Annotated in this window: 55 protein-coding genes, 2 tRNA genes, 1 pseudogene and 1 riboswitch (2 of these 59 cut by a window edge); of the genes and pseudogenes, 28 read left to right on the top strand and 30 right to left on the bottom strand. The window is 71.3% G+C overall.

Going from position 1 to position 55,562, the window contains the following annotated elements; all coding sequences use genetic code 11:
• Together OG989_RS07310 and OG989_RS07315 are read left to right on the top strand one after the other, a co-directional pair.
• Positions 1–145: the 3' portion of a YceI family protein gene (locus OG989_RS07310; RefSeq protein ID WP_151455975.1), read on the top strand. Its footprint begins 437 nt before the window's first position; 145 of the gene's 582 nt are visible here — the last part of the coding sequence; its start codon lies off the left edge, out of view; the stop codon is at positions 143–145.
• Between the two features lie 307 nt (positions 146–452).
• On the top strand, positions 453–1,931 hold the full coding sequence (locus OG989_RS07315) for a glutamate--cysteine ligase (RefSeq protein WP_311410012.1): 1,479 nt from the start codon (positions 453–455) through the stop codon (positions 1,929–1,931).
• A gap of 111 nt (positions 1,932–2,042) precedes the next feature.
• Here the strand turns inward: OG989_RS07315 and OG989_RS07320 are convergent, their stop codons facing one another.
• The gene (locus OG989_RS07320; RefSeq protein WP_327030063.1) at positions 2,043–3,512 is read right to left on the bottom strand and encodes a hypothetical protein; all 1,470 of its coding nucleotides are present in this window, start codon (positions 3,510–3,512) and stop codon (positions 2,043–2,045) included.
• Between the two features lie 124 nt (positions 3,513–3,636).
• Between OG989_RS07320 and OG989_RS07325 the strand changes: the two genes are divergently transcribed.
• Complete coding sequence (locus OG989_RS07325) at positions 3,637–4,308, top strand: PASTA domain-containing protein (protein ID WP_327030064.1); 672 nt, start codon at positions 3,637–3,639, stop codon at positions 4,306–4,308.
• 260 nt (positions 4,309–4,568) lie between these two features.
• Positions 4,569–5,360, top strand: coding sequence for a PASTA domain-containing protein (locus OG989_RS07330; protein ID WP_327030065.1), 792 nt, complete (start codon positions 4,569–4,571; stop codon positions 5,358–5,360).
• 9 nt (positions 5,361–5,369) lie between these two features.
• Here the strand turns inward: OG989_RS07330 and OG989_RS07335 are convergent, their stop codons facing one another.
• Together OG989_RS07335 and OG989_RS07340 are read right to left on the bottom strand one after the other, a co-directional pair.
• On the bottom strand, positions 5,370–5,825 hold the full coding sequence (locus tag OG989_RS07335) for a hypothetical protein (protein WP_192581485.1): 456 nt from the start codon (positions 5,823–5,825) through the stop codon (positions 5,370–5,372).
• A 100-nt stretch (positions 5,826–5,925) separates the two neighbouring features.
• A complete protein-coding gene (locus OG989_RS07340; protein WP_151455970.1) occupies positions 5,926–6,213 on the bottom strand; it encodes a hypothetical protein in 288 nt (95 codons plus the stop codon).
• A 627-nt stretch (positions 6,214–6,840) separates the two neighbouring features.
• Here OG989_RS07340 and OG989_RS07345 point away from each other — a divergent pair.
• The 3 genes from OG989_RS07345 (at position 6,841) to OG989_RS07355 (ending at position 8,521) form a co-directional block, all read left to right on the top strand.
• A complete protein-coding gene (locus tag OG989_RS07345; RefSeq protein ID WP_151455338.1) occupies positions 6,841–7,722 on the top strand; it encodes a helix-turn-helix domain-containing protein in 882 nt (293 codons plus the stop codon).
• Entirely contained in the window at positions 7,713–7,913 is a 201-nt protein-coding gene (locus tag OG989_RS07350) for a DUF397 domain-containing protein (protein WP_327030066.1), read from the top strand. Before OG989_RS07345 ends, OG989_RS07350 begins: the two co-directional genes overlap by 10 nt.
• 200 nt (positions 7,914–8,113) lie before the next feature.
• Complete coding sequence (locus tag OG989_RS07355) at positions 8,114–8,521, top strand: hypothetical protein (protein WP_151455336.1); 408 nt, start codon at positions 8,114–8,116, stop codon at positions 8,519–8,521.
• Here OG989_RS07355 and OG989_RS07360 read toward each other — a convergent pair.
• Positions 8,489–9,088: a hypothetical protein gene (locus OG989_RS07360; RefSeq protein WP_151455335.1), complete on the bottom strand. Its 600-nt coding sequence runs from the start codon at positions 9,086–9,088 to the stop codon at positions 8,489–8,491. The genes OG989_RS07355 and OG989_RS07360 overlap by 33 nt on opposite strands.
• A 218-nt stretch (positions 9,089–9,306) precedes the next feature.
• Between OG989_RS07360 and OG989_RS07365 the strand changes: the two genes are divergently transcribed.
• Entirely contained in the window at positions 9,307–11,169 is a 1,863-nt protein-coding gene (locus OG989_RS07365) for a S8 family peptidase (RefSeq protein ID WP_327030067.1), read from the top strand.
• Positions 11,170–11,241: 72 nt separating this feature from the next.
• Here the strand turns inward: OG989_RS07365 and OG989_RS07370 are convergent, their stop codons facing one another.
• The 3 genes from OG989_RS07370 to OG989_RS07380 form a co-directional block, all read right to left on the bottom strand.
• Positions 11,242–12,048 carry a WecB/TagA/CpsF family glycosyltransferase gene (locus OG989_RS07370; RefSeq protein ID WP_327030068.1) on the bottom strand — a complete coding sequence of 269 codons (807 nt, stop codon included), beginning with the start codon at positions 12,046–12,048 and terminating at the stop codon, positions 11,242–11,244.
• The gene (locus OG989_RS07375; protein ID WP_327030069.1) at positions 12,045–13,160 is read right to left on the bottom strand and encodes an NAD-dependent epimerase/dehydratase family protein; all 1,116 of its coding nucleotides are present in this window, start codon (positions 13,158–13,160) and stop codon (positions 12,045–12,047) included. The genes OG989_RS07370 and OG989_RS07375 overlap by 4 nt, the downstream gene beginning before the upstream one ends.
• A gap of 66 nt (positions 13,161–13,226) precedes the next feature.
• A tRNA-Leu gene (locus tag OG989_RS07380) sits at positions 13,227–13,312 on the bottom strand.
• 226 nt (positions 13,313–13,538) lie between these two features.
• Here OG989_RS07380 and OG989_RS07385 point away from each other — a divergent pair.
• The 9 genes from OG989_RS07385 (at position 13,539) to OG989_RS07425 (ending at position 23,737) form a co-directional block, all read left to right on the top strand.
• Positions 13,539–14,327, top strand: coding sequence for an FhaA domain-containing protein (locus OG989_RS07385; RefSeq protein WP_151455331.1), 789 nt, complete (start codon positions 13,539–13,541; stop codon positions 14,325–14,327).
• A gap of 6 nt (positions 14,328–14,333) precedes the next feature.
• Entirely contained in the window at positions 14,334–14,819 is a 486-nt protein-coding gene (locus tag OG989_RS07390) for an FHA domain-containing protein FhaB/FipA (RefSeq protein ID WP_121397334.1), read from the top strand.
• On the top strand, positions 14,816–16,258 hold the full coding sequence (locus OG989_RS07395; RefSeq protein ID WP_151455330.1) for a PP2C family protein-serine/threonine phosphatase: 1,443 nt from the start codon (positions 14,816–14,818) through the stop codon (positions 16,256–16,258). Before OG989_RS07390 ends, OG989_RS07395 begins: the two co-directional genes overlap by 4 nt.
• A gap of 25 nt (positions 16,259–16,283) precedes the next feature.
• Positions 16,284–17,777, top strand: coding sequence for an FtsW/RodA/SpoVE family cell cycle protein (locus OG989_RS07400; protein WP_151455329.1), 1,494 nt, complete (start codon positions 16,284–16,286; stop codon positions 17,775–17,777).
• Positions 17,774–19,279, top strand: coding sequence for a peptidoglycan D,D-transpeptidase FtsI family protein (locus tag OG989_RS07405; RefSeq protein ID WP_151455328.1), 1,506 nt, complete (start codon positions 17,774–17,776; stop codon positions 19,277–19,279). The genes OG989_RS07400 and OG989_RS07405 overlap by 4 nt, the downstream gene beginning before the upstream one ends.
• 1 nt (position 19,280) lies before the next feature.
• Positions 19,281–20,699, top strand: a complete 1,419-nt coding sequence (locus OG989_RS07410) for a serine/threonine-protein kinase (protein WP_327030070.1) — start codon at positions 19,281–19,283, stop codon at positions 20,697–20,699.
• Positions 20,696–22,501, top strand: a complete 1,806-nt coding sequence (gene pknB / locus OG989_RS07415) for a Stk1 family PASTA domain-containing Ser/Thr kinase (protein ID WP_327030071.1) — start codon at positions 20,696–20,698, stop codon at positions 22,499–22,501. Before OG989_RS07410 ends, pknB begins: the two co-directional genes overlap by 4 nt.
• A gap of 182 nt (positions 22,502–22,683) precedes the next feature.
• Positions 22,684–23,301 (top strand): SanA/YdcF family protein, encoded by a 618-nt coding sequence (locus OG989_RS07420; protein WP_327030072.1) that lies wholly within the window; start codon positions 22,684–22,686, stop codon positions 23,299–23,301.
• Positions 23,302–23,392: 91 nt separating this feature from the next.
• A complete protein-coding gene (locus tag OG989_RS07425) occupies positions 23,393–23,737 on the top strand; it encodes a hypothetical protein (protein WP_327030073.1) in 345 nt (114 codons plus the stop codon).
• A gap of 21 nt (positions 23,738–23,758) precedes the next feature.
• Here the strand turns inward: OG989_RS07425 and OG989_RS07430 are convergent, their stop codons facing one another.
• The 4 genes and pseudogenes from OG989_RS07430 to OG989_RS07445 form a co-directional block, all read right to left on the bottom strand.
• Positions 23,759–24,409, bottom strand: a complete 651-nt coding sequence (locus tag OG989_RS07430; RefSeq protein ID WP_327030074.1) for an aminodeoxychorismate/anthranilate synthase component II — start codon at positions 24,407–24,409, stop codon at positions 23,759–23,761.
• Between the two features lie 7 nt (positions 24,410–24,416).
• On the bottom strand, positions 24,417–24,704 hold the full coding sequence (locus OG989_RS07435) for a hypothetical protein (RefSeq protein ID WP_151455324.1): 288 nt from the start codon (positions 24,702–24,704) through the stop codon (positions 24,417–24,419).
• A gap of 2 nt (positions 24,705–24,706) precedes the next feature.
• Positions 24,707–25,717 (bottom strand): annotated as a pseudogene (locus OG989_RS07440) (class E sortase); the annotation flags it as partial.
• 1,106 nt (positions 25,718–26,823) lie between these two features.
• Positions 26,824–27,630 (bottom strand): DUF881 domain-containing protein, encoded by an 807-nt coding sequence (locus OG989_RS07445; RefSeq protein ID WP_151454343.1) that lies wholly within the window; start codon positions 27,628–27,630, stop codon positions 26,824–26,826.
• A gap of 227 nt (positions 27,631–27,857) precedes the next feature.
• Here OG989_RS07445 and OG989_RS07450 point away from each other — a divergent pair, with 227 nt between their 5' ends.
• Together OG989_RS07450 and OG989_RS07455 are read left to right on the top strand one after the other, a co-directional pair.
• Positions 27,858–28,121: a cell division protein CrgA gene (locus OG989_RS07450; protein WP_151454344.1), complete on the top strand. Its 264-nt coding sequence runs from the start codon at positions 27,858–27,860 to the stop codon at positions 28,119–28,121.
• 407 nt (positions 28,122–28,528) lie between these two features.
• Positions 28,529–30,748: a (Fe-S)-binding protein gene (locus OG989_RS07455; RefSeq protein WP_327030075.1), complete on the top strand. Its 2,220-nt coding sequence runs from the start codon at positions 28,529–28,531 to the stop codon at positions 30,746–30,748.
• Positions 30,749–30,809: 61 nt separating this feature from the next.
• Here OG989_RS07455 and OG989_RS07460 read toward each other — a convergent pair whose 3' ends face one another.
• On the bottom strand, positions 30,810–31,487 hold the full coding sequence (locus tag OG989_RS07460) for a GOLPH3/VPS74 family protein (protein WP_327030076.1): 678 nt from the start codon (positions 31,485–31,487) through the stop codon (positions 30,810–30,812).
• Between the two features lie 123 nt (positions 31,488–31,610).
• Between OG989_RS07460 and OG989_RS07465 the strand changes: the two genes are divergently transcribed.
• The 3 genes from OG989_RS07465 to OG989_RS07475 all read left to right on the top strand — a co-directional run bounded on the left by OG989_RS07465 (position 31,611) and on the right by OG989_RS07475 (position 35,100).
• Positions 31,611–32,924 carry a hemolysin family protein gene (locus OG989_RS07465; protein WP_327031124.1) on the top strand — a complete coding sequence of 438 codons (1,314 nt, stop codon included), beginning with the start codon at positions 31,611–31,613 and terminating at the stop codon, positions 32,922–32,924.
• A complete protein-coding gene (locus tag OG989_RS07470) occupies positions 32,917–33,960 on the top strand; it encodes a hemolysin family protein (RefSeq protein ID WP_151454347.1) in 1,044 nt (347 codons plus the stop codon). The genes OG989_RS07465 and OG989_RS07470 overlap by 8 nt, the downstream gene beginning before the upstream one ends.
• A gap of 144 nt (positions 33,961–34,104) precedes the next feature.
• On the top strand, positions 34,105–35,100 hold the full coding sequence (locus OG989_RS07475) for a C40 family peptidase (RefSeq protein WP_151454348.1): 996 nt from the start codon (positions 34,105–34,107) through the stop codon (positions 35,098–35,100).
• A gap of 79 nt (positions 35,101–35,179) precedes the next feature.
• Here OG989_RS07475 and OG989_RS07480 read toward each other — a convergent pair whose 3' ends face one another.
• Entirely contained in the window at positions 35,180–37,204 is a 2,025-nt protein-coding gene (locus tag OG989_RS07480; RefSeq protein WP_327030077.1) for an N-acetylmuramoyl-L-alanine amidase, read from the bottom strand.
• A 238-nt stretch (positions 37,205–37,442) separates the two neighbouring features.
• A riboswitch (cyclic di-AMP (ydaO/yuaA leader) is annotated at positions 37,443–37,576 on the top strand.
• Positions 37,577–37,588: 12 nt separating this feature from the next.
• Between OG989_RS07480 and OG989_RS07485 the strand changes: the two genes are divergently transcribed.
• On the top strand, positions 37,589–38,629 hold the full coding sequence (locus OG989_RS07485; protein WP_327030078.1) for a C40 family peptidase: 1,041 nt from the start codon (positions 37,589–37,591) through the stop codon (positions 38,627–38,629).
• A gap of 54 nt (positions 38,630–38,683) precedes the next feature.
• Here OG989_RS07485 and dcd read toward each other — a convergent pair whose 3' ends face one another.
• Positions 38,684–39,262 carry a dCTP deaminase gene (dcd, locus tag OG989_RS07490; RefSeq protein ID WP_121397319.1) on the bottom strand — a complete coding sequence of 193 codons (579 nt, stop codon included), beginning with the start codon at positions 39,260–39,262 and terminating at the stop codon, positions 38,684–38,686.
• A 78-nt stretch (positions 39,263–39,340) separates the two neighbouring features.
• Between dcd and OG989_RS07495 the strand changes: the two genes are divergently transcribed.
• Complete coding sequence (locus OG989_RS07495) at positions 39,341–39,892, top strand: pyridoxamine 5'-phosphate oxidase family protein (protein WP_132235313.1); 552 nt, start codon at positions 39,341–39,343, stop codon at positions 39,890–39,892.
• Positions 39,893–40,032: 140 nt separating this feature from the next.
• Here OG989_RS07495 and OG989_RS07500 read toward each other — a convergent pair whose 3' ends face one another.
• Positions 40,033–41,019 carry a zinc metalloprotease gene (locus tag OG989_RS07500; protein WP_151454352.1) on the bottom strand — a complete coding sequence of 329 codons (987 nt, stop codon included), beginning with the start codon at positions 41,017–41,019 and terminating at the stop codon, positions 40,033–40,035.
• Positions 41,020–41,442: 423 nt separating this feature from the next.
• Between OG989_RS07500 and OG989_RS07505 the strand changes: the two genes are divergently transcribed.
• Positions 41,443–41,516, top strand: a tRNA-Gly gene (locus tag OG989_RS07505).
• A 106-nt stretch (positions 41,517–41,622) separates the two neighbouring features.
• Positions 41,623–41,880, top strand: coding sequence for an e9imm peptide (locus OG989_RS07510; RefSeq protein ID WP_327030080.1), 258 nt, complete (start codon positions 41,623–41,625; stop codon positions 41,878–41,880).
• A gap of 2 nt (positions 41,881–41,882) precedes the next feature.
• Here the strand turns inward: OG989_RS07510 and OG989_RS07515 are convergent, their stop codons facing one another.
• From OG989_RS07515 to OG989_RS07550, 8 genes are all read right to left on the bottom strand, one after another.
• Positions 41,883–43,079 (bottom strand): tyrosine-type recombinase/integrase, encoded by a 1,197-nt coding sequence (locus OG989_RS07515; RefSeq protein WP_327030081.1) that lies wholly within the window; start codon positions 43,077–43,079, stop codon positions 41,883–41,885.
• Complete coding sequence (locus OG989_RS07520) at positions 43,079–43,249, bottom strand: excisionase family DNA-binding protein (RefSeq protein ID WP_327031125.1); 171 nt, start codon at positions 43,247–43,249, stop codon at positions 43,079–43,081. The genes OG989_RS07515 and OG989_RS07520 overlap by 1 nt, the downstream gene beginning before the upstream one ends.
• Positions 43,242–45,071, bottom strand: a complete 1,830-nt coding sequence (locus OG989_RS07525) for a replication initiator (RefSeq protein ID WP_327030082.1) — start codon at positions 45,069–45,071, stop codon at positions 43,242–43,244. The genes OG989_RS07520 and OG989_RS07525 overlap by 8 nt, the downstream gene beginning before the upstream one ends.
• Positions 45,068–45,643: a DUF2637 domain-containing protein gene (locus OG989_RS07530; protein WP_327030083.1), complete on the bottom strand. Its 576-nt coding sequence runs from the start codon at positions 45,641–45,643 to the stop codon at positions 45,068–45,070. The genes OG989_RS07525 and OG989_RS07530 overlap by 4 nt, the downstream gene beginning before the upstream one ends.
• Positions 45,640–45,831 (bottom strand): hypothetical protein, encoded by a 192-nt coding sequence (locus OG989_RS07535; protein WP_327030084.1) that lies wholly within the window; start codon positions 45,829–45,831, stop codon positions 45,640–45,642. Before OG989_RS07535 ends, OG989_RS07530 begins: the two co-directional genes overlap by 4 nt.
• A gap of 5 nt (positions 45,832–45,836) precedes the next feature.
• The gene (locus OG989_RS07540; RefSeq protein WP_327030085.1) at positions 45,837–46,091 is read right to left on the bottom strand and encodes a hypothetical protein; all 255 of its coding nucleotides are present in this window, start codon (positions 46,089–46,091) and stop codon (positions 45,837–45,839) included.
• The gene (locus OG989_RS07545; RefSeq protein ID WP_327030086.1) at positions 46,088–47,680 is read right to left on the bottom strand and encodes an FtsK/SpoIIIE domain-containing protein; all 1,593 of its coding nucleotides are present in this window, start codon (positions 47,678–47,680) and stop codon (positions 46,088–46,090) included. The genes OG989_RS07540 and OG989_RS07545 overlap by 4 nt, the downstream gene beginning before the upstream one ends.
• Before the next feature lie 301 nt (positions 47,681–47,981).
• The gene (locus OG989_RS07550) at positions 47,982–48,377 is read right to left on the bottom strand and encodes a hypothetical protein (protein WP_053653994.1); all 396 of its coding nucleotides are present in this window, start codon (positions 48,375–48,377) and stop codon (positions 47,982–47,984) included.
• Positions 48,378–49,568: 1,191 nt separating this feature from the next.
• On the opposite strand from OG989_RS07550, the gene OG989_RS07555 reads away from it, so the two are divergent.
• A complete protein-coding gene (locus OG989_RS07555; protein ID WP_327030087.1) occupies positions 49,569–50,015 on the top strand; it encodes a hypothetical protein in 447 nt (148 codons plus the stop codon).
• Here the strand turns inward: OG989_RS07555 and OG989_RS07560 are convergent.
• The 4 genes from OG989_RS07560 to OG989_RS07575 all read right to left on the bottom strand — a co-directional run bounded on the left by OG989_RS07560 (position 49,999) and on the right by OG989_RS07575 (position 52,403).
• Positions 49,999–50,775: a glycosyltransferase family 2 protein gene (locus tag OG989_RS07560; RefSeq protein ID WP_327030088.1), complete on the bottom strand. Its 777-nt coding sequence runs from the start codon at positions 50,773–50,775 to the stop codon at positions 49,999–50,001. The genes OG989_RS07555 and OG989_RS07560 overlap by 17 nt on opposite strands.
• Positions 50,763–51,584 (bottom strand): GntR family transcriptional regulator, encoded by an 822-nt coding sequence (locus tag OG989_RS07565; RefSeq protein WP_327030089.1) that lies wholly within the window; start codon positions 51,582–51,584, stop codon positions 50,763–50,765. Before OG989_RS07565 ends, OG989_RS07560 begins: the two co-directional genes overlap by 13 nt.
• 149 nt (positions 51,585–51,733) lie before the next feature.
• A complete protein-coding gene (locus tag OG989_RS07570) occupies positions 51,734–52,060 on the bottom strand; it encodes a precorrin-4 C11-methyltransferase (RefSeq protein ID WP_225852092.1) in 327 nt (108 codons plus the stop codon).
• A gap of 10 nt (positions 52,061–52,070) precedes the next feature.
• Positions 52,071–52,403: a hypothetical protein gene (locus OG989_RS07575; RefSeq protein WP_327030090.1), complete on the bottom strand. Its 333-nt coding sequence runs from the start codon at positions 52,401–52,403 to the stop codon at positions 52,071–52,073.
• 294 nt (positions 52,404–52,697) lie between these two features.
• Between OG989_RS07575 and OG989_RS31915 the strand changes: the two genes are divergently transcribed.
• Entirely contained in the window at positions 52,698–53,345 is a 648-nt protein-coding gene (locus OG989_RS31915; RefSeq protein ID WP_442791911.1) for a GntR family transcriptional regulator, read from the top strand.
• 46 nt (positions 53,346–53,391) lie between these two features.
• Here the strand turns inward: OG989_RS31915 and OG989_RS07580 are convergent, their stop codons facing one another.
• The 3 genes from OG989_RS07580 to OG989_RS07590 all read right to left on the bottom strand — a co-directional run.
• Positions 53,392–54,261: an Eco29kI family restriction endonuclease gene (locus OG989_RS07580; RefSeq protein ID WP_327030091.1), complete on the bottom strand. Its 870-nt coding sequence runs from the start codon at positions 54,259–54,261 to the stop codon at positions 53,392–53,394.
• Positions 54,262–54,336: 75 nt separating this feature from the next.
• The gene (locus OG989_RS07585; RefSeq protein WP_327030092.1) at positions 54,337–55,113 is read right to left on the bottom strand and encodes a very short patch repair endonuclease; all 777 of its coding nucleotides are present in this window, start codon (positions 55,111–55,113) and stop codon (positions 54,337–54,339) included.
• 8 nt (positions 55,114–55,121) lie between these two features.
• Positions 55,122–55,562: the 3' portion of a DNA cytosine methyltransferase gene (locus OG989_RS07590; RefSeq protein ID WP_327030093.1), read on the bottom strand. 846 nt of this gene lie beyond the right edge of the window; the window shows 441 of its 1,287 coding nt (coding positions 847–1,287); its start codon lies off the right edge, out of view; the stop codon is at positions 55,122–55,124.

Consider the following 55,562-nt stretch of genomic DNA (forward strand, 5'->3'; position numbering starts at 1 on the left):
GGACATCTTCGGCTTCTCCGCCTCCACCGAGATCGACCGTGAGGACTTCGGCCTGACCTGGAACGTCGCCCTGGAGACCGGGGGCGTGCTGGTCGGCAAGAAGATCAAGATCGAGATCGAGGGCGAGGCCGTCCGCCAGGCCTGATCCGCCGTACCGCTTCCGGGCCCGCGCCGCGTCACGGCGCGGGCCCGACGCGTGTACGTAGGGTGGAAGTCACCGACCGGGTGCGATTTGTCACGACTCATTCGCGGACCGATCTGGTGCCGGGCAGCGCCGGCTGGGTAGAGATGCCGCCGGGAGCGCGTCCGCCGACCGGAGTACGGTCGTCCCGGCCGTGGGACCGCCGCGACCTCCTCTGGTCCCGGCGATGCCGACACTCCTAACGTGGAGGGGTTCACCACGCGCTTACCGGGCCGGTACGGTCCGACTGCGCCTCGCGCCGGGAGGAAACATGGGCAGGGACGTCGAGCAGGGCGCCTTCTCCCGGGAGGACCGGGTCCGCTACCGACAGAAGGTCCGGCGGTGCCTGGACGTCTTCGCCCTGATGCTGGACGACTTCGGCTTCGACGCCGACCGGCCGATGACCGGGCTGGAGATCGAGCTGAACCTGGTCGACTCGGCGGCCGAGCCGGCGATGCGCAACGACCAGATCCTCGCCGACATCGCCGATCCGCTCTTCCAGACCGAGCTGGGCCAGTTCAACCTGGAGCTGAACGCGCCGCCCCGGCTGATCGAGGGCGACGGCTTCGCCGACTACGAGCAGGACCTGCGCGGCAGCCTCTCCCGCGCCGACGAGCGGGCCGCCAAGTCGGACGCGAAGATCGTCCTGGTCGGCATCCTGCCCACCCTCACCGAGCGTCACCTCGTCGAGGACAACCTCTCCACCAACGAGCGGTACCGGGTGCTCAACGACCAGATCGTCGGCGCCCGGGGCGAGGACATCGAGCTCGACATCCGAGGCGTCGAACGCCTCCAGACCCACACCGACTCGATCGCCCCCGAGGCCGCCTGCACCAGCCTCCAGTTCCACCTCCAGGTCGCCCCGGACAGCTTCGCCGACTACTGGAACGCCTCCCAGGCCATCGCCGGGGTGCAGGTGGCCGTCGGGGCCAACTCGCCCTTCCTCTACGGGCGGCAGCTCTGGGCGGAGACCCGCATCGCCCTGTTCGAGCAGGCCACCGACACCCGGCCGGACGAACTGAAGGCGCAGGGCGTACGACCCCGGGTCTGGTTCGGCGAACGCTGGATCACCTCGATCTTCGACCTCTTCGAGGAGAACGTCCGCTACTTCCCGCCGCTGCTGCCGATCTGCGAGGACGAGGACCCGGTCGAGGTCCTGCACGGCGGCGGCGTGCCGGAGCTGGGCGAGCTGCGCCTGCACAACGGCACCGTCTACCGGTGGAACCGGCCGGTCTACGACATCATGAACGGCCGCCCGCACCTGCGGGTGGAGAACCGGGTGCTGCCGGCCGGCCCGACCGTGGTCGACATGCTGGCCAACGCCGCCTTCTACTTCGGGCTGGCGCGCGGGCTGGCGGAGTCCGACCGGCCCATCTGGAGTCAGCTCACCTTCAGCTCCGCCGAGGAGAACTTCCACGCCGCCGCCCGGCGCGGCATGGACGCCGTCCTGCACTGGCCCCGCCTCGGCGAGGTGCCGGTGACCAAGCTGGTCCTGGACGTCCTGCTGCCCAAGGCGGCCGCCGGGCTCGACCGGTTCGGGGTGTCCCCGGCCGAACGCGACCGGCTGCTCGGCATCATCGAGCAGCGCTGCCGTACGGGCCGCAACGGCGCGGTCTGGCAGACCGAGGCGGTCTGGGCGGCCGAGCGGCACCGCGGCATGGACCGGGGCGCCGCCCTGCACCACATGGTGCAGCGCTACGCCGAGCTGCAACGCAGCAACGAGCCCGTGCACACCTGGCCCGTCGACTGACCGTCCCGGCGCCCCGAGGCGGTGACGCGCCTCAGCGGGCCGGGGTGGAGTGCGGCGGTGAGGCCCCTCAGTGGGCCGGGGTGGGAGTGGCCAACGCCGCCCGGCCGCCGGTCAGCGGGTGCGGCGGCCGGAGCGGGATCGGCGGCCGGTGGCCTGCGGTTCCGCCGGATCGTCGGCGGCCGGCACGGCCGGCTCCCCGGTCGTCGCCGACGCCAACGTGCCGTCCCCGGGGGCCGAAGCGGTCGGCTTCCCGGCCGGCGTACCGGACGCGGCCGGCTCCCCGGCTGGCGTGCCGGACGCCGCCGCGAGTCTCGCGGAGGCGGGGACCGGCGCCGGTTCACGGTCGGCGGGGAACGCTCCTCCGCCCGCCGCGACGGGCTCCCCGCCCGGCGCGCTGCCGCCCGACCCGGTGAAGGCGTCACTGTCGCCCGGCCTGGTGAAGGCGTCGCTGCCGCCCGGCCCGGTGAAGGTGTCACTGTCGCCCGACCTGGCGGAGGCGTCGCTGCCGCCCGGCGTCGTGCGGGTGTCGCTGCGGTCCGGCGTCGCCGGGGCGTCGCCGTCGGTGCCGCCGACCGGAGGGGTCTGCCGCCCCGGGTCGCCCGGGTGGTCGGCGGGCTCGCCGGTGCGTTGGCGGGGGACCCGCACCGGCCCCCGGGCCGCGGCCCGTCGGGCGGCCCGCTGGGCGAGGACGGTGACCAGGACGGCGCCGCCGACCCCGACGATCACCGCGTACGGCGCGATCAGGTGCGCCGACACCTGCTCCGGGCTGATCGCGGTCAGCCTCGGCACCGCCAGGAAGTACGCGGTCGCGACGAGCAGCGGCCCGGCCGCACCCGAGACGGCCGCCCCGACCCGGTGATCGGGGTCCCGGGCGTCCCGGCGGGCCGCGAGGGCACCGATCACCAGCGCGGAACCGAGGGACAGCAGCGCCCCCGGCCAGTAGAAGTAGTCGCGGATCCAGTACCGCCCGTCGTCGGGGCCGAGCTGCCAGATGCCGAGCTGGGCGCTGGTCAGGCCGCGCCCGGCCAGCACGCCGTCCACGACGGCGATCACGGCGAGCAGCCAGAGCCAGCCGACGGTGGCGAGCACGTTGTTCGCGGCGGCCCGCGAGCGCAGCGCCCAGGCCGCCGTCAGCACGCCGACCAGCACGCCGACCGCCGCGTAGGCGGCCGCGACGTTCCGGGGCGAACCGGTGTCGGCCACCGCCACCGCCTGCCGGGCCGGTACGGCCACCAGCAGCACGGTGATCAGTGCGCCCACCCCGGCGGCCACGGCGAGCGCGGCGGAGCCGAGGGCGCCGCCACCCGGTCCGGCCGGAGCCGCGTCGGCGGGACCGGTGTCCGGTGCCGGGGCGCGGTCGCGCAGCCGCTGCGCGCAGACCGCGCCGAAGACCGTCGAGGTGGCCGCGATCCAGGTGGCCCAGATCAGGCCCGCCACCCAGGCGGTCGCGCCGGCGGTCGCGTCCGCCGGCGCCCAGTTGATGATGCCCAGCCCGTAGCCGAAGCCCAGTTGGGCCGCGCCCGCGCCGGCAGCGACGCCGACCGCGATCGCGATCGATCCTCCCCAGCCTCGTCTGGCCATGCCGGGGAGCGTAACGTCCCGTGGTCGGCGCGGCGAGTCGTGGAGGTCCGGCCCGGGCGACCGCGATGACGCCGGCGTTGACGGGAGCGGGTACGGTCGCCGGTGATCGAGGCGGGGTGGGCGTATGACGGACGGGGACACGGGCGCGCGGGACGACGCCGGGCCGGACCGGTCGACGCTGCTGCTCAGGGGCGGGTTGGCCGTCGTGCTGCTCGCTGCCGTCGGCGCGACCGGCGGCTGGCTCCTGGCCGGCGAGGACGACCCGTCGGCCCCGCCGACGGCGGCGGAGGGTCTGCCCGCCACCAGCACGCCCGCCGCGACCCGATCGACCCCGGGCCGGTCCGCGCCGGCGGCGGCTCCCCGGACGACCGCACCGAGCCGCTCCGCCGGGCTGACGGTCCCGCCGCTCGTCGGCGAGGATTTCACGGACGCCCGCGAGGAGCTCCGCGAGAAGCGGCTGGGCTGGCGGCTCGTCTTCGGCCGTGGCACCGGGACGACCGTGGAGCGAACCTCCCCGGAGGTGGGCACCGAGGTGCAGCCCGGGCGCACCGTGACGCTCTACGTGAGCGGTCCGGCCCCGGCCGCCACCGTGCCGGACGTGGTGGGCGACGACTGCGACGACGCGGCGGACGAGCTGGTCGACGAGGGCTTCTACCCGCAGTACCGGACGGGCAAAACCGGCAAGGTCAGCCGCCAGGATCCGGCCGGCGACGGTGCGGGCCGGTGGAACGACCAGGTGTCGATCTGGTGCGGCGACGCGCCGGAGGACGACGGTTCGCCCTCCCCGACGCCGTGACGGAGCGTCCGACACGCTGATCCCGGCCGATGGCCTCCGGGACCGCTAGGTTGGCGGTCAGGGCCCGCGACGCCCGCCCGGGCCGGGAGAGGACGCGCCATGAGTGAGCGTCAGCGAGCGAATCGTCGGCACGGTGCGGTGGTGCCTCATGTCGGCACGCAGCGGAGCGGAGTGCCGGGCATGAGTGAGCGTCAGCGAGCGAATCATCGGCATGGTGCGGTGGTGCCTCAGGTCGGCACGCAGCGGAGCGGAGTGCCGGCATGAGCGACGACCGCCGGGAGCCGCCCGCCGGGGAACACGACGACCGGACCCGCCCGCTGCCTCCGTCGGGCGATCCCTCGGCCGGGCCGGAACCCGACCGTACGCAGCCGCTGCCCCGCCCCGACCGGAGCGCCCCGGACGCCGGCGACGCCACCCGGCCGATGCCCGGCGACGGCACCGCCCCGCTGGACCGTACGGCTGCCGTGCCGCCGGAGCGGTCCGGGCCGGCGGCATGGTCCGGCCGGGCGGAGGTGCGCCCCGGCGGGCCGGCCGACCAGCCGGAGGCCGAGTGGTACGCCGAGGAGCAGGACTCGCGGCGCTGGTGGCTGCCGATCCTGTGGGGCGTGATCGTGCTGCTGCTGCTCGGCCTGCTCGGCACCGGGCTGTGGCTGGCCCTCCAGTCGGCGGACGACGGTCCGAGCGGGCCGGAGCCGTCGCCGTCGCCGTCGGTGACCCGCGCGTCGCCGACCACCGCCGCGCCGACCTCGGCGGCCCCCACCAGCTCGTCGCCCTCGGCGTCCCCGACGCCCTCGGAGCCGGCCGAACTGCCGATGCCGCCGGTGGTGAACCTGCCGCTGGAGACGGCGCAGGCCATCCTGGACGACGTCGGGCTGGACCACCGGGTCGAGTACGAGACGTCGGACCGTCCGGCCGGCACGGTGATCCGCACCGAGCCGGCGGCGGGGGAGCTGGTGCCGGCGGACGAGGAGGTCACGCTGGTGGTGGCTCGCGACGCCGCCTCGCCGACCGGCGAGGTCACGCCGTCGGTCGAACCGACCGTCACCCGGTGAGCCGCCGCGTCACCACATGCGTCGTCTCGTTCCGACCATGCCGAGCCCGGCCAGCGAGATGGCCAGTCCGAAGATGCCGGACCAGAAGAGGGAACGGCGGACGTCGTCGGGTGCGGGGCGGGCGGCGTGTGCCGCACCGTCCGGGGAGCCCGTGGGAACCCCCGCCCCGGCTGCGGGTCCGGAGTCGCCCGCGGCGCCGAGCGCTTCCGGTTCCCTCGGCCCGGTCAGTGCGTACGGGGGGTCGAGGGCGTCCGGCACGTCGTCGCCGTAGGGCGGGTCCTCGTCCACCACGGTGATCTCCGGTGCCGGGACCGGGGTGGTCAGCCGTGTGGTGGACGAGAGGGCGGGATCGCGGACCACGACCACCAGTGTGGTGGCGGCGCCGATCAGCGCCAGTAGTCCGAAGGCGTAGGCGATACGGGAGCGGTGGTGCCGCCGCGCGGCGGGCTGATTGACCATGGCCATCCCAGGTTCGGGGTCCTGGACGCGCGGGGTGGAAACGTGCCGGGGTGGGCGTACCTCATCTTATGGCGACGGCATGCCCCTCGACTGCCGATCGCGCAGGTCAGCCCACCCGGACCGGGGTGCGGGCGGCGGGCCGGCGCGGCGCCCGCACGGTGTGCGGACGCGGCTCGGGGGCCGAGCGCAGGTGGCGCAGCCCCTCCCGCTGGACGAAGATCGACCGCCGGCTGACCGCGTCCCCCGATGCGTTCAACTCGTAGCCTTCGAGCCAGATCCAGCCGTCGTAGGTCGGCCAGTCCAGCACCCGGATGACCCGGAACATGATGGGCCTGAGGAACTGGACACTCGCCGCGCGAGTCACGTGCAGTACGTCACCGGAGCGGGGAAGCACATGGGCTCCTGGGAAGGGTCGGCCGGCCGAGGGGCCGGCGGTGGGGGTCGGGGGACGTCGATGGCCCGGTGGCGGGGTCGTGCCTCGTGGACCGGTGCTGCGGGCGGTGGTGGTCGGGCCGTATCCGCTGGTGGCGAACCGCCACCCGACCATCACTCGGCTACTCCGGGTACCGCTCCCGCCGCCGCAGCCAACTGGCGTGCAGCGGCGAGGTCATCAACCCGGGGCAGGTCTGGTTGTCGACTGCCGGGCGGTCCCACCGCCGCGCGTCCCGCGGTCCGTGGGGTCACCACGGCGAGGAAGCGGACGGAGACGGTGAGTAACCCGTGCCATACGGACAGAGTGCATCAGCGACGTGCTTCATGCAAGTTGCACGTCGACTTTTGCCGATACGTGAGCGGCTCGTGCAAAGCAGCGCTTGAAGCCGTTCACGTATGCCCGGCACACTGGGAGCCGGTTTCGCCCGTCGCGGCCGGCCGATGACCGGCACCACCCCACGCCGCGAACGACGCCCGCCGTACGACGGTCGCGCCCCTGGCGGGTGACGACAGTGGCGCACGGCGAGGCGGAGGTGGACCGGGTGAGGCCTGACAGGCGGTGGTTCCGACCAGCGGGCGGGGTCGTGTCGTGAGCGAGCGGCGCAGCCCCACCATCCGGCGGCGTCGCCTAGGCGCCGAACTGCGCCGGCAGCGGGAGGGGGCCGGCATCACCATAGAGGCGGTCGCCGAGCAGTTGGAGTGTTCGGCGTCGAAGGTCTCGCGGATCGAGACCGGCCACACCACCGCGACGCCACGCGACGTGCGGGACATGCTGCGGATCTACGGCGTGGTGGGTGCCGAGAGCGACGAGCTGGTGCAGATCGCCCGCGAGGCGCGGCAGAAGGGCTGGTGGCACCCCTACAGCACGGTGCTGGTCGGCGCGTACGTCGGGCTGGAGGCGGCGGCCGGTTCGATCCGGGCGTACGAGCAGCAGGTGGTGCCCGGGCTGCTGGAGACCGAGGACTACGCGGGCGCGATGATCCGGGCCGCCCGGCCCGACTTCACTCCCGAACAGGTGCAGCAACGGGTGCGTGTCCGTCTGGGCCGTCAGTCGTTGTTGACGCAGGATGATCCGGTCGATCTGTGGGTGGTGCTCGATGAAGCGGTGGTGAGCCGTCCGGTGGGCGGGGACGAGGTAATGCGTGACCAGCTGAAACACCTGGTCGAGGTGGCGGAACTGCCGAACGTGACGCTCCAGATCCTGCCTTTCGCGGTAGGGGCGCACGCCGGCATGGACGGCACCTTCACGATCCTCAGCTTCCCTGAGCCCGGTGATCCGGATGTCGTGTACGCGGAGAATGCCACGGGTGGGCTCTTCCTGGAGAAGAGTGACGAACTGCAGAAGTACAGCTTCATCTTCGATCACATCCGAGCGGCGGCCATTCGTCCTGAGGAGTCCATCGCACACATCGCGAAACTGGCAGAGGAGCCGATGTGGAAAGGGCGACCAAAAGGTTCCCCGTGGACCTGACGCAGGCGGCGTGGTTCAAGAGCTCGAAGAGCGGGCCGAACTGCGACAACTGCGTGGAGGTGGCGTACGTGACGGGGGCGGTCGGCGTGCGGGACTCGAAGGACAAGACGGGCCCGGCCCTGGTCTTCTCCCCGGGTGGCTGGCACGCCTTCGTCGCCGGCGCCAGGGGCGGTGTGTTCGACAGGGGCTGACGGGACCGGAACGTGACGGGATGCCCCCGCCCGGCAGTGGAGCCGGGCGGGGGCATCGTCGTGCCCGCGTCCGGACCGGCCGCGAAGTCGTCCCGCCGTCGGCGTCGCCACATCGGGTCCCGTGTCGTTGTACCCCTCGGCACGGCGGTGGTCGACGAGCCGCCGCCGGGATCGGCAACCGAGCGAGGCAGGCGAGACGGATGACGACGATCGGTTCGGACAACCTCACCAACGGGCCGGGCAAGCCGGAACGGTTCGGGGGCAAGTACCGGGGGGCACGGCGGGACACCGTCCTCACCGAGGTGGTGTCGACCGACACCGAGATGGGTGGCCGGGAGAGCCCGGCCGCGCCGCCGGAGCAGCCCGGTCCGCCGCTCTCCCTGCCCTCGCTGGACCCCAACCCGCTGACCGAGCCGTCGTTCCCGCCCGGCAGCTGGTCGGTGGAGCCGGCCGAGTCACTGGTCGACCATCCGCTGCTGCGCGGGCTGCTGATGGAGCTGCCGCCGAAGGGCAGCGTCCCGCCGCCCGGCTGGCTCGACCGCTGGTTCGAGGCGACCCGGGCGATCCTGGAACTGCTATACGTGCAGGGCCCCGGCCGCTCGCGGTGACGCGGGCCGTACCGGCACGGCCCGCTCCACGAGCCGGCTGTGCCGCAGGGCGTGGCGTACGCCGATGGCGGCGACGCCCAGCACGCCCAGGGTGACCGCCGGCCCGGCCACGCCGGGTCCGGAGAGCAGGTCCGGGGCGCTCGCCGCAGCCACCGCGGGCAGGATCGCCAGCCCGGTGACCTGCACCGGGAGCCCGATCAGCGGGTGCGCGGCGGAGGCCCGCAGGCCGTGCGGCGCCGGGGTGCCCGGGGCCGACGAGAGCGCGCCCGCGCCCGCCCGCAGTCGGCGTACCCGGCGCACCGTGCAGGCCGCGACCACGAGCGCGGGGGCGGCGGCGAGGGCGAGGCCGGCGGCCGCCCGGTCCGCGGGGGTCGTGCCGGCGCTGGAGAGCCCCGCGCCGAGCACGGCGGCCGTCAGGCCCAGGCCGGTCAGCGTCAGGGCGAGCACCCATCCGGTACGCCGGCGCAGGGCCCGGGCGTGGTCCAGCCGGGGCAGCCCGTCCGCGAGCCAGCCGGCGACGAGCCAGACGGCGGCCAGCGACAGCAGCACGGTCAGGTGAATCTCCATGACCGACAGCCTTGCCCGTTTTCGACGACCGTGAATCCGGGCAGGTCCCCGGTTCGTCCCGCAGCCGCCGCCCTTAGGGGGTCATCCCTCCGGTGGTATGGGGAAGTCGACATGTTTGAATTCCCGTTTGCGCCCCCCTACCCTCAGCTTGATCGGCATTCATCGATTCACTCGTCTCGAACAGTTGGACGGTCGGTGCCGGTCGGAGGGAGTAGAAGATGGGTCTTCCACGCAGGTCCGTACTCGTCGGGGTGGCCGCGCTGGCCATGGTGGCCACCGCCACGCCCGCCATGGCCGCCGAACCGGTGGGCACGATCCGCGCCGCTGGCGGCGCCACCGCCGTGGCCGACAGCTACATCGTCGTCTTCAAGGACACCTCGGTCGCCCGCAGCAGCGTCGGTGACACCGCGCAGCGGCTGGTCGGCCGGCACGGCGGCGCGGTCGCCCGCACCTACGGCGCCGCCCTGCGCGGCTTCGAGGTCCGGGTCGACGCCAGGGCCGCCGCCCGCATCGCCGCGGACCCCGCCGTGGCGTACGTCGAGCAGAACCACACGGTCTCCATCGCCGGCACCCAGACCAACCCGCCCTCCTGGGGCCTGGACCGGATCGACCAGCGCGCCCTGCCGCTGAACAGCTCCTACACGTACCCGAACACGGCGAGCAACGTGCACGCCTACATCATCGACACCGGCATCCGGTTCAGCCACAGCGACTTCGGCGGCCGGGCGGTCTCCGGCTACGACGCCGTCGACGGCGGCTCGGCCGACGACTGCAACGGGCACGGCACGCACGTCGCCGGCACCGTCGGCGGTTCGGCGTACGGCGTGGCCAAGGGCGTCCAGCTCGTCGGCGTACGCGTGCTGAACTGCCAGGGCAGCGGCACGAACGCCGGCGTCATCGGCGGCGTCGACTGGGTGACCGCCAACGCGGTCAAGCCGGCCGTGGCCAACATGAGCCTCGGCGGCGGCGCGAACGCCTCGCTCGACACCGCCGTGCGCAACTCCATCAACTCGGGCGTGAGCTACGGCCTGGCGGCCGGCAACGACTCCGGCGGCAACGCCTGCAACACCTCGCCCGCCCGGACCGCCGAGGGCATCACCGTCGGCTCCACGACCAACACCGACGCCCGGTCGTCGTTCTCCAACATCGGCACCTGCCTGGACATCTTCGCGCCCGGCTCGTCGATCACCTCGGCGTGGTACACCAACGACACCGCCACCAACACGATCAGCGGCACCTCGATGGCGACCCCGCACGTGGTCGGCGTCGCGGCCCTGGTGGCCAGCGCCAACCCGGCCTGGACGCCGCAGCAGGTCCGCGACTACCTGGTGAACAACGCCACCAGCAACGTGGTGACCAACCCGGGCACCGGCTCGCCGAACAAGCTGCTCTACGTCGTCAACGGCGACACCCCGCCGCCGACCGACGACTTCTCCGTCTCGGTCTCGCCGACGTCCGGCTCGACCGCGCCGGGCGGCTCGGTGACCGCCACGGTCGCCACCGCCACGACCAACGGCTCCGCCCAGTCGGTGAGCCTTTCGGCGAGCGGGCTGCCGTCCGGGGCGACCGCCTCGTTCAGCCCGGCCACCGTCACCTCGGGTGGTTCCTCGGCGCTGACCATCAGCACCTCGGCGAGCACGCCGGCCGGCACCTACTCGGTGACCGTGACGGGCACCGCGGCCTCGGGCAGCAGGACCGCCACCTACTCGCTGACGGTCACCGGCACCGGCGGCGGCTGCTCCGGCACCAACGGCACCGACCTCGCGATCCCGGACACGAACGTCGCGGTGAGCAGCTCGATCGTGATCGCCGGCTGCGCCCGCAACGCCTCGGCGGCCTCCACCGTCGCGGTGAACATCGTGCACACCTACCGCGGTGACGTGGTCATCGACCTGGTCGCGCCGGACGGCTCGACCTACCGGCTGAAGAACAGCAGCATCTTCGACGGCGCGGACAACATCAACGCCACCTACACGGCGAACCTGTCGAGCGAGGCGGCGAACGGCACCTGGCAGCTGCGGGTGCGCGACGTCTACTCGGGCGACACCGGCTACCTGAACACCTGGACCCTCACCCTCTGACCTGAGTGCGAGGAAGGGCCCCTTCCTATCGCGTACGCGATAGGAAGGGGCCCTTTCTGACGCTGGAGGCGGTCAGACCGAGAAGCTGGCGGGACGCTCCGTGGCCGGGGCCGGCGGCTTCGCCTTCCACAGCCCCGTCTTCTGCCCGGCGAGCCGGGTCAGGTAGGCCGGGTTGAGGATCACGTAGCGCTTCCAGAGCCGCTTGGGCTCCAGACCGAGGCGCCAGAACCACTCCAGGCCCGCCCGCTGCATCCACGGCGGGGGCTGGCGCAGCAGGCCGGCGTGGTAGTCGAAGGCCGCCCCGACCGCCATCAGCGGCATGTCCAGCAGCGGTCGCATGGCGTACGTGAAGATCTCCTGGCGCGGGCAGCCCAGCCCGACCAGCACGAGCCGGGCCCCACTGGACCGGATCCGGTCGGCGATCTCCACGTCCTCGCCCGGCTGCACCGCCCGGAACTTCGACGGCTCCACCCCGGCGATCTTCAGCGCCGGGAACATCCGCTCCAGCGCCGGGATCAGCCTGGCCAGGGTCTCCTCGGTCGACCCGTAGAGGTAGACCGGCAGCCCCTCGTCGGCGAACCGGGCGAGCACGTGCAGGGTCAGGTTCGGGCCGTAGACCCGGTCGGTCAGCCCCGCGCCGTGCAGCAGGTTGAGCGCCCAGCGCACCGGCTGGCCGTCGGGGGTGACCACGTCGAAGGAGTTCAGCCGGGCGTTGTGCGCCGGGTCGAGCACCCCGGTCATCACGCCGTGCACGGCCAGCGCCGTCAGCGCCAGCGGGCGGCGCTCCTGCGCGGCGGCCACCACCTGCTCGGTCGCCTCGGCGTAGTCGGTGGCGTCGACCAGGACCCCGAGGACGTTCCGCTTGCCCCTGCCGGTCATGCCCCCGGCACCCACTTGTCCACGTTGGCCTCGTGGATCTCGCGCATGATCATGGGCACGTCGTAGACCTGCTTCCACTCGGGGTAGTCGGCCTGGAAGGCCTCGTTCGAGCCGATCCACCACTTGTGGTCGCCGATCCGGTTGGCCTCGACGTACTCGGTGACCATCTCCTGGCCGGTGATCTGCTCGGCGAGCGCGAACGCCTCACGGTTGGAGGTGTTCGAGTGCCGGCCGCCGCCGAGGTTGTAGACCGCCGCCGAGCGCGGGTTGCGGAAGAACGCCTCGAACGCGCTGACCACGTCCGAGCTGTGGATGGCGTCGCGGACCTGCTTGCCCTGGTAGCCGAAGATCTTGTAGGTGCGGCGCTCCATGTTGGCGCGCATCACGTAGCCGAGGAAGCCGTGCAGCTCCGTCGCGGAGTGCGCCGGGCCGGTCAGCGTCCCGCCCCGGAAGCAGGCCGTCCGCATGTCGAAGTAGCGGCCGTACTCCTGCACCATGACGTCGGCCGCCACCTTGGAGGCGCCGAAGATCGAGTGCAGGCAGGCGTCGATGGACATGTCCTCGCGGATGCCCTGCTCGTACGCGTGCCCCGGCTCGATCTCCCAGCGGGTCTCCAGCTCGACCAGCGGCAGGCTGTTCGGCCGGTCCCCGTAGACCTTGTTGGTGGAGCAGTGGATGAGCGGCGCCTCGATGCAGTGCTCCCGCACGTTCTGCAGGACGTTGAGCGTGCCGGCGGCGTTCACGTCGAAGTCGGTGAACGGGTCGCGCACCGCCCAGTCGTGCGACGGCTGGGCGGCGGTGTGGATCACCACGGCGACGTCGGTGCCGTACCGCTTGAACAGCTTGGCCAGCGCGGCCCGGTCGCGGATGTCGATGCTGTGGTGCGAGTACGCGGACCCCAGCTCGTCGGTCAGCCGGCGGACGTTCCACGCGGTGGACGCCTCCGCGCCGAAGAACTCCTGCCGCATGTCGTTGTCGATGCCGACGACCTCGAGACCGAGGCCGGCGAAGTGCCGGACCGCCTCGGAGCCGATCAGACCGCCCGACCCGGTCACGAACGCGACACTCACACGCCACTCCTGGTCCATCGGAGGCAGAAACCATCGGAGCATAGCGTGACGTACGGCACGCCCCGATACGGCGCGAGGGCCCCGCATCACTGCGGAGCCCTCGCGTATTGGTGGGGAAGGGGGGAGTTGAACCCCCACGCCCTTTCGGGCACACGGACCTGAACCGTGCGCGTCTGCCATTCCGCCACTTCCCCGTGGCTTGACCTCGAACACTGTAGTCTGTGCCGGACCTGCTGTCTCCAGCAGGCCTCGGACATCCTAGCCGGTCCGTGGTCGTTGTGACGATCGGTTACCGTCCGAGGAGCGGTTACCGTTCGTGGCGGACGAAAGAGTAGCACGGCATTATCGGCCCGTCCGAACGGGCCGCCGTCAGACGGCCGAGCGGCGTGTGAGCTGCGCGCGCGCCGGCCGGATACCATCATGTCCTCGGGACCCGAGGAGGAGCCGGTGAGCGTGCTGCAACGCTTCGAGAAGCGTCTGGAAGGCCTGGTCGAGGGGGCCTTCGCCAAGGTCTTCAAAGGGGTGGTCCACCCCGTGGAGATCCTCAACGCCATGCAGCGGGAGGCCGAGGCGCACAAGGCGATCCTGGCCGGTGGGCGCACGTTGGTGCCCAACCGCTACGTGATCGATCTCTCGCCCTACGACCACAGTCGTCTGGCGCCGTACGCCGCCGCGCTGGCCCAGGAGCTGGCCCAGTCGCAGGCGGAGTTCATCGGCGAGCAGGCCTGGACGGTCTACGGCGACGTGATCGTCGAGATCGAACGCGGTGAGGGGCTGGACACCGGGATGTTCCGGGTCACCGCCGAGGTCTACACCGGCGGCGAGGTCGCCCCGGTCTCGGCGCCCGGCTACGACGCGGGCCCGCCCGCCTACCCGGCCTACGACCAGGGCGGCGGCTACGGTCCTCCGCCCGGCCACGGCGGCGGCCGCAACGTGCGGCTGGTCTCCGGCGACGGGCGCACCTACCCCCTCCAGGTGGGCTCGACCGTGATCGGCCGCGGTGACCAGGCCAATCTGCGCCTGCCCGACGTCGGGATCTCGCGGCGACACGCCCGGCTGGACTTCGACGGTGGTCAGGTCGTGCTGACCGACCTGGGGTCGACCAACGGCACCATGGTCAACGGCCAGCGGGTCTCCGCCGTCGCGCTCAATCCCGGCGACATGATCCAGCTCGGCACCACGACGCTGACCTTCCGCGTGGACGGCTGACCCGCCTTGCCGGAGCTCGTCATCACCGTCGCCCGGTTCGGGTTCCTCATCCTGCTGTGGATCTTCGTGTTCACGGTGGTCGGCGTGATCCGCCGGGACCTGTTCGCGGGCGCCCGGTCGGGCCGGCTGGTGGCCGCCCCCCGGGCCGTCGGCGCCTCGCTCGGGCAGGCGGCGAAACCGACGAAGGCGAAGCGGGGCAGGGCGGCCCACCAGCTCGTGGTAACCGCCGGCCAACTGGCCGGGACCCGGATCACCCTCGGCGAAGCGCAGATCACCATCGGCCGGGCGGAGGATTCCACCCTCGTCATCACCGACGACTACGCCTCGGCGCGGCACGCCCGTCTGGTGCCGCGCGACGGCCAGTGGTTCGTCGAGGACCTCGGCTCGACTAACGGCACGTACCTGGATCGCGCTAAGGTCACCGGACCAACCCCCGTCCCCCTCGGCGTGCCGATCCGGATCGGCCGCACTTCTCTCGAATTACGGCCATGACTCTGACCCTGCGCTATGCGGCCCACAGCGACCGCGGTCTGATCCGAGACGGTAATCAGGATTCCGTCTACGCCGGGCCGCGGCTTCTCGCCGTCGCCGACGGCATGGGCGGCATGGCCGCCGGTGACGTCGCCAGCAACATCGTCATCGGTGCCATGGCGCCGCTCGACGAGGACGTCCCAGGTGACGCCCTCGTCGACGCGCTGCGTTCGGCCGTGGGCACCGCCAACCAGCAGCTCCGCGACACCGTGGACGCCAACCCTCAGCTGGAGGGGATGGGCACCACGCTCACCGCGACCCTCTTCTCCGGCAGCAAGCTGGGCATGGTCCACATCGGTGACTCGCGGGCCTATCTCCTGCGCAACGGTGAGTTCGCGCAGATCACCAAGGACGACACGTACGTCCAGATGCTCGTCGACGAGGGCCGGATCAGCGCCGAGGAGGCGAGCAGCCACCCCCAGCGCTCGCTGCTCACCCGGGCGCTCGACGGCCGCGACATCGACCCGGAATACAGCGTCCGTCAGGTGCTCCCCGGCGACCGCTACCTGATCTGCAGCGACGGCCTCTCGGGTGTGGTCAGCGCCGACACCATCGGCGAGACGATGCGCGAATACACCGACCCGCAGCAGTGCGTGGAGCGGCTGGTGCAGCTCGCCCTGCGCGGCGGCGGCCCGGACAACATCACGGTGATCATCGCCGACGCCACCGACCAGGACATCGTCGAGGCGAGCCCGATCGTCGGCGGCGCCGCCGCCCGGGACCGGGGCATGGCGACCTCCGCCGACGTGTCCACGCCGGCCGCCCGCGCGTCCGCCCTTTCCGCGCCGCGCCCGCCCGTTCCCGAGGAACCGACGGCCGGCGCCGACGACGAGTCGGAGCGCCCGAGGCGTCGGCCGGTGCGGGCCGCCGCGATCTCGGTGGCGTTGCTGGTCCTCGTCGGCGGCGCGGTCTTCGGCGGCTGGAGCTACACCCAGCGGCAGTACTACGTCGGGGCGACCGAGAACGGCCAGGTCGCGGTGTTCCGGGGCATCCAGGGCGAGATCGCCGGGATGAACCTGTCGACCGTGCACTCCAAGAGCCCAGCGGACCTGGAGGACCTGACGCTGGCCGCCCAGGAGCAGGTCAAGCAGGGCATCCCGGCCAAGAGCGAGCCCGACGCCGAGCGTCGACTGGCCGAGCTGACCAGCGACGACCCGATGAACCCGAACCTGAAGCCGATCTGCCCGCCGAGCCCGAGTCCGAGCGCCGCGGCCGTCACCACCGTCCCGACGCCGACCTCCGTCCCGGTGTCGCCCGCTCCGACCGTCAGCGCGAGTGCGAGCGCCCCGGTCAGCGGCCGGCCGAGCACGCCGGCTGCGCCGACCACCACGCCCGACGCCCCGCCCTCCGACACCGACTCGCCGGCGCTCGACCCCGCCGCGTGCCGGTCGCCGGAGTAGGCGCGGCTCGATCCGAGGACGTTCCGTGACCGCAGCGGCCATTCCGGCATCCTCGCCCGCCACCACGGGCGAGCAGCCCGGCGTACGCCTGGCCCGGTCCCGGCGCAACGCCGAGCTGTCGTTGCTGCTGGTCGCCATGGTGCTGGTGGCCGCGTACGGGGCGATGGTCGAGGCGAAGGTGCTCGACACCGTCACGGCCGACTTCTGGATGCCGGCCGCCGCGCTCACCGCCGTGTTCCTCGGCCTGCACCTGGTGATCCGGTTCCTGGCGCCCTTCGCCGACCCGGCCCTGCTGCCGGCGGTCGCCCTGCTCAACGGGATCGGGGTCGGCTTCCTGCGCCGGATCGACCTGGGCAAGGCGGCACCGACCGAGCGGGAGGACCTGGCCATCTTCGCCGGCACGGGCGGCCGGCAGCTCGCCTGGACGCTCGTCTCGGTCATCCTCGCCGCCGGGCTGCTCACCATCATGCGGGACCACCGCTCGGTGTCGCGCTACGCGTACACGCTGGGGCTGGCCGGCATCGTGCTGGTGATGATCCCGGCGGTGCTGCCCAGCCGGTTCTCCGAGATCAACGGCGCGAAGCTGTGGATCAAGTTCGGCGACAGCTTCTCCATCCAGCCGGGCGAGTTCGCGAAGCTGGCCCTGCTGGTCTTCTTCGCCTACTACCTGGTGCGCAAGCGCGAGGTGTTGTCGCTGGCGAGCCGCCGGTTCCTCGGCATCGACTTCCCGCGCGGGCGGGACCTCGGTCCGGTGGTCGCGGTCTGGCTGGTCAGTGTCCTGGTTCTCGTCTTCGAGAAGGACCTGGGCACCTCGCTGCTCTACTTCGGCATGTTCGTGGTGACGCTCTACATCGCCACGGAACGGGTCAGCTGGCTGCTTATCGGTCTGGTGCTGTTCTTCGGCGGCGTCTACCTGGCGTACGTGCTCGGCGACGTGGTCGGCGGGCCGTTCGCCAACTTCTACCTGCGCGCGCAGATCTGGCTGGACCCGTTCGCCGACCCCTACAACGACGGCTACCAGCTCGTGCAGGGCCTGCTCGCGCTCGGCACGGGCGGCCTGTTCGGCGCGGGTCCCGGTGGCGGCCAGCCCGGCCTGCTGCCCGAGGTGCAGAACGACTTCATCTTCGCGGGCATCGGCGAGGAGATCGGCCTCTTCGGCCTCTCCGCCCTGCTCGTGGTCTACCTGCTGATCGTCGAGCGAGGGCTGCGCGCGGCGCTGGCAGTCCGGGACTCGTTCGGCAAGCTGCTGGCCGGCGGCCTTGCCTTCACTCTCGGGCTCCAGGTCTTCGTGATCGTCGGCGGGATCAGCAAGCTCATCCCGTTGACCGGGCAGACCACCCCGTTCCTCTCCGCCGGCGGTTCCTCGCTGATGGCGAACTGGCTGCTCATCGCGGCCCTGCTCCGGATCTCCGACGGTGCCCGCCGCCCCGTCGCCGGCGGTGGCGGCAAGGCGGCCCGACCGTCCGGCGGCCCGCCGGAGCAGCTGCACGGTGCCCCCACGGAGGTGATCAGGCCGTGAACGCACCCCTGCGCCGCGTCGGCGTCGTCGTCATGGTTCTCTTCGGCCTGCTCTTTGCGAACCTGAACTGGATCCAGGCCTACAAGGCCGACGAGTACCGCACCAGCGACTACAACGGTCGGGTCCAGGTCGCCGAGTACGAGCGCAAGCGCGGCAACATCGAGGCCGGCGGCACCGCCTTCGCGCTCAGCAAAGAGACCGACGGCGAGCTGAAGTTCCAGCGCAGCTACCCCGGCGGGGCCAGGTACGCCCACATCCTCGGCTACAAGCCGGTCAATCTCGCCGAGACCGGCATCGAGAAGTTCGAGAACGACTTCCTGGCCGGCACCAGCGACGCGCTGATCGCCAACCGGGTCAAGGACATGTTCACCGGTGACCAGTCCGGCGGCGGCAACGTCCTGCTGACGGTCTCCAAGGGCGCCCAGAACACCGCGTTCGAGCAGCTGCGCAACAACCGGGTCGACGCCGCCAAGGGCGCGGCGATCGCCGTCGACCCGCGTACGGGGGCGGTGCAGGCGCTGGTCTCGATGCCCAGCTTCGACCCGAACCCGCTGGTCAGCCACAGCACCAACGAGGCCACGGCCGCGTACAACAAGCTGGAGCAGGACCCGGCGGGCCCGCTGAAGAACCGGGCTCTCGGCGAGGTGCTGCCCCCGGGCTCCACCTTCAAGATCGTGGTGGCCGCCGCGGCGCTGGAAAGCGGCGTGGGTCAGCAGACGAGGATCCCGGCAGGGGCCAGCTGGACCCCGCCGACCTCGGGCACGCCGATCCGCAACGCGGCCCCGTCGATCTGCCCCGAGGACGAGGTCACCCTGATCAACGCGGTGACCGAGTCGTGCAACACGGGCTTCGCGCAGATGGGCGTCCGGCTCGGCGCCGACAAGATCAAGGAGAAGGCCCGGCAGTTCGGCTTCGAGCAGGAGGACCTCACCGTCGGCCACCTCAACGAGGCCGGCCACCCGGTGGCGGCGAGCCGGACCGGCAGCATGGAGAACGCCGACGGCGGGGCCGACCCGGCCGCGCTGGCCCAGTCCTCCATCGGGCAGCGCGACGTGCGGATGACCCCGCTCCAGGGCGCCCTGATCGCCGCGTCCGTCGCCAACGGTGGCAGCCAGATGCGGCCGTACCTGGTCCGCCAGCTGCTCGCCCCGGACCGCACCACCAGCTACTACACCGCGAAGCCCCGGGAGCTGCGGCAGCCGGTCAGCGGCCAGGTCGCCAAAGACCTGCGGGACATGATGGTCAGCGTGGTCGAGAACGGCTCCGGCACGAACGCGCAGCTCAGGGGCTACACGGTCGGCGGCAAGACCGGCACCGCCCAGTCGGCGCCCGACCGGCCCGACCACGGCTGGTTCATCGGCTTCGCCCTGGACAAGAACGGCACGCCGGTCTCGGCGGTCTGCGTGATGCTGGAGCAGGCCGGCCCCGGCGGCAGCGCCGAGGCGGCCCGGATCGCCGGGCAGATCATGCGCGCCGCCATCGCCGACCCCGGGGGCCGCTGACATGCTGAGCCCCGGGGTGCAGCTCGGCAACCGTTACCGCCTGGACGAGCGGATCGCCAGCGGTGGCATGGGTGACGTCTGGCGCGGCACCGACCAGGTGCTCGGCCGTACGGTCGCCGTCAAGAGCCTGCTCCCCGCGCTGCTCGACGACCCCGACTTCGCCGAGCGCTTCCGGGGCGAGGCCCGCACCATGGCCACGATCAACCACCCCGGCGTGGTCGACGTCTACGACTTCGGCAACGACCAGCAGATCGCCTTCCTGGTCATGGAGTACGTCGAGGGCGACGCGCTGTCGGCCACCCTGGCCCGGGTCGGCCGGCTCACCCCGGCCCGCACGATGGCGCTCGTCGCCCAGGCGGCTGACGCGCTCCACGCGGCGCACGTGAAGGGCATCGTGCACCGGGACGTGAAGCCCGGAAACCTGCTGGTCCGGCCCAACGGCACCCTGGTGCTCACCGACTTCGGCATCGCCCGGTCGGAGCTGGTCGCCCAGCTCACCGCCGCCGGCTCGGTGCTCGGCACGGCCTCGTACATCTCCCCGGAGCAGGCCACCGGCGGGGTCGCCACGCCCGCGTCCGACGTCTACGCGCTCGGTGTGGTGGCCTACCAGTGCCTCGCCGGCCGACGCCCCTTCGAGGGCGACAATCCCCTCGACATCGCCATGCGGCACGTGCGGGAGACGCCCCGTCCGCTGCCGGCGGACATTCCGCCGCAGGTCCGGGCGGTGGTCGAGCGGGCCCTGGCGAAGGACCCGGCGGCACGCTGGCCGAGCGCCGCCACGCTGGCGGGGGTCGCCCGTCAGCTCAAGGCCCAGCTCTCCCAGCAGGCCCGGGCGGCAGGTCAGCCCATCTCCGCCGCTCCGGCGTCGCCGGCCGGCCCGCCCGGCCGCGCCCAGGTGCCGCCGCCGCGTCCGCCGGTGTCGCCGCCGCACCGGCAGCCGAACGTCGCCGCGCAGCCGCCTCGTCCGCCCATGGCGGCCCACCGGCCGCCCGTGGCGAACACCCGGCCGGCCGCCGCGCCCCACCGTCCCACCTCGGTCGCGCCCGCCGCGCCCGTCCAGCACCCGCAGATGGCGCCGACGGGCTACCCGCGCGGCGCGGCGCCAGTGCCGCAGGCCCGGCCGATGCCGTACGCGGGACACGCCGTCCCGCCGGCGCACCAGCCGGGTGGGCAGCGGTCCCGGCCCGGGATGGTGTTCCTCGCCATCCTCGTGGCCGTGCTGGTCCTCGTCTGCTCCGGCGTGATTTCCTACCACCTGCGGGAAGGCACGAAGTCGAGCGCGGTCACTCCGCCGACGGTGACGTCCGGCGCGCTGTGGCCCGACGGACGCGACGATCCGACCGGAACGTCGTACCGTCGACAGGAACTGCCCCGGTCGGGCAGCGACGAGACGACGAGCGAAGGACGACAGACGCGATGACAGCGCAGGCCCGCCTGCTCGGTGGCAGGTACCAGGTCGGCGAGCTGCTCGGCTACGGCGGCATGGCCGAGGTGCACCGCGGTCGTGATCTCCGGCTCGGTCGGGACGTCGCGATCAAGATGCTCCGGACCGACCTCGCCCGGGACGCCACCTTCCAGATGCGGTTCCGCCGGGAGGCGCAGAACGCCGCGTCCCTCAACCACCCGGCGATCGTCGCCGTCTACGACACCGGCGAGGAGACCGCGCCCACCGGCGAGACGCTGCCGTTCATCGTGATGGAGTTCGTCAACGGGCGGACCCTCAAGGAGGTGCTGGGCGTCGAGGGGCGGCTCCAGCCGCGCCGGGCGCTGGAGATCTGCGCCGACATGTGTGCGGCCCTGGAGTTCAGCCACCGGCACGGCATCATCCACCGCGACATCAAGCCCGGCAACGTGATGCTCACCCAGACCGGCCAGGTCAAGGTGATGGACTTCGGCATCGCGCGGGCGCTGGCCAGCGGCGCCACCACCATGACCCAGACGAGCGCGGTCATCGGTACGGCGCAGTACCTCTCTCCCGAGCAGGCGCGCGGCGAGGCGGTCGACGCCCGCTCCGACGTCTACGCCGGCGGCTGCGTGCTCTTCGAGCTGGTCTGCGGGCATCCCCCGTTCGTCGGCGACAGCCCGGTCAGCGTGGCGTACCAGCACGTGCGGGAGACGCCTCCGACGCCGAGCGACATCAACCCGGACGTGAATCCCGCGGTCGACGCGATCGTGCTCAAGGCGCTGTCGAAGAACCCGCTCAACCGCTACCAGAGCGCCGGCGAGATGCGGGCCGACCTGCTCCGCGCGGCCGCCGGCCGCCCGGTGATGGCGACCCCGGTGCTGCCGCAGGAGGAGACGACGCAGCTCGCTCCGGCCGCCGCCGGCTACGCGGGCGCCCCCGGCGCCCCGCAGACCCGGCAGATGCCGGCCCGGGTCGGCGACCCGCGCCGTCGGAAGGCGTCCTCCTGGCTGATCGCGACGTTCGCGGCGGTGGGCGTCCTCGCGGTGATCGCCCTCGCCGCCGCCCTGCTGAGCCAGCGCGACGGCGAGGACCTGGCCACGGTCCCCACGGTGACCGGTTTGACCCAGCAGGAGGCGTTCGCCCGGATCGAGCAGGCCAACCTGGTGCCCAAGGAGGGCGACCAGGTATTCGGCACCTGCCAGAAGGGCCAGGTCGTCAACCAGGACCCGCCCGCCAACTCATCCCTGGAGGCGAACCGCGATGTCGTCGTCCGGGTCTGCGGCGGCGTGGAGATGAAGGCCATCCCGTCGGACCTCATCGGCTCCACCTACGAGGGCGCAAAGAACCGGCTGGAGGCGGCCGGCTTCAAGGTGGAAAAGAAGGAGAGGGACGACGCCGAGAAGGCGGGTATCGTCCTCGATGTGTCGCCCGGGGAGGGCAAGCAGGTCGCCGCGAAGAGCACGGTCACGCTCACCGTCTCCAGGGGCAACGTCGGCAAGGTGCCCAACGTGGTCGGCTCCAGCGAGGACGACGCCGAGGAGGAGCTGGACGAGGCGGGCTACCGGGTCGACGTCAAGCGGGGCCGCGAGGTGCCGCCGGAGGAGGCCGGCCAGGTCACTAAGCAGGACCCGCCGGCCGGGAGCAACCTCGCCAGGGGCAAGACCGTGACGATCGTGGTCACCGTGCCGCAGGCCGAGCCGACGCCCACCGACTCGGCGAGCCCGACGCCCAGCGTCACGCCGACCACCCCCGGTGACGGCGGCGGCGGAGGCTTCCCGCTGCCGACCACCCCGCCGATCCGCCTGCCCGAGCGCTGACCCCGCTCGTGAGCGCGGAGGACCCTGCTGGGCGGCACCCTGCGGACGCCGCCGGTCAGGGCCCTGTCGACGCCGCCGGGCGGCGCCCTCCGCCGATCGACGACGGCCGGCCGGCGACCGGTGCGGCGGACCGTTCGAGCCGGTGGCGACGGCGCCTGATCCGCGCGGCGATCCTGGGCCTGGTGGGGCTGCTCCTGGCCAGCCTCCCCTGGCTCTGGACGACGACCGCCGCCCGCGGCCACCTGTACGGCGAGGCCGACGCGCCCGCCGCCGACGTCGTGATCGTCCTGGGTACGGCGGTGGCGGCGGACCGCCGTCAGCCGGGTGACCGCCTCGCCGGCCGCCTGGAGACCGCCGCCGCTCTCGTGAAGAGCGGGCGGGCCCGGGTGGTCCTCGTGTCGGGCGACGGGGGCGGCACGTCCGGCGACGAGCCGGCGGCGATGACCGCCCACCTGGCCGAGCGGCTCGGCGTCGATCCTCGCCGCGTCGTGGCCGACCCGTTCGGCCTGGACACCTACGACACCTGCGCCCGGGCGCGCGACGTGTACGGCGTCGAACGGGCCCTGATCGTGACCCAGTCCTACCACCTGTCCCGCGCGGTGACGCTGTGCCGGCACCTCGGCCTCGACGTCGACGGGGTGACCGCCCGCTGTTCCGGCTGCGGACCCGTCCTGCTCGTCGGCAAGGGCGTCCGCGACTACTTCGCCAGCGGCAAGGCGGCATGGGACGCGGTCCGGGGCAGGCCGCCCGCCGTCCGCTCGCCCGTGAACTCCGGCGTGGCGGATGCGCTGACGGGCTGACCGCGCGGTGGGCGGGCGTAACAGGAAGGCCCTCTGGCATCGAGCTGAGTGACTTGCCGGGGGCGGCGATCGGATGTTCTACCATCGCCGGATGAAGGCCGGGACCGAGCGGGGCAGATCGAGATTCGACACCTGGGTGACGCCGACCCGGGTCGCCTGGCTCGGGAGCGCCGTGGTGGTGCTCCTGCTGGCCCTACCGGTCCACATCCTCGGGCCGGGGGACCACGAACAGAAGAGCTGCGGCAACGCGTTGAGGCTCGACCTGGACTTATGGGCAGGCCCCTCGGACGGGGACTACTGGGAGAAGGCGCACCGGACCTGCAACGCGAAGCGCATCGGCCGGATCGGTCAGGCCGTCGGCGTCGTCTCGGTGACGGTCCTGGCCGTCACACTCCTGACCGCGCGCGCCCGTCGACAGGATGACGACGAGTACTGACGATCCGACAGAGGCCGCCCGTCAGGCGGTGGCGAAGGCTGCGCGGCGGCGCGCGTCCACCTCGGCGGCCAGCGCCGGGGCCCGCTCCAGCGCCTCCGGGTGACCGCAGGCGGCGAGCCAGTTCGCCAGCATCAGGTGACCGCCCTCGGTCAGCACCGACTCCGGGTGGAACTGGACACCCTCGATCGGCAGCGTACGGTGCCGCATCGCCATCACCACCCCGGAACCCGTCCAGCCGGTGACCTCCAGCTCCTCGGGCAGCGTCTCGGGCAGCACGGCGAGCGAGTGGTAGCGGGTGGCGGTGAACGGGTCCGGCAGACCGGCGAGCACCCCGGTGCCGTGGTGGCGCACCTCGGAGGTCTTGCCGTGCAGCAACTCGGGGGCGCGGGTCACCGTGGCGCCGAATGCCTCACCGATCGCCTGGTGACCCAGGCAGACACCGAAGATCGGCAGCTCGCCCCCGTACGCGCGGATGACGTCGAGGCAGATGCCGGCGCGGTCGGGGCTGCCGGGGCCGGGCGAGAGCAGGACGCCGGCCGCGCCGACCCTGCCCACCTCGGCGACCTCGATCTCGTCGTTGCGCCGGACGTCGCAGTCCACGCCGAGCTGGCCCAGGTACTGCACGATGTTGAAGACGAACGAGTCGTAGTTGTCGATCACCAGGACACGCATCAGGGGCTCACTCGTCCGGGGAGGCAGGCGGGGTGTTGTTCTGGTCGGTGTCGTACGGCAACTCGTGCTCGTCGCCGGGCGGGGCGTCGCCGCTCTCCCCGCCGCCCGGCACCGAGTCGCCGCCGGGATCGCCGGCGTCCTGGGTGACCTGCACGTCGTCGAAGGGCAGCAGGGGCTCGGCCCACGGGAACACCACGTACCAGAGCAGGGCCACCATCGCGCTGGTGATCAGCAGGCTGCCGACGAGCTTGCCGGGCAGCCCGAAGGGGAGCTTGCGCCAGATCCAGCCGTACACCGTCAGGCCCCCAGTTCCGCCGGGCGCCCCGCCGACTTCGGCTGACTGCGCGTCAGCTCGGCGTGGATGATCAGGCGTTGGTAGTTGTCGAACTTCGGGTTGCAGGTGGTCAGGGTGAGCATCGACCTGGTCGGCTTCTGCCCGGGCTTGCCCGGCACGGGCGCCACGACCTCGACCTGGGTGGGCTTGACGATCCGGCTCTGGGTCACCTTGTAGACGTGCCAGTCGGTCTTGCCCTCCACCACGATGGCGTCCCCGTCGTTCAGCTCGTCGAGCCGCCAGAAGGTGGCCCGGTTGCGGTGCCCGGCGACGGAGAAGTTGCCGACCTGGCCCGGCAGGGCGCTGGAGGGGTAGTGGCCCGGCGCGTACCGGATGTCCTTCTGGGTGACACCCTCGACGACGACCCAGTTCTTGTCGAGCTTGGGGATGTAGAGCCCGGCGATGGGCTTGCCCTGCACGGGCGGCTTCGGCTTGGCGGACGCGCTGGCGGACGGTGCCACAGTCGGGTCGCCCTCGGGGCCCCAGGCCTGCGCCAGTTGCTGGCTGAGGTCGTTCTGGTGCGCGTCGACGATCGCGGACTTGCCCCAGACCTCGTAGCCGGCGAAGAGCAGCACCACCAGGCCGAAGGTGATCAGCAGTTCGCCGCTGACCCGGATGCCGGTACGCAGCCGGGAGCCCAGCGACGGCCGGGTGAGCTCCGAGTAGACGCTCTTGTAGCCCTCACCGGTCTGCTCCGGGCGCAACTGGACCACCCGCTCGCCCCGGCGTGGCCGAGGCTGCTCGGCGGGAGTGTCGGAGCCCTCCGGCTCGTCCGTCTTCGGAGGACGCGGCACCGCGCCCATCAGGGCGGTCGACTCGACGAGCGCGGCCGGGGCGGTCGGCGTACGCCCGGAGACGGCCGGGATCAGGGCGGTGGCCCCGGGATCGACGTCGCGGCCCGGGCCGGCCGGGGAGACCGGGGTCGACGGGCCGTTGGCCGACGCGCCCACCTTCGGGATGAAGGCGGTCGGCGCGTCGGCGGCCGGCCGGCCTTCCCTGGCGGCGGCCCGATCGACCGGCGGACGGACGGAGCGGTCGCCGCCGGGACCGGTGGCCCCGGTGGCGCCCGGCAGCCGGAGATCGTCGGACGGCGACGCGGGGTGCGGTGGGGTGGCCGGCCGGACCGGGCCGGCACCGGGCCACGGCGCTGGCCCGCCGGCACCGGCCCGGGCGGACGGGCCGGAATCGGTCGGGCTGACATGGCGGAGGTCGGCGGGCTCCGGCCGACGGTCGGCGGGCCCCGGCCGACCGAAGTCGGCAGGGTCGGGCCGGTCGAAGTCGCCGCCTCCACGCCGATCGAAGTCGGCGGGCCGGGAACGATCGGCATCGGCGGGCCGGGAGCGGTCGAAGTCAGCGGGCCGGGAGTGGCCGAGGTCAGCGAGCCGGTCGTAGCGCGAAGGCGCTGGGCGGCCGAGGTCGCCGGACCCGCGCCGGTCGAAGCCGGACCCATGCCGGTCGAAGCCGGACCCATGCCGGTCGAAGCCGGACCCGCGCCGGTCGGATTCGGCGGGCCCAAGGCGGCCGAAGTCCGTGGTCTCCTCGCGGCCGAAGTCGGCAGGACCGGAGCGGCCAGGCTCGGCAGGACCGGGGCGGCCGGGCTCGGCAGGACCGGGGCGACCGGGGTCGACAGGGCCGCGCCGGTCGGAGTCGGCGGAGCCGGGCCGCCCGAAGTTGGCGGGCCAGGGACGGCCGTGGTCCGCCGGACCGGGACGGCCGGGCTCGGTGGGCCGGGCGGGGCTGCCGGCGGAGCGGGTCGGGTCGGCGCTCGGCGGGAAATGGCCGAGGTTCGCGGGACGGCCGGGCTCCGGTGCCGGGCGGGTCGGGTCGGGCGTGGCGCGAGACCATCCGGCGGAGGGGCCGGCAGGCGCGCGAGCGTCGCCGGCGGCCGGGTCGGGCCCGTGGGGCGGACGGGGAGCCGGGGAGCGGGGCGGGAGCGTGGGCTCCGGCCAGGCGCCGGCCGGGGTCGGGCGGGCCGGGGCGGGCCCTGGCCGGTCGACCTTGGGCAGGAAGGCGGTCGGCCCGTCGTCCTGGTCGCGGTGACGGCCGTCGCGGTCCTCGGGCCGGTCGTCCGGTACGCGGTTCACCTGGGCACCGTCGCCGAGCGCAGCGTGGTCGAGTCCTCGAACGCCGGCACGGTCACCGAGGAGACGGTCTCCTTGTAACCGAGCTTGTAGTCGTCGACCAGGTCCCTGAACAACCGGACTCCCTGTGAGTCGGCGAGGGCCTGCTGCAGGGCAGCGGGGTCGCCGATTGCTACGATCTTGAATGGTGGGGAGTACACCCGGCCGTGCAGCAGCAGGGTGTTACCCACGCAGCGTACCGCGCTGGTCGACAGCACGCGGACGTTCATGATGGACATGGCCTCGGCGCCACCCGCCCAGAGGGCGTTCACCACCGCCTGCACGTCTCCCTGGTGGACGACCAGGTCGTCGTTGGTGGCCCCGGCGGGCAGCGTGCCGTCGTTGCGCCGGGGCGCGTCGTCGAGTTCCACCGTCACCCCGGAGCCGGCGAGCGCGGTGAAGCCGGCGTCCGCCCGGCTGGCGGCGGCCCGGTCCTGCTGTTCCCTGATCGGCCCGTCGGAGCTGGCCAGGGCGCTGGTGCGGCCCTCGACCTCGGCGCGCAGGTCGGACGCCCGCCGCTCGCTGGCCGCCACCTCCGCGCGCCGGTCCTCGATCAACTGGTTGAGCTGGGGGCGGCGGTCCTCGCGCAGGGCGGTGCCGCCCGCGGTGGTCGCCGTGGTGGTGAAGAGCAGCCCGGCCGCGGCGGCGATCAGCGGCACCCCGATCGACCAGCCCGGTCGTCGCTGCCGCGGGCGTCGAGGCAGCAGCCCGGCGACCGCCCGCCGGAGCACCTTCTGCCAGGAGGCCGCGCCGGATGTGTACTCCACCGAGCGTTCCTTCCCCGTCGTCTGGTTCAGCCCGCGGAGGCGCGAGCCGCCGCGGCGACCCGAACAGTCCCGCCTTTTTCGGTCACTCCGTGCACTGGCCTCGCCCCATTCGTGGATTGGACGGGCCTTCGGGACTACGCTAGCTGTCGAACATTATTGGCCATGGACCGTCGCCCCCGCGCCCGGTTGTCAGGCCGGACGAGGTCGTAACCCCTCTGGAGAGCGTCGTGCCCAAGTCTCAGGTTCGCAAGAAGAAGGTGTACACCCCGCCGACGGACGTCCGTCCGACGGCGACGGCGGCGACGCGCAAGCCTAGCCCGGTGTGGCTCCCGGTCTCGGCGGTCGCCCTCATCGTCTTCGGCATCGGCTGGCTGGTGATCTACTACCTCTCCGAGCAGGAGTACCCGGTCATGTCGTGGGGTTACTGGAACCTCGCGGTGGGCTTCGGCGCGATGGTCGCCTCCCTGATCCTGCTCTCCCGCTGGCGCTGAGCGTCCCGCTCACCTGCCGGCGCTGAGCGTCCCGCTCACTCGTCGGCGCTGAGCGCCGCACCCCCGCCGCCGGACCGGCGGCGGGGTCGTCCGGGCGCGGTCAGCCCTGCCGTCGACGCCGTCCGGCCCCGGCCGGTGGGTGGCAATCCATGTCACTCGGTGGAACCCCTACCCGGCGGTTGGGGTGTCTTCGCCCTAAGGTGTGCGCAGGGCGGCGCGGCCCGGTGCGAGATGACTCACGTTACTCCTGGGTAACCTTGCGCGTAGGCTGCACTGCATGACCGAGCGGAGCGAGGTCATCGACCGGTCCGGTCGAGGGTGCGGCAGCTGTTGCTCGCCGGTCGTGCCCTGACCCGGGCCCCGGTCGCCGAGCCGCTCGACAGGCAGCAGACCGGGAGGCCAACTCGATGGGCAGCGTCCAGATCGTCACCACGATCCTCGCGTTCGCCATCACCGCCGTGGCGGTGTGGCTTGCGGTACGCGCGGTCATGAAGATGGTGGCCGTCATCCGGCTGGGTCAGCCGGACCCGACCCGCTTCGGTGACCCGGGCACCCGCACGAAGACGATGCTGGCCGAGACCGCCGGCCACACCCGCATGCTCCGCTGGAGCGTGGTGGGTGCGGCGCACTGGTTCGTGATGGTCGGCTTCATCGTGCTGTCGCTGCTGGTGCTGGAGGCGTACTTCGAGGTCGTCTCCCCGACCGGCGGGCTGCCGCTGGTCGGCAACTGGGCGATCTACGGGCTGGTCACCGAGTGGCTCGCGATCCTGGGCATCGTCAGCATCCTGGTGCTGATCGCGATCCGGCTCCGCAACCGGCCCACCCGGCCGGGCGGGAAGTCCCGGTTCACCGGCTCGACCATGTGGCAGGGCTACTTCGTCGAGGGCATCATCCTCGCCGTACTGATCATGGGCTTCGTCATCCGGGGCTTCAAGGTCGCCACCGACCACTTCGAGTACCCGGTCTGGGCCGCCCCGCTCAGCCACGCCGTCGGCGGGGTGCTGCCGAACTGGGCGGCCGGCGTCAGCGTCGCCGCACTGATCAAGATCGTCATCTCGATGACCTGGCTCATCGTGATCTCGCTGAACGTCACCATGGGCGTTGCCTGGCACCGCTTCCTGGCCTTCTTCAACATCTTCTTCAAGCGTGACCCGGGCGCCAACGTCTCCGGCCTCGGCGCCCTGCGCCCCATGACGAGCCAGGGCAAGCCGCTGGACTTCGAGGAGGCCGACCCCGAGAAGGACCAGTTCGGGGTCGCCCAGGTCGAGCAGTTCACCTGGAAGGGCCTGCTGGACTTCAGCACCTGCACCGAGTGCGGCCGCTGCCAGTCGCAGTGCCCGGCCTGGAACACCGGCAAGCCGCTGTCCCCGAAGCTGCTGGTGCTCAGCCTGCGCGACCACGCGTACGCGAAGGCGCCGTACCTGCTGGCCGGCGGCGGCAAGGACCTGACCGGCGAGGAGAAGGCCACCGCCGCCCAGCTCGCCCACATGGACGTCCTCGCGCTCGCCGAGGCCGAGAAGCCGCTGATCGGCACCGCCGAGGAAGGCGGCATCATCGACCCGGACGTGCTCTGGTCCTGCACCACCTGCGGTGCCTGCGTCGAGCAGTGCCCGGTCGACATCGAGCACGTCGACCACATCGTCGACATGCGCCGCTACCAGGTGCTCATCGAGTCGAGCTTCCCGTCGGAGGCCGGCGTGATGCTGCGCAACCTGGAGAACAAGGGCAACCCGTGGGGCGCCCCGCAGAACACCCGCGAGGACTGGACCAAGGGCCTGGACTTCGAGGTGCCGCGGGTCGGCGAGGTCGACGACTTCGAGTACCTCTTCTGGGTCGGCTGCGCCGGCGCGTTCGAGGACCGGGCCAAGAAGACCACCCGGGCGGTCGCCACGCTGCTCAACGAGGCGGGCGTGAAGTTCGCGATCCTCGGCGAGGGCGAGACCTGCTCCGGCGACCCGGCCCGCCGCATCGGCAACGAGTTCGTCTTCCAGATGCTCGCCCAGCAGAACGTCGAGACCCTCAACGAGGCGTTCGAGGGCCGGGAGAAGAGCAAGCGGAAGATCGTCGCGACCTGCCCGCACTGCTTCAACACCCTCGGCAACGAGTACGGCCAGCTCGGCGGCGAGTTCGAGGTGGTCCACCACACCCAGCTCCTGGCGCACCTGGTCGCCACCGGCAAGCTCACCCCGGTGCAGCCGGTCGACGGTGGCGTGACCTACCACGACCCCTGCTACCTGGGCCGGCACAACCGGGTCTTCGCCCCGCCGCGTGAGGTGCTCGGCAGCGCCATCGCCGGCGGGGACGGCGCGAGCGGCGACGGCGGCCTCATCGAGATGCCGCGCAACAGCGAGCGCTCCTTCTGCTGCGGCGCCGGCGGCGCCCGGATGTGGATGGAGGAGAAGATCGGCAAGCGGATCAACGTGGACCGGGTCGAGGAGGCCATGTCCACCGGGGCGAAGACGGTCGCCGTCGGCTGCCCGTTCTGCTCGACGATGCTCAACGACGGGGTGAACGGCAAGGGCGCCGGCGAGCAGGTCGAGGTCGTCGACGTGGCCAGCGTGCTGCTCCGCTCGGTCAAGCCCGAGCAGGCGCCGGGCGACACCGAGCGGGCGCCGGCGGCCGGCTGACGCGTACCCCCTGCGACGCCCGACGGCGGCGGCACCCCCCCGGTGCCGCCGCCGTCGTCGTTCAGGAGGTCGTGGTGATGATCGTGGTGGTGACGGCCGTGGTGGTCGTGATCAGGATGACCGCCTGGATCTCCTCGATCGCCTTCTTCGTGGCGGCGGACGCCCAGTCCCCGGCGGCGATCTCGGTCAGCCGGCGCTTGACGTGCTCCTTCGGCAGCTCCGCGAAGAGCTTGCGGTCCAGGCCGACGGCCCGGACGAGGCCGATGAGCGCGGCCGTCCGCCCGTCCACCGGGCCGTCCGCGGCCACGGCGGCGACCATCCGCTGCCGGGCCTGCGTCTCCACCGCCGGCTCCGCGCCGGTGGTGGACGGATAGCGGGTACGCGGAAAGACCCACAGCACCTTGTCCGAGTCGCGGCGCAGCACACCGGCGGTGACCAGCCCGTCCAGCACCTGCTCGGGCAGGTCCTTGGCGAGCCGGCTGACCCAGTCCTTCGGCTTGCGCCGCTTCGGCTCGGTGGCGATCCGGGTCAGCGCGTCGTCGAGCTGCCGCTGCCCGACGGGGGTCGGATCGGTCACCACGAGCCGGTCGTCGGCGACCTCGACCCGACCGGCGAGTGTCAACTCCAGCAGCAGGGCGCCGGCCAGGCCGTAGTCGAGCGTGGGCCGGCCGAGCCGGTTGACGCCCGCGTCGTCGTAGCCGAGCAGGGCGAGTTCGTGGGCGAGCGTGAGCGGGGCCATGCACCCGACGGTAGCCGGGGCCGGCGAGCCCGGCAGATCTTCCGCCCGTGACCGGGGCCGCCGCCCGTGCGAGAATTTCGCCGAGGTGAGACGACCATCGATGGCCTGCTGCTGACCACGCTGCTGCCCCTGGTCGGCTTCGTGCTGCTGACCGGCGGCAACGCGTTCTTCGTCGCGGCCGAGTTCGCCCTGGTCACGGTGGACCGCCCCGAGATCGAGCGGCGGGCGACCGCAGGTGACAACCGGGCCGCGACCGTACGCCGGACGCTGCGGGAGCTCTCCTTCCAGCTCTCCGGGGCGCAGCTCGGCATCACCCTCACCGCGCTGCTCACGGGCTACCTGGCCGAGCCCGCACTGGCCCGCCTCTTCACCCCGCTGCTGCGGCCGGTCGCCGGGGACGCCGCCGGCCGGTTCACCCCGTTCCTCGCCCTGGCCCTGGCCACCCTGCTCTCCATGCTCTTCGGCGAACTGGTGCCGAAGAACCTCGCGCTGGCCCGGCCGATGCCCACCGCCCTCGCGACCGCCGGCCCGATGCGCGCCTTCTCCCGCGCCTTCGGCTGGCTGATCCGGGCGCTGAACGACTCGGCGAACCGCCTCGTCCGGCTGCTGGGCGTGGAGCCGCAGGAGGAACTGGCCAGCGCCCGCTCGCCGGAGGAGCTGGGGCTGCTGGCGGCCATCTCGGCGCGGGCCGGGGCGCTGCCGCCGGACACCGCCATGCTGCTGCGCCGGACCATCCGGTTCGGCGACAAGCGGGCCGCCGAGGCGATGACCCCGCGGGTCGACGTCGTCGCGCTGCGGGCCACCGCCACCGTGGCGGAGCTGCTGGCGCTGTCCCGCCGGACCGGGCGGACCCGGTTCCCGGTGTACGAGGAGACCCTCGACCTGGTGACCGGCGTCGCCGGGGTGCCGGACGCGCTGGGCGTGCCGCTGGCCCTGCGCGGCTCGACCACGGTCGGGTCGGTGGCCCGCGAACCGGTGTACGTGCCGGAGAGCCTGGACCTCGACGGCGTACTGGCCGCACTCGGCAGCGCGGGTGCCGACCTCGCCATCGTCGTCGACGAGTACGGCGGCACCGACGGCGTGGTCACCACGGAGGACCTCGTGGAGGAGCTGGTCGGGGAGATCGCCGACGAGTTCGACCCGGCCGCGGTGGACGACGCCGGCGCGGTCGGGCTGAGGGTGCCGGGCGGGGAGCGGACGGTCCTCGTCGACGGGGTGCTGCGCTCCGACGAGCTGGCGGAGCAGACCGGCTTCCGGCTGCCCGAGGGGCCGTACGAGACGCTCGCCGGGTTCCTGATGGCCCGGCTGGGGCACATTCCGCTCGCGGGCGAGACGGTCGACGAGTCGGGCTTCGAGTTCACCGTCGTGGAGGTCGAGCGGCACCGGATCGAGCAGGTCCGGGTGCTCCGTCCCGAGGAGCCGGACGGCGATGCCTGAGCTGTTGGTCACCGTCGCGCTGCTGCTCGGCAACGCGTTCTTCGTGGGCAGCGAGTTCGCGCTGATCGCGTCCCGGCGCACGGTGGTCGAGCCGTTGGCGGCCGGCTCGAAGCGGGCCCGCTGGGCGTTGTCGGCGATGAACCAGATCCCGCTGATGATCGCCGGGGCGCAGCTCGGGATCACCATCTGTTCGCTGGGGCTGGGCGCGATCGCCGAGCCCGCCCTCGCGCACCTGCTGGAGCCGGCGTTCCGCGCGGCGCGGCTGCCGGAGGGGGTGGTCCACCCGGTGGCCTTCGTGCTCGCCCTCGGGGTGGTGGTCTTCCTGCACACCGTGGTCGGCGAGATGGTGCCGAAGAACATCACCCTGGCCGGGCCGGAGCCGTCGGCGCTCTGGCTGGGGCCGGCGATGCTGGCGTTCTGCCTGGCCACCAAGCCGCTGCTGGTGGCGATGAAGTGGGCGTCGCGCCGGGTGCTGGGACTGTGGCGGGTCGAGGCGGCCGAGGCCGTGAAGACGGTCTTCACCGCCGAGGAGCTGGCCGGGCTGGTGTCGCAGGCGCGTACGGAGGGGCTGCTCGACGCGGAGGAGCACGCCCGGATCACGGGCGCGCTCGCGTTGCACAGCCGGACGGCCGCCGACGCCCTGCAACCGTGGTCCACGGTGACCACGGTGGCCGAGGACGTCTCGCCCGCCTCGCTGGAGGTGCTGGCCACCCTGACGGGGCGGTCCCGCTTCCCGGTGGTGCAGCGACACACCCGCCGGGTGCTCGGCTTCGTGCACGTCAAGGACGTGCTCGGGTACGCGGGCGCGAGCCGGCGGGCCCCCGTGCCGGCGGACGTCTACCGGCCGTTGGCGGTGGTGCCGCCGGACCGTACGCTCGCCGACCTGTTGCTGTCGATGCGCCGGGAGCGGCGGCACATGGTGCTGGTCAGCGACGGTCGCCGCCCCCTCGGGGTGGTCACGCTCGACGACGTATTGACTGCGATCGTCGGCAGGCGGGCCGACACCCTTGGTACGCAAGCGGTTGCGCAGGCGTGAAGTGGCCCTCGATCGCCTTGATTCCGCTGCCGGCCTTCCCTAATGTTGGGCACCGGCCGCTGTGGGTCGTCTGTCTCGCCCCTCTTCCCTCGCGCGAGGCGCCAAGCGGCCGGGTTGCAAAAGGAGTCGGTGCCGGTGGCAACCATGCCCCCTCATCGTCACGCACCGGGACGGTCTGCTCGTCCGGGTGGCCTGCGCAGGGTCGCCCACCGTCTGCTCACCCTGGTCGCCGCGGCGGCGGTCGGCGCCGGCATGCTGGCCGCGCCCGCCCACGCCGAGCCCTCGGTCGACGAGATCGAGGCCGCGATCGACCAGAAGTGGGAGCAGCTCGAGCCCACCATCGAGCAGTACAACAAGGTGCGGGCGCAGCTGAAGGTCAACCGCAAGAAGTCGGAGGACCTGCAGAAGAAGATCCAGCCGTTGGCGCTGGAGAGCGAGCTGGCGATGGACCGGGTCGGCGATCTCGCCTCCCGTTACTACATCTCCGGCCCGTCCCACGACATCGGCGCGCTGCTGGTCAGCGCCAAGCCCGACACGCTGACCGAGCAGCTGACGCTGCTGGACCGGCTGGCCGCGCAGGAGCGCAAGCAGCTCGAGGGCGTGACCCGGGTCCGCCAGAAGTACGACACGGAGAAGCAGAAGCTCGACACGCTCATCGTGTCGCAGACGAAGCAGCAGAACGACCTGGCCGCGAAGAAGAAGCAGATCGACGCCGACATCAAGAAGCTCGAGGCGTCGATGCCGGTGACGACGGTCAAGACGGAGAAGTGCCCGACCATCAACGGCGTGGTCAGCGAGAAGGCCCGCACCGCGATCCGGACCGCCTGCGCGCAGGTCGGCGACCCGTACGTCTGGGGTGCCACCGGCCCGAACTCGTTCGACTGCTCCGGTCTCACCCAGTACGCCTACAAGGCGGCGGGGGTCCACCTGACGCACTTCACGGGTGCGCAGTGGAACGAGGGCAAGGCCATCCCACGCTCCGAGGCGCGCCCGGGTGACCTGGTCTTCTTCAAGTCCGACCTGAGTCACGTCGGCCTCTACCTCGGCAACGACAAGATGGTGCACGCGCCGCGGGCCGGCAAACCGGTAAACGTCTCCAGCATCAACACGATGCCGGTGGCCGGGTTCCGCCGGCCCTGACGGGCCAGTTCGTCCCGCACCCGCAACGACACGAGGGCCCCCGGTCGGATCGACCGGGGGCCCTCGTCGTGCGGTGGGATCAGCGGGGCGCGCCCAGCGGGGACGGCACCAGGTTCACGTCGTCCAGGTTGACGTACATGATCCGGTGACCGAACTGGACCTGCACGTACCTGTTGTCGCCCCGGACGACCGTCTGGTCGTGGGGAGCGGAGCCGTCGAACGTGGTGGCCCGGTAGTACTCGCCGGGGAGCAGGTTGCCGACGGCGTACCGCTGGCCGGCCGAGAGCGTGTACTGCAGCGGCGAGATCGCCTGGTACGGCACGCCCTCCGGGTACGCGGCCTGCTCCGGGTAGGCCCGGCCGTACACCGGGATGGTGGCCTTACCGGCCTTCGGGGTCACCACGAACCCGACGGTCCACTTCGCCGTCGGCTTGGCGGCCGGGTTGTGGAACCACCCCTTCTGGCCGAGGTACCAGATCGCGGTCCAGTCGCCCTGCACCTCGGCAAGCGCGTACGTCTGGCCGGCCGAGACGCGGGCGCCGTGGTCGGAGACGTACGTGGTGTTCGGGGTGCCGTCGGGCCGCAGCGCGATGTCGTTGACCAGCGGCGCGTCGTGGCTCGGGGCGTTGTGCAGGAACAGCGCGGAGGAGCCGCGCAGCGGGCAGGGGGCCGTCGCCGGGGGCGGGTTCGGCACGCCCGGAGGCTGCCGGTTGCAGCCGGTGAACGGCGGCTGGTTGGTGGCGAAGTCCGGGTCGATGGTGACCAGCCCGGTTCGGTGCGTGCCGGTCGACTTGAACGGCGCCTTCAGCAGGTCGAAGTAGTGCGACCAGTCCCAGTACGGTCCCGGGTCCCAGTGCATGCCGCGCACGTTCGCGGCGACGGTGCCGGGGACGTTGTCGTGCCCGATGATGTGGTTGCGGTCCAGCGGGATGTTGTACGCCCGCGCCAGGTGGCGGACCAGCTTGGCGGAGGTGCGGTACATCGCCTCGGTGTACCAGGTGCCGTGCCCGGCGAAGCCCTCGTGTTCGAGGCCGATGGACTTGGCGTTCACGTACCAGTTGCCGGCGTGCCAGCCGACGTTCTTGGTCTTGATGTGCTGGGCGATGTGCCCGTCCACCGAGCGCAGGGTGTAGTGCCAACCCACCCGCTTCGGGTCCTTGACCAGGTTGACGCTGGGGCCGAAGTAGCCCTCGGTGTCGTGGATGACGATGTACTCGATCTTCTGCTGGGTGGGACGGTTGCCCAGGTCGTGGTTGCCGTAGTCGCCCAGGGTGGGGCCGTAGTTCTCGTACGGCGCCGGGATCCACTCGCAGGAGATGTCGCTCGGGCACTCCAGCCCGTCCGGCCGGGCGAGCTTGCGCAGGCGCAGCCGGTCCAGCCAGGAGCGGTCCGGCTGGACCGCCCGGCCGGCCAGCGTGACCCGCTGCCCGTCGTCGGTCACCCGGCTGTCGCCCGTGGCGATGGTGGCGTACACCTCGTTGGCGAAGGCCGCCGCGGCGTCGGCGCTGTCCGCGCCGGAGTACCGGGCCACCGCGCCGTACCAGGCCGCCGGGTCGGTGCCGGCGCCGACCGGGGCGCCGATCTCCTTCTGGTACGCGGCCAGCAGCGCCGCGCCGCCCCGGATGTTCGCCGTGACGTCCGTCCGCAGCGACTCCTCGCTGGCGCCGGTCAACTCGGCGGCGGCGTCGACGGTCCGCAGCGCGGCCTCGGCGGGCGGCGTGGCGGCCGGCGGCTCGCCCGCCTCGGCCAGGGACGGGCGGGAGTCGTCGCCGCGCGGGTCCTCGGTGCCCTCGTCGTGGTGCGTGCCGCCGGCGAGGGCGGTGACGTGCTCGGCGTCGGTGAGGTGCATCGGTCCGTAGCCGCCGCTGGTGCTCGGCGTGCCGGCGTTGGTGTCCCAGCGGGACTGCAGGTAGGAGACCCCGAGCAGGACGCTCTCAGGTACGCCGTACTCGGCGGCCGCGGCGGCGTACTGCTGCTGCCGGTCGTTCACCGGCGCTGCCGCGGCGGCGGATCCGGCGGCGGTGAGCGGCGTCGCCGCCATGGCGGCGGCCACGGCGGCGGCCAGCAGGACGCGTCTGCTCCTCGATGTCGCTGACAGGTGCATCAGACCCCCAGTTCGGACGGGCAAAGGTGGGGTCACCTTCGCCCCGCCCGCCGCCTCTGGTCAATACCTTTCCGTCAGACACTTCAGAAGGAAGAAAATCTTCGTCGCCCGGGTTGCGGATCCGCCCGATCCGGGTGGGTACGGAGTGTCACTGCCCGTAGGGTTGCGGATCGATAACGGTCGTCTCTACTCTGGTCATTCGTCGGCCGGTGACATTCCGTCCAACCAGGGCGGTGACGGTCCGACACCGCCGAGTCGCTCCCGAGCGAGCCGGGGACCCAGGTTCCCCGGGGTGAATCCGCAGTCCTGCGGTAGGGCGCCCCTTCCCGCCCGAACCCGTCAGCTAACCCGGTAGGCGGTACGGAAGAAGGAGTACGAAGCCCGGTGGCACACCATGCCCCGCGGCCACCGTCGGCCCGGTCGGCCCTCGCCGACCCGGTGACGGCTGCGCCGCGCCCACGCTGGTACCGCTGCACCACCGCCCTCGCCGCCCTGGCCGCGTTCGCCGTCGTCCTGACCGGCGGCGCCACGGCGGCCCACGCCGAACCGACGGTCGCCGAGATCGAGCGGCAGATCGACGAGGACTGGAACAAGCTCGAACCGATCATCGAACGGCACAACGCCACCCGCCAGGACCTGACCGCCAGGCGCAAGCAGGCCGACGCGCTCGCCGCGCAGATCGGGCCGCTGGAGAAGCAGGTCGACCAGGCGATGGAGAAGGTCGGCGCGCTGGCAGCCCGCGCCTACAAGGGCGAGAACGTCTCCGCCGTCAACGCCCTGCTGGGCAGCCGCTCGCCGAGCGAGATGATCGGGCAGCTCGAACTGCTCGACCAGTTCGCCCAGCACCAGCAGCAGGACGTGCGGCAGGTCGCCGAGTTGCGCGACCGGCTGGCCGCCAAGAAGGCGCCGCTGGACGAGATGGTCGTCCAGCTCAGCCGCACCGAGGCCCAGCTCGCGGCGAAGAAGAAGCAGATCAACGCCGAGATCGACCGGTTGCAGAAGCTACGGCTGCGGGTCTACGGCAACGGCGGCGGCGGGCCGCTGCGTCCCGCCCCCTGCCCGGCCGGCTATCCCGGCGGCCCGGCCGGCACCGCCGTGAAGTTCGCCTGCGCGCAGATCGGCAAGCCCTACGTCTGGGGCGCCGAGGGGCCGAACTCGTACGACTGCTCCGGCCTGATGCTCGCCGCCTGGGCGAAGGCGGGGGTGTCGCTGCCGCACAACGCCGCGCAGCAGCGCCGGGCCACGGCGTCCGTGAGCCGGGGCGAGCTGCGCCCCGGTGACCTCGTCTTCTACTACAGCGACCTGCACCACGTCGGCATGTACGTCGGCGGGGGCTGGGTGGTGCACGCCTCCCGCGCCGGGGTGCCGATCAAGATGAAGAAGGTCGACGACGGCCCGATCCACAGCTACGGCCGACCCGGCTGAGGCACGCGGAGGGCCCCTGCCCGGCGGGGGCCCTCCGCAGGCACGCAGGTCGGGTCAGCGGGTGGGCCAGGTGCGCCAGTGCTGCCAGGAGCGGCTCGGGGTCGGGCCGCGCTGCCCCTGGTAGCGCGAGCCGTAGACGGCCGAGCCGTACGGGTGCTGCGCCGGCGACGAGAGCCGGAAGATGCAGAGCTGACCGATCTTCATGCCCGGCCAGAGGGTGATCGGCAGATTGGCGACGTTGGACAGTTCGAGGGTCACGTGACCGGAGAAGCCCGGGTCGATGAAGCCCGCCGTGGAGTGGGTGAGCAGGCCCAGTCGGCCCAGTGAGCTCTTCCCCTCCAGGCGGCCGGCGAGCTGGTCGCCGAGCGTGATCACCTCCAGCGTCGAGGCGAGCACGAACTCGCCCGGATGCAGCACGTACGGCTCGCCCTCGGGCACCTCGACCATCGACGTGAGGTCGTCCTGCTGCTGCGCGGGGTCGATGTGGGTGTAGAGGTGGTTGTTGAAGACCCGGAAGAGCTTGTCCAGGCGTACGTCGATGCTGGACGGTTGCACCAGCGCGGGCTCGAACGGCTCCAGCGCGAGCGTTCCCGCCTCGATCTCGGAGGCCAGGTCGCGGTCGGAGAGCAGCATCCGCACACCTTAGCGACCGACACGCGTGACCTGCGTGTCGGAGTGCATCTTCGTACAATTGTTCGATAGAATGCCGGCATGGCTTCCTGGTCCGAATTCGCCGCCGACGAGCCCCGCCTCGCCGACGGGATCCGCCTCCTCATGCAGCAGTACGGGCCGGGCTTCGGCTACCTGGCCACCGTCCGCGCCGACGGCGGTCCCCGGGTGCACCCGGTGTCCCCGGTGATCACCGACGAGGGGCTCTTCTGCTTCGTCGTCGACTCGCCCAAGCGGCGCGACCTGGAGCGCGACGGCCGCTACGCGCTGCATTCGTTCCCGCCCGAGGAGAGCGACGACGAAGCCTACGTCGCCGGCCACGCCCGGCCGGTGACCGACCCGGCGCGGGTCGCCCGGCTGGCCCGCAGCCACCGGGCCGCGCCGCAGGTCGACTGGCGGGTCTTCGAGTTCACCGTCGATGTGGCGATGCTGGCCCGCCGCGAGTCCGGCGTCGCGGGCGGCGCCAGCGAGTGGCACGGCCGGCCCGCCGTCCAGGTGTGGCTCGACCCCCGCGCGGCCGCCGCCGGCACCGCGCTGGTGCCCGAGACCCGGTCGGGGCGCGTCGGCGACCACGCCGCCCGCCCCGCCGCCTGAGACGCGGTGCGGCGCCCCGGGCCGTCCCCCTCCGGGGCGCCGCACCGTGACCACCGCCCGACCCCCGCGTGCCCGGCCGCACAGACGCCGGTGCCGGCCCCGTCGAGCGAGGCCGGCACCTGTGGAGTCGTACGGCGTAACTACGCCGCGCGGTACGCGTTCCAGGCGGTCAGCATGCGGCTGGCCTGCCCGGCGGTGAACTGGTACATGCAGGAGTCGTAGCTGTAGTCCATGAAGTTGGTGATCGGGTCGACGCCCGGCGCGGTGCAGGTGTTCCGCCCGGTCGGGCAGCCGGAGGCCGGCGAGGCCTCGGCAGCGGTGTCGCTGACGCTGTCGCCCGAGCCGGAGCAGCCACCCTGGAAGGTGTGGTAGAGGTTCAGCCAGTGGCCGACCTCGTGGGTGCCCGTGTCGCCCTGGTTGTAGTTGGTGGCGGTGCCGCCCGGCAGCGACTCGCTCAGCACGACGACGCCGTCCATGCTGTTGAGGTTGCGGGTCGGGAAGGTCGCCCAGCCGAGCAGGCCGTTGCTCAGCTCACCCAGGTAGATGTTGAGGGTGTTCTTGCCGCCCGTACGCAGCGAGGTCTTCATCGACCGCTCCGCCGAGGAGCCCTGCACGATCGGGTACCAGGACGGGTTCGTCACCCGGTTGATCTTCTGGAGCTGGAAACTGAACGCGGTGGACGCGCCGCCGGTGGCCCCGCTGAACGACTGGTTCAGCACGTTGATCTGCGAGTTGACCATCGAGTCGGGGATGTTGCCGCCGGCCCGGGTGCTGTTCTCCTGGATCACGTGCACCACCACCGGGATGGTGACGGCGGCGGCCATCGTGGAGGCCCCGGCGCCGGTACGGAACCGGGCCCGCTCGCGCAGCGCGGCGGCCATGTCGGCCTCGCGCTCGCGGGTCTCCGCGAGGGTGAGCTCGTTCGGCTCGTGCTTGGCGCCGCTGCCCGGCTTGACGCGGGCGTCCGAGTGGACGTCGGCCGGCTCGACGCAGACCTCGGTCGGGGCGGCGGAGAAGGCCGAAGCGGCCGGTACGACCCCCACGGCGGCGGTGCTGAGCAGCAGCGCGAGGGTCGTCGACGCGACGCCGGCCGTACGCCGGGTCAGCAGGTTGGGACGGAGTCCCATGGGCCCACCTCTTTCTGGCGACGCGACAGGGGGTATGTCACGCCGTGACTGGAACGTTGGGCAGACGTTACAACCCATCGATGAATTTGAGAATGGCCATATGTTGCCGCGGTGGAAATTTTCCTGGCAGCGGCTGGGCGCGCATCGACGTTGCTTGACGCGGGACACGACCCGCGGTCCGGATCCGGACCACGACGCGCGACTCGGGCACGTCGTGTCACGCGGCCGGGCGGTTCGTGGCTGACGGTGACGCGGCGGGGTGGTGGCGTGGCTGGCGTGGTGGCGGCGGGCGGTGGCGCAGAGCGATCTTGGTAAGTTGAGGCCCCTCCGGGGGCCGTTAGCTGCCAAGATCGTGGCGCCTGGTGGTGTCGGAGGGGTACCTGGGTGCAGCGTCGTGACGACTCAGGTACAGTGGTGCCGCCTGCGGGTGTAGTTCAATGGCAGAACATCAGCTTCCCAAGCTGACAGTGCGGGTTCGATTCCCGTCACCCGCTCCAACGCGAAGGCCCTGGCCAGGACGCGAGTCCTGGTCAGGGCCTTCGATGTTGCATGGACCAGCGATCACACGGCGTGCCATTAGCGTGCCATTAGCTCCCGTGGGAGGTGAGCCACCTGCCTACGAAGCTGACCCGAGATGAGGCGATCGTCCTCGTCGAGCGGATCATGAGCCTCGGTTACATCGACGACGCTGAGCTGAACAGCTTGCTGGATCAACTGGAACGCGGCCTTGTCTGTCCAGACATCGCCGACCTGATCTTCTCGGTTCCCGAGCTGACGGCAGCTGAGGTCGTCGACCAAGCCACTGCCCACGAGCCGATCGAGATGCGATCCGGGCCATGGGCGGAGCCGTCGACCACCTGACCTCACTTGTCGCCGCGCTTCTTGCGCTTCTTCTCATCCTTGTCCACGCGTTTGCCCTTGCTGGCCGACTTCTTGGCCTGCTTGCGCTCCGTGCGCATCGCCTCGTGCAGCGCCTGGGCGATGGCCCGATCCGCTTCCGCCGTCGCGTGTTGGTAGATCAGGGCCGCCTGCGGCGAGTCGTGCCCCATACGGGCCATTAGGTCACGAGTGCTCGCCCCGGTCCGTGCGGCGAGGGTGTTCCCGGTGTGCCGCAGGTCGTGGAAGTGAAGGTGCGGTTGCCCGACCCGGGCGACGCTCGCCTTCCAGCCGATGAGCTTGTTCAGGTTGCCACGCCAGATCGGCCGCCCGCTCTCGGTGGTGAAGACGAACGCGTCCGGGTTGTCGTCGACCTCTGCGGCCAGGTGGTCACGGACCACCTCAACGACGGCCGGTGGCAGGCTGACCATGCGCCGGCTGGCCCGGGACTTCGGCGGACCGAGGACCAGGCCGACACCGCGCTGTTCGGTGTACGCCTGCCGTACCCGGATAGTGCCGGCGGCGGTGTCGACGTCCTGCCGTTGCAGCGCGGCCACCTCCCCCCAGCGCAGGCATCCGAAGGTGGTGACGAGGACCAGGGCGCGGTACCGGGGCGGCACGATGTCGGCCAGCTTGAAGACCTGGGCGAGCGTGAGCACCGGCCGCTCCGCAGCCTTCTCCTGGTCGGCGCCCGGGATGCGGCATGGGTTGCGGGTCAGGATCTCGTCTTCCTTGACCGCCGTCATCAGCACCGCGCGCAGCAGCCGGTACGCCTTGGCCGCCATGCTCTCCGAGACGCCGTTGCCGAGCAGTTTCGCCCGCCAGTCGCGGACCATCGGGGTGTCCAGCTGCCCCAGCTCCACCCCGCCGAGGTACGGCACGATGTGCTTGTCCAGGAGCCAGCCATACAGGTGGACCGTCCGGGGCCGCAGGTTAGGCCGTTGGTCGATCCAGCGCCGGGCGTAGTCGCCGAGCTTCACCTTGGTCCGTTCCGGGTCGACCCACTCCCGCCGCGCCATCTGCGCCTCGACGAGGGTGAGGTACCGGTCCGCGTCGGATTTGCGGGCGAACGTCTCCGGCGCGTTGCGCATCTGCCCGTCCGGGCCGAGGTAGCGGGCCTGATAGCGACCGGACGGCAGCTTGCGGACGTTGCCGAACCGGCGGTGACCTTCCTTGTTCGCCATCACGCCACCCGCCGGAGATCGCGCCACACGCCCGAGGCGGTCAGAGGCTCCACCCGCCCGGACTCGACGTGTGCCGCCAGGTCGGCTGCCTTGATGCGGACGCTGCGGCCGAGCTTGTGGAACGGGATGCGCCGCTCGGCGACCAGCCGACGGACGTAGCGCTCACTCATGTTGATCCGGGCCGCCGCCTGCTCGATCGTCAGGACCTCGTCCACTCTGGTCTTCCTCCCCGTCGTGCTGTGACGCCACGTGCTGAGTTGCCGAAAGATCTGAGGACCCCTGCGCGGCCCGATCCTTGGCGGCGAGCAGTTCGGAGCGCCAGCGGGCCCGTTCGCTGATCGACCGCATGAGCCGGTGGGACAGCGGTCCCACGTCGGGGTCGTCGGGTCGGGCGAGTTCCCAGGCGTGCCGGACCCGCTCGGGCGTGGTGCCCTGGTCGTCGACGAGCTGCCCGGTCTCGCCGGCCGCGCCGCTATCGGTGGTGGCGCCGAGCAGGGCACGCACCCAGGCCCGCGCGTCGTGTTTGTGGTCGGCGAGGGTCTTGCCGGACCAGTCGCGGGAGATGAGGATGCGCCGGCCGCCGATGCCGAGGGTGTCGCGCTGGTGGACCTTGCCCTTGCAGCGGCCCGGCTTGAGTTTCGCGTGTGCCTTCTTCGGCTGGACGCCGTAGAGCAGCCAGTTGGCGCAGCGGTCGGTGCAGGGGGTGAGTTGGAGTTGGTGCCAGAGCCGGTCGAGGTGCTTGCGTTGCCGGTCGGTGGTCGCCTTGTGGCAGTCGCCGGTGTGCTTGGTGATGTATTTCGTGACGTACCGGATGGTGCGCTCTGCGTCGGCGGTGCCGGGCATGACGCCGCGGGCGTCGACCTGGGCGCCGAAGCGGACGACGTGTACGGGCTCGGCGTCTGGGTCGTCGTCGATGTCGTCGAGTGCTTCCGTCCAGGTCGTCAGGGGCTCGCGGGTGTCCGGGTCGACCCAAGCCGAAGCCTGCTCGTCCCAGACGGGGAGGCGGTCGAGGGTGTACCGCTGGACATCCACGCTCGGCCACCACACCTGGTGGTAGGTCGCGGCGGCCACGGTGCGCAGCACGTCGCGGGGGATGGTGCCCCGGATGGCGAAGTGCGCGTGTGGGGCGAGTCGGCGTTGCGGCTCGACGCAGCCGGCGTACTGGACGTTCCAGCCTTCGCAGCGGCGCAGGTTCTGCCAGAACCGGTCGAGCATGCGGGGGAAGTGGACGGCGTCCCAGGCAGCACGGCGGTAGTCGTACCGGTCGGGGTTGACCGGGGTGCCGTCGGGGCGGACCGGCCCGTACGAATCGAGGGTGAGCGTCAGCCACATCGACGGCCGGAAGGTCGACCCGTCCGGGGCGGTGTAGGTCTTGCCGACGGTGCGCCGCTCGACCTTGCGCCGGGGCAGGTCGGGGGCATCCTGGCGGCGCTTGGTGGAGCGCTTGCGCCGGCGGCCGGGCTCATCGTCGGAGTCCTCGTCGGCGTTGCCGTGGGGAGGCCCGACGCGCCCGCGCAGGCCCTCAGCGGCGATGGCCTCTTCCACCTCGCGGATGGCCTCGTCGAGGTCGGCGACCTGGTCGTACTGGCTGGCCCGGCATGCTTCGTCCCGGGCGAACTCGAAGTGTGCCCGGAGCAGGATCAGCGATTTCTGTTCCTCGGTCGCGGGTTCCGGGCTGGGTAGCGGCTCGTCGTCGCGGTGCCAGCCCTCCCGGATCTGGGCCTGCCGCAGCCGGCGGTTCTTCTTCGCGCACGGCGCGCACTTGTCCTCACGGGTCGCCCCGCAGGGCAGGTCGATGACCTCGGTCAGGCCGGTGTCGAGGTCGGTGCGGCGCATCGCCAGGGGGCGGACGCAGACGCCGTACTCAGCGGCGATCTCTTTCAGCACGTCGACCGAGCGGGGTAGCGCCATGCGGGCCGCCCGCGACCCCGGCCGAGGAACAACCGGGGGCGGGTCGGCGGGGGCGAGGCCGGGCAGGGTCGCAGCCGTCATCGGATGATCCCGACGACGTGCGGCCGGTTCGGCTGGACGACACGTGGAGGCAGCACCGCCGCCGGGGCAGAGATGACAGCCGGAGCCGGGACAGTCGGCGGTACGGGGTCGGCCGGACGCTGGGGTTCGGGGTCGGGGGTGACCTGCTCGGGCACCTCGTGCCAGTAGGTCTGGGGTTGGTCCGGTTCGGGAGCCGGCGGGGTGACCGGGGCGTTGGACAGGACGACCTTCACCAGGGCGAGGAACGCCAGGGACGGCACGGCGGCCACGATCCAGCCCCACACCGAGGATTCCGCTTCGGCGACCTGGGCGGCGAGGGACAGCAGAGCGAACGCGACGAGCAGCGAGGCGACCAGGCCGACCGGGCGGCGGGCACGGCGGCGGGCGCGGAGTTCTAGGCCGAGGTAGATCGCCATCAGCTCGACCGCTACGGCGTTGGCCCAGCCGATCCAGTGCGGTTGGCCGTGGGCCACGGAGAGGTCGTGAACGTGGGTGAAGGCGGCGGCGCCTGCCATCGTGCCGATGGCGAGCAGGATCACCAGGCGTACTGCGGATTCGGTGCGCTCGGTCATCGCCACTCCTCCAACGGCTTCTCGCGGATGGTGACGTCGATGCGGATGCGCCGGTCGTTCATGTCGCGTCGGCGGTTGACCATCTGCGCCAGGCCGTGCAGGGCGGCGGCGGTCTGGTCGGCGGGGCCGACGAGCTGGATGCGCAGCGGACGCCGGAGCCGGTTGATGAAGCGGGTGAGGGTGGTCATGGCGGTTACCTCCGGGCAGGTCGGATTTTGGTGCGGATGTAGTCGGGAGGGGTGCCGAGCGCGGCGACCGCTTCGGAGAGGCAGCGCCACAGCGCCCACGCCTCGTCGGGGGTCAGGGACATCCGTCGCCGGCCCGCACCGACCGCCAGATAGACCGGGTACGGGTCGGGGCGTTCGGGGTCGACCCGGACGGAGACGGCGGTGGTCGGTTCGGGGGTGCGGAGCCGGTAGAACCGGCGGCCGTTCGGGGTGCTGGTCACTGGGGATCACCCCCGCTGTCGCGGTCGAGCAGGTTGCGCAGCGCATCGGGCAGCAGTGGCCCGGACGGCTTTCGGGGCAGCGGAGGGCGCACCGGTTCCGGGGCCGACTCGCGGCCGACCTGGGCGAGGATGTCCGACGCGTCGACGGGTGCCGGGTACTGCCGCGCCATGTCGCGGATGTCGTCGTCGCTGATGTACGAGAACCGGACCCGCAGGGGTTCGGGGGTGCCGTCGAGGATCACGTACCCGACGCCCTTGGCCCAGCGGGGCATCTGGTCGGCCAGGGCACCCCGGTTGCGGGCACCGTCGCCCAACACGAGGTCTACCTGGGACGCCTCAGTGAGCCCGAGCGCGATGCGGGTCGGGAACAGGTCCCGGAACGGCAGCACTTCCTTGCGGGGGTCCTGCAAAGCGGCCACGACCAGGACGCCGACGCCGGCACCCTGCGACAGCAGCAGCCCGAGCGAGCCGGCGATGCGCTTCCGCAGGTCGACATCCTGGAGGTACGCCGTCAGCGCGGCCATCTCGTCGACGACGACCACGACCAGGGGGTCAGCCTCAGTCGGGGTGTGCACCCGGACCGTGCCGGCGAGCCGGGTCTGACGTTCCCGCATGACCGTCACGGCCTCGTCGAGCAGGTCCGCCATGGCCTCGAAGGACTTGCAGGCGAACCGGGCGAACAGTGGCCGACCCATGGCGAACTCCATCCCGCCCTTGGGGTCGATCACCCAGAGCCGCACCAGGCCGGAGGCGATCCCGCCAGCCAGCGAGCGAACCAGCGACCACAACACCGAGCCCTTACCGGACCGGGTGGCTCCGCCGACCAGGACGTGCGTGGCGAGCAGGTGCAGCGACCAGACGCCCAGGTCTTCCCGCCGAGCCAGCGGCAGAGCGGTGAAGTCCGGGACGGCCGGCGCCTCGAAGGGCGCCACGACCGGTCGCAGGGCATCGGTGCGGACGAGCACCAGGTAGACCACAGTCGGCCGGTCCCGGAACCGCACCCGATCCACCATCCCCAGCAGCAACGCCCAATAGCCGGTCCGGGTCGGCGCATCGTCGGGCCGCTCGGAGTAGACCCGGGCGTGCCGCCGGCCGAAGGCGTACGCGAGGTTCGCCGTGACCCGTTGGAAGTCAGCGGGGGTCTGCCCCCGGACCATGCGGATGGTCAGCACGTCAAGAGCCTGATCCGAGCGCACGCGCAGTAGCTCGGGAAAGACGGCCCGATGGTCGTACGTCTCGGCGAGACCGCACAGGGTCATGGCCTCACGCCACGCCCACCGGTACACGAAGACCTGACGGAACCGGCCGAGCAGCGGCCCCGCGCACCACCGCCACCAGGACGCCTCGTCGCGCCACCGCCACACCGCAGACAGCGCTGACGCCAGGACCAGCGGTACGACCAGACCCGCCCAGCCATAGTCGGCGTAGAGGACGACGGCGAACACCGCCAGGCCCACGGTGACCGGGTGACGGAGGCACCACCAGCAGGCCAGGGCGAGCCAGCGCAGCACCACGCCGAGCATGACCGCCCACATCGGCAGATTGAACCGCTTCGGCCGGATCACCATCAGATCCCCGGCGGTCACCATCACTACCCCGCCTCGCGGCCGGCGCATCATCGCGCACCCCGGCGCGACACAAACCGACCCGACGCATCGCGGACCGCAGGAAGGGGAAGAACGAGTTGCCCGACGCAGAGCGGGCAGCGGTCAGCCGCACCGGCGGCCGGGTCGAACCGGGACTGACACACGCCGCACCGAGGCTGAGCCGGGGCAGCCGAACGCCTACGCTTGGACACGTCACTACCTCTCTCGACAGAGCAGGGGGAAGAGACAGAGGGCGGGGCTGCCGTCCGCCAAGACCTGACAGCCCCGCCCCCACCTGATGCGGCTACGCCGCCGCCTTCGTGGCCAAGCCCGCCGGGGCCCGCATCCCGGTCGCCCGCAGCGAGTACGCCATCCGGCCGTTGTTCGACACGTACGGCGTGACCGTCATGCCCTCGAACTCCACCGCCTCGAACGGGGCGCCCGTCGGCGGCACCGGCTGGTAGTCCGCAGAGATCTTCACCGTCGTCTCCCGGGAGCGCTTCCCAAGCTCCGGGTCAAGGTCCATCACGCGGACCTGCCACACACGCTGGCCAGTCAACTTGTCCTTCGCCGGGCTGCGCCGGCCAGTCTTCTCGTCGTAGTCCTCGACCTCACCCAGGGACTCGGGGACCAGGGCGCATCCCGCCGGGAACACATCCTCACAACGCACGGCGAACCTCGTACCGCCACGCAGAGCCATCGCTCAACCTCCAGGTTGTTGGCATGTCTGCCAAGTTGAGATTCCAAGGTAGACGGTACTTGGCAGACAAGTCAACAAGTTGCCCCCCGGCGCTCCGCTTTTGCGGTCGGCGGGTGAACGGAAACAGCGGCATGACCGCTTCAAGCGTCGCCGGACTGCCACTGTCCACAGTGGACAGTCGGGGGACACTGCTAGATGACTGAGGGTGCCAATCTTAGCTGCTTTGCGTCACGTTCAGCAACGGAAAATGACCTCGTCGACCCGTCGAGGCACCATGAGCGTCCACATCGGGGACACCTCGGGCGAAGCGAGGACAACGAGTGACGGCCCCTCCGATGCGAGCGGAGAGGCCGTCGACCTGTCGGTGCGTCCAGCGCATTGAACCTACCGAAGGGGCGCATCGCTGCAGGTCAGGCGAGTGATGCCGTCCTGCGAGCTGCCACCAAGAGTATGGCATACCGCTAGACCGCTCGGATACTCCGGCACTTCGGCGACCACGAAGAAGGGCTTAATTGTGCGAGACTTTAGTGCTCATGAATAGTCTCGCATTAGCCGTCACTCACCGAGTCGAATAACGTCCCGATAGAGGCCCGGATAGGCTCTGCATGACGTCCTATCGAATAATCGACCACTAGAGTTCGCAACTCCGACTCTGTTTGCCCTAGGAATGAGTCAACACACTCTGACCTGCAACTTTGCCCGTTGACGACGGGCGAAGTTGGCTCGGCCGGCACCGGGGTTCAGCCCGCTCCAGCCGGATCGCCGCCGTGGAGCGAAACGGGTCCCTCAGCAGATCGCGCGACCGGTCCGCAGTTGGTCAACCGGGAGGGGGTGAATTGCGTCGGTCGGCTCTCTCGTGCAATGATCTGCGGCGGCCAAGGAGAACTCCTCCGAGTCGGGTGGGAATGCGAGCCCCGTCCAACTCAGCGTCGAGGGTCTATCTCCGCAGCTCATTGTCCAGCGCATCGAACCGAAGGAGGTGAAGCTTGACCGAAATGACCCTTTCGCTGCGGTTCCCGCAGGCCGTGATGATCCAGATCCTGGTGGTGGTCATCGTCGTCCTGGGCATCACGCCCGCCATCATCTAGTTCGCGTGGCCGTGGGGAGGGCCTCCTCCCCACGGCCGACGCCGCTAGCCAAAGAACGCCAAACTGCCTGGTTTAACCCACTAATGGCGGGTATCGCCATGCTATGTCAAGCCAGCAGATAGCAGCAGTGGATGAAGAGCACTCGCGGCCCGCAGGTGTTGACGACGCGACCGTCGAGGCGTTGGGCGAGTTGAGCAAGGCGTTGGAGACGATCCACCGCGTGCGCGGTCACCTGTACTCGGCGCACCAGCTCGTCGGGGGCGCGGATCTCACCCTCGACCGGGTGGTGAAGCTGCTCCGCGAGGCCGGACACGACGAGACGGCCGACCGGGTCGAGCAGGAGCTGTTGGGGCGCAACCTGCTACCCGGCCGCTGGACCTTCCAGATCATGGAGGAATTCGACGACGGCTACTACGCCGCGTTTCAGGAGGTCGAGCGGGAAGCGCGGGAGAAGCTGGCCGGCGGACGGCGTCACATCTACGAGGCAGAGATGAAGGAGCGTCGGCGTACCCCGGGGATGCCGGGGCACGAGGCTACGCCGGAGGCGTGAGCGGCAATCCGTTGGGCAGCATCGAGGCCAGGGCGTTGGCTCTGGCCTCGATGATCTTCATGCGTCCTTGATACTCCGCTGGTTCCCGGTGTGCGGCCTGGCTGGTGACCTGGCCGGGCCACTTGCGGTAGAGCAGACCGTATTCGCGGGTGAAGTAGCCTGGACTGACGGCGTTGGCGGCGAGTAGAAGGCCGGTGTCCTCGGAGGCCGGCAGAGCCATCCAGCCGCCCAGGGCGAAGACGAGATCCCGCCGCAGGCACAGCGTCGCCGGATGCACCGACGCCCGGTAGCCGTTGGCTTGCCAGAACGACAGGACCGAGCTGCGGTCGATGACCCCGCCGGCCGGGTCCTGGTCCCATCCGGCCGTCGACCCGTCGGGCAGTAGATCGAGTACCCGCGAGGTAGCCCAACCGATCTGCGGGTGTGTGTCGAACGCGGCGATGTCCCGGGCGAGCGCACCGGGGGTCAACTGGTCGTCGGCGTCCAGAACCTTGATGAGTTGCCCGGAAACCCGGGACAGGGCGAGGGTACGAGCCACACCAGGCCCACCGGGACGGCCGGTGCCGTGACTGATCCGAGAATCGTCGGGCAGCACGTCGACCAGGGCGCCGGTCTGGCCGTCCTCCTGGACGAGCCATTGCCAGTCCCAGCCGTCGGGCATCTCCTGCTTGGCCAACGACTCGTAGGCGCCAGCCAGGTACTCGATGCTGGGCGCGTGGACCGGGGTGATGACCGAGACGAGCTGCGTCAAGTTTTCCACCGTTGGAGTCTGTGGGAGTAGACAAGCTCGGTGCGGTCACCCGGCATCACCACGTCGGCAACCTCGACGACCCGGCCGGTGGTGTCGATGGAGGTCTTGCGTACGGTGAGTACGGAGACGCCCGGGTCGATGTCCAGCAACTCGGCCTCGTCGGGCGACGGCGGACGGGCACGGATTTCGTCGTCGATCCGGTCCAGCTCGATGCCGAGAGTGTAGAGCTGATGTTGCGTGCCGCCCGGCCACGGTTCCTTGCCCTCGTCGAGCAGGTCAGGGTTCGCGGCCACCAGGTCGTACGGCAGGTAGGAGTACGACACGGTAAGCGGCGCGTTCTCGTGGCGGGAGGACGTCCAGTAGACCCGGCGCAGCAGCGGCGTACCCGGTTCGACGCGCAGGGCCGCCGCCATCTCCTCGTCGGCGTTCACCCGGGAGTATTCGGCGTGGAACTTCAGATCATCGACTGTCAGGCCGGTGTCGTGCTCGGTGGCGCCGGTCTTCAGCCGCTCCGCCTCGTCGAGCAGGACCCGGTCCTTCTCCCACTGGTACCGCTCGGTGTTGCGACGGCGTACGCGTTGGCGGGGTGCCCGCACGTAGGTGCCGCGCCCCTGCTCCGCCCGGACCAGGCCCCATTCCCGGAGCTGCCGGATGGCGTTGCGCACGCTGGTGCGGGACAGGCCGGACGACTCGGCCAACTCAGTCTCGCTTGGCATCAGGATGCCCGGTGGCAGCTCCCCGCTCATGATCTTCGCCCGCAACTCCTCCGCGAGTTGCAGGTAACGAGGGCGCCAGTCCCGGCTATGCACACCGGTCACCGTACCCCCTAGACGTTCCAACGTCTGCCAGGTGGTCCCCCCAGCGGGCCGCTCGGGAACCGGAGGTATCGCTACCGCCGCTCGCGGTGACTGGCTGCGGCGAGGGCCGGGAGTACGAGGGCCGGCTACGCCCCGCCGGCTGTTGGTGTTCACCGCGACTCCCCCGCCCGTCCGTGTCGGCCAACCGGTGCCAGCATCGCTAGGCGGGCCTGCGTCAGCTCGTCAACGAGCCGATCCACCTGTGCCGGCGACAGGAGCACGGTCTGCGTGGCGCCGTAGCGGGTCGCGTCGAGCTTGACGGCCAGGTCCCGTCGCGCGAACCGGTCGACGAGCAGTTGAACGGTGACCCAGCCGGTCCGCTCCCGCCCGATGGTGGACGGCAATCCCCGGTGCATCGGGTCGTTCGGTCCGCAGCCCCGGCACCACATCGGGCACACGACCGGCACGATCGAGGACAACGGCTGACGCTCCGTCATGGGTTCGCCTTCACTCATCGTCGGCCCCCTGCTGGCCGCCAGCTTGCTTCAGAAGCCCGCGGAGATGCTCGACCAGCTGGGCAACCTGCGGCAACGGCAACTCCGCCCAGCCCATCCCGGCCCGGCACGTCGCGTGAACCGCGATCAAGGGCGCCGTGGCGTCGGCACCGATGAGGTACGTGACGATGTGGCCGCTCGCTCGGGCGTCGCCGACCCGGTACATCGGTCCCCGATGGCGGCGGGCCATGTGCGCCATCAGCGGCGGCACCAGATGACCGCACCGATCCGGGGCACACCAGTCCGGGTGGCGTGTGGCGTCGGCCGGCTTGCTCGTGCGGCTCACTGCGGCCACCGCCCACCGTTGCCCCGGTACAGCTGCGCCCGCGTCATCGGTGGCGCGTAGCGCAGGGCGGGCAACTCCCGCGTCGGCCCAGAGGGCCACCGATGCGAGGGCGGCACAGAAGCCAGTCGGGGACGCGACAAAGCGTTGAAGCTGGCGGCCCGGGTCGACGGGCGCCACCAGGACCACCAGGACGAGAACCAGCGGCGCCGACGATGGGAGCCGGACATCGCACCTCCACAGGTAGGCGGGGACCGGTGGCCAGCCACGGGGGAATGCGGCCGGCCACCGGCCCGAATGAAGGCACGGCGCACCGTCCGACGCAGACGGGTCGGGTATCGCCGAGCCAACTTGTACGCGCGGCTACCGCAACCGGTCCGACAGGACGCCGCGCATCAGTGCGACCAGGGCCGGCGCGAGACCACTCCTGACACGAACCGTCATCCCGGCCGCACACTGGGAAACGTACCTACAAGTGGACGACTTGTCTATAGCTCGGAATGGCTTGAGCTGTTGTCACTTGGTAAGACAAGTGCCAGGTACCGTGTCGGAGTGCCTCCCTCGACGTACGGACAGCCCAAATACAGGGTCATCGCACAGAGGCTCCGCGAGTGGATTGAGGGGGGACAACTGCCGACCGGTGCGCTGGTGCCGACAGAGAAAGCGCTCATGGCGGAGTTCCGAGCGAGCCGAGGCACCGTGCGGCAGGCGATCGCGCTGCTACGCGAGGAGGGGTACCTCCAGACGGAGCGCGCTCGTGGGACCTACGTACGCCACCCGCGTGCAGCGAGCGCAGGCCGAGAGTGTTTTCAGGCGGTGCCAGCAGATGAAGAGCTGGCCGCGTTGCTCGGCCTCACGCCTGGAGAGTCGATCGTATGTCGTCAAACCGTGGTCGGGGCGGGAGAAGGCGACCTAGTTGTAATACGAAGGTACTCCAAGTCATAGCGTCAGGTTCCAGGCGCTAGAGAGCGGGAGTTAGAGAGCGTACACTCTAGCCCAGATCGAAACTCTCTTGCAGGAGTTCGACCTCCGCCTCGCGCGCCTCAGTCGTCGACATAATTCGATACTCGCTTTCATCGAGTTTGACCTCAAGTCGAGCGGCCTCGGCGAAGAATCGTTCCGGGTCGAATATTCGAAGCCTCTTGTCCGGATCCCTGCTCTTCGCCAGCTGCCAGATTACAGGCGGACGGTCGCGACGAAAAGCCGCTACTGCGGCTTCGCGCGCTTCTGTGGGGGGCATGAGACTGATCTCGATCGCACGCTTGACGCCCTCCAGCATTTCGTCTCGCGTGTACTGGCGGTGAGGCAGTTGCCCGGCTCGGGCGCGTCCGGGATGGATGGTGTCCCAGGACGAGCGGGCGTTCTTGCGAGCCGCGCCGGGTGGATTGGAGCCAAAGCCGTCCAGGAACGAGTTCCAGAGCACGGGCCTGTACTGACGTAGCAACGCTCGCTCGCCAAGGACGATCCAAGCGTCGTCGAGCGGCAGGTAGCGAACCCTGAAATCCGACAAGCGGATATTCGAACCTGAGGACCGCTCAACTTCCTGGATGCTCTTGGAGTGCTTAATAATTCTGTCCCAGAGCTTGCTTTCTTCATAATCGGGCGCATAGCCGTATCGACTGCTTCCCGCCTCAGCCTTGCCGACATAAAGTGGCACATGGGTATTCTTCAGTCGCTCATACAACGGAAAATTGCCTACCCAATATAGGGCGTACAGGCCGGCCCCTCGGAACTCGGGTAAGGGAAACGACTTGACCTCTTGCGAGTCGAGTTGCTCGCGCAAAGACCGGCCGATCTCGTCCGGGTCTAGAGGGTTGTAGCGCGGAGGAGTGGGGACCGAGGAGCGCTGGCGAGGTGGCACGGGATGACGATAGTGCATCACGACGCTGGCGTCCGTCCATGCTCGACCGGGTTCGGGTGGCGTCGCGGTCGTAGATCAGCCTGCCGCACTAGTAGTGGCTTGACGGAGCAAGTCGGCCACTCGCGCCGCTGCCTGAGTCACGTCCTCGTGTTCCCAGACGCGGACGACCTTCCAGCCAGCTAATGTGAGCAGGGCGTCGGTCTCGCTGTCTCGCTGCCGGTTGCCGATGACCTTTTGCATCCAAAAATCCTGATTCTTGGTCGCCGGACGGTAGTGTTCGGGGCAGCCGTGCCAGAAACATCCGTCGACGAAGACGGCGACGCGAGCCTTGGTAAAGGCGACATCGGCCGTCCGTCGAAGCGTGGGTAGGACCTTGTAGTTGACCCGGTAACGAAGACCCGTGGCGTGGAGTTTTGAGCGTAGCCTTCGCTCAGGCTTCGTATCCCGGCTCCGGTTCCCGCGCATCACCGCTCGAACGGCGGGACTTGATGCCCAGGACTTGGCACGCGCAGCAGCCTTCGTCGGGCTGCTGATACCTGCGCTTCCATGCGCGATCGCCCATCCGGCTCGGAGGTTCTCAGCCCGGGTGTCATGCATAACCTCGCCCAAGTACCTCTCGCGTGTCGCCCCCGAGTCTGACCAACGAAGGTACGCACGAATTCTTCGAGTCTTGGCGTACACCCGTAGGCAGACGGAAGCACGCGCAGGGCGCCCATCAGACAGGGTGATCTCTCGCGCCGCTCGACCGCCGGCCGCTTCGTCTTGCTCTGCGGCCCGCGTTCTCCGGTCCACACCTTGTGGACACCGCCAGGCGACGTCCGGTGGTGCTTGCTGGTTCCACGTTCTAGACATCCGCAACGTTACCGGCTTCTCTGTTGGCCAGCCGCCCACTTCAGGGCGTCTGCGACTGCAGTAGCGAAGACTCGCCCAAGTTCGACGGGAACGGCGTTTCCCAGTTGCCTCATCTGTTCGCCACGAGGGCCAGCGAGCCGCCAACTATCGGGAAAAGTCATGACCCTGGCCGTCTCTCGAACAGTCATGTACCGGTGAGAGCCGTCATCCAACAGCATCACCGACTCGCCACCAGGTACGCCATGAACGCCGGCCTTGACGGTCTTCGCTGGGCGGTCGAGGTAGTTCGGAGTGTGGCCAGCGTAGATGCGAGCGCCGGGCCACCCGATGTGGTGGACCCACATGCCAGACGGGTGTTCCGCCTTGTCCACGACATCCTTCGGAAGTGGCGGCTCGTGTGGTCTATCGGGGTTCCCGTAGAGGGCGTCTCGGAGCGTTCGCCACGGCAG

Origin of the sequence: Micromonospora sp. NBC_01740 (assembly GCF_035920365.1) — a bacterium.
Taxonomy (GTDB): Bacteria; Actinomycetota; Actinomycetes; order Mycobacteriales; family Micromonosporaceae; genus Micromonospora; species Micromonospora reichwaldensis.

Excerpts from the sequence above, each read along its gene's own strand:
- OG989_RS07355 (WP_151455336.1), top strand. The coding sequence starts at position 8,114 with ATGACGACGATCGGTTCGGACAACCTCACCAACGGGCCGGGCAAGCCG.
- OG989_RS07410 (WP_327030070.1), top strand. The coding sequence starts at position 19,281 with ATGCTGAGCCCCGGGGTGCAGCTCGGCAACCGTTACCGCCTGGACGAG.
- OG989_RS07395 (WP_151455330.1), top strand. The coding sequence starts at position 14,816 with ATGACTCTGACCCTGCGCTATGCGGCCCACAGCGACCGCGGTCTGATC.
- OG989_RS07385 (WP_151455331.1), top strand. The coding sequence starts at position 13,539 with ATGTCCTCGGGACCCGAGGAGGAGCCGGTGAGCGTGCTGCAACGCTTC.
- OG989_RS07500 (WP_151454352.1), bottom strand. The coding sequence starts at position 41,019 with ATGGGACTCCGTCCCAACCTGCTGACCCGGCGTACGGCCGGCGTCGCG.
- OG989_RS07585 (WP_327030092.1), bottom strand. The coding sequence starts at position 55,113 with ATGTCTAGAACGTGGAACCAGCAAGCACCACCGGACGTCGCCTGGCGG.
- OG989_RS07570 (WP_225852092.1), bottom strand. The coding sequence starts at position 52,060 with ATGACGGAGCGTCAGCCGTTGTCCTCGATCGTGCCGGTCGTGTGCCCG.
- OG989_RS07520 (WP_327031125.1), bottom strand. The coding sequence starts at position 43,249 with ATGAGTGAGCGCTACGTCCGTCGGCTGGTCGCCGAGCGGCGCATCCCG.
- OG989_RS07455 (WP_327030075.1), top strand. The coding sequence starts at position 28,529 with ATGGGCAGCGTCCAGATCGTCACCACGATCCTCGCGTTCGCCATCACC.
- OG989_RS07470 (WP_151454347.1), top strand. The coding sequence starts at position 32,917 with ATGCCTGAGCTGTTGGTCACCGTCGCGCTGCTGCTCGGCAACGCGTTC.
- OG989_RS07320 (WP_327030063.1), bottom strand. The coding sequence starts at position 3,512 with ATGGCCAGACGAGGCTGGGGAGGATCGATCGCGATCGCGGTCGGCGTC.
- OG989_RS07535 (WP_327030084.1), bottom strand. The coding sequence starts at position 45,831 with ATGACCACCCTCACCCGCTTCATCAACCGGCTCCGGCGTCCGCTGCGC.
- OG989_RS31915 (WP_442791911.1), top strand. The coding sequence starts at position 52,698 with ATGAAGGCACGGCGCACCGTCCGACGCAGACGGGTCGGGTATCGCCGA.
- OG989_RS07530 (WP_327030083.1), bottom strand. The coding sequence starts at position 45,643 with ATGACCGAGCGCACCGAATCCGCAGTACGCCTGGTGATCCTGCTCGCC.
- OG989_RS07360 (WP_151455335.1), bottom strand. The coding sequence starts at position 9,088 with ATGGAGATTCACCTGACCGTGCTGCTGTCGCTGGCCGCCGTCTGGCTC.
- OG989_RS07425 (WP_327030073.1), top strand. The coding sequence starts at position 23,393 with ATGAAGGCCGGGACCGAGCGGGGCAGATCGAGATTCGACACCTGGGTG.
- OG989_RS07480 (WP_327030077.1), bottom strand. The coding sequence starts at position 37,204 with ATGCACCTGTCAGCGACATCGAGGAGCAGACGCGTCCTGCTGGCCGCC.
- OG989_RS07515 (WP_327030081.1), bottom strand. The coding sequence starts at position 43,079 with ATGGCGAACAAGGAAGGTCACCGCCGGTTCGGCAACGTCCGCAAGCTG.
- OG989_RS07375 (WP_327030069.1), bottom strand. The coding sequence starts at position 13,160 with ATGCTCCGATGGTTTCTGCCTCCGATGGACCAGGAGTGGCGTGTGAGT.
- OG989_RS07370 (WP_327030068.1), bottom strand. The coding sequence starts at position 12,048 with ATGACCGGCAGGGGCAAGCGGAACGTCCTCGGGGTCCTGGTCGACGCC.
- OG989_RS07325 (WP_327030064.1), top strand. The coding sequence starts at position 3,637 with ATGACGGACGGGGACACGGGCGCGCGGGACGACGCCGGGCCGGACCGG.
- dcd (WP_121397319.1), bottom strand. The coding sequence starts at position 39,262 with ATGCTGCTCTCCGACCGCGACCTGGCCTCCGAGATCGAGGCGGGAACG.
- OG989_RS07330 (WP_327030065.1), top strand. The coding sequence starts at position 4,569 with ATGAGCGACGACCGCCGGGAGCCGCCCGCCGGGGAACACGACGACCGG.
- OG989_RS07475 (WP_151454348.1), top strand. The coding sequence starts at position 34,105 with ATGCCCCCTCATCGTCACGCACCGGGACGGTCTGCTCGTCCGGGTGGC.
- OG989_RS07545 (WP_327030086.1), bottom strand. The coding sequence starts at position 47,680 with ATGGTGACCGCCGGGGATCTGATGGTGATCCGGCCGAAGCGGTTCAAT.
- OG989_RS07460 (WP_327030076.1), bottom strand. The coding sequence starts at position 31,487 with ATGGCCCCGCTCACGCTCGCCCACGAACTCGCCCTGCTCGGCTACGAC.
- OG989_RS07365 (WP_327030067.1), top strand. The coding sequence starts at position 9,307 with ATGGGTCTTCCACGCAGGTCCGTACTCGTCGGGGTGGCCGCGCTGGCC.
- OG989_RS07550 (WP_053653994.1), bottom strand. The coding sequence starts at position 48,377 with ATGGCTCTGCGTGGCGGTACGAGGTTCGCCGTGCGTTGTGAGGATGTG.
- OG989_RS07495 (WP_132235313.1), top strand. The coding sequence starts at position 39,341 with ATGGCTTCCTGGTCCGAATTCGCCGCCGACGAGCCCCGCCTCGCCGAC.
- OG989_RS07335 (WP_192581485.1), bottom strand. The coding sequence starts at position 5,825 with ATGGCCATGGTCAATCAGCCCGCCGCGCGGCGGCACCACCGCTCCCGT.
- OG989_RS07430 (WP_327030074.1), bottom strand. The coding sequence starts at position 24,409 with ATGCGTGTCCTGGTGATCGACAACTACGACTCGTTCGTCTTCAACATC.
- OG989_RS07525 (WP_327030082.1), bottom strand. The coding sequence starts at position 45,071 with ATGACGGCTGCGACCCTGCCCGGCCTCGCCCCCGCCGACCCGCCCCCG.
- OG989_RS07315 (WP_311410012.1), top strand. The coding sequence starts at position 453 with ATGGGCAGGGACGTCGAGCAGGGCGCCTTCTCCCGGGAGGACCGGGTC.
- OG989_RS07555 (WP_327030087.1), top strand. The coding sequence starts at position 49,569 with ATGTCAAGCCAGCAGATAGCAGCAGTGGATGAAGAGCACTCGCGGCCC.
- pknB (WP_327030071.1), top strand. The coding sequence starts at position 20,696 with ATGACAGCGCAGGCCCGCCTGCTCGGTGGCAGGTACCAGGTCGGCGAG.